General features: G+C 69.9%; 50 protein-coding genes. 19 read left to right on the forward strand and 31 right to left on the reverse strand.

Annotation, left to right across the window (positions count from 1 at the left end; all coding sequences use genetic code 11):
* Nucleotides 1-186 precede the first annotated feature (186 nt).
* Complete coding sequence (locus VH112_03355; GenBank protein ID HEX4539257.1) at nt 187-669, reverse strand: hypothetical protein; 483 nt, start codon at nt 667-669, stop codon at nt 187-189.
* Nucleotides 670-926: 257 nt separating this feature from the next.
* Between VH112_03355 and VH112_03360 the strand changes: the two genes are divergently transcribed.
* Nucleotides 927-2,306, forward strand: a complete 1,380-nt coding sequence (locus VH112_03360) for a glutamate decarboxylase (GenBank protein ID HEX4539258.1) — start codon at nt 927-929, stop codon at nt 2,304-2,306.
* Between the two features lie 31 nt (nt 2,307-2,337).
* Here the strand turns inward: VH112_03360 and VH112_03365 are convergent, their stop codons facing one another.
* From VH112_03365 to VH112_03405, 9 genes are all read right to left on the reverse strand, one after another.
* A complete protein-coding gene (locus VH112_03365; GenBank protein ID HEX4539259.1) occupies nt 2,338-2,565 on the reverse strand; it encodes a hypothetical protein in 228 nt (75 codons plus the stop codon).
* Entirely contained in the window at nt 2,562-2,984 is a 423-nt protein-coding gene (locus VH112_03370) for a hypothetical protein (GenBank protein ID HEX4539260.1), read from the reverse strand. The genes VH112_03365 and VH112_03370 overlap by 4 nt, the downstream gene beginning before the upstream one ends.
* Before the next feature lie 125 nt (nt 2,985-3,109).
* Complete coding sequence (locus VH112_03375) at nt 3,110-3,367, reverse strand: hypothetical protein (GenBank protein HEX4539261.1); 258 nt, start codon at nt 3,365-3,367, stop codon at nt 3,110-3,112.
* 107 nt (nt 3,368-3,474) lie between these two features.
* The gene (locus VH112_03380; GenBank protein HEX4539262.1) at nt 3,475-4,224 is read right to left on the reverse strand and encodes a hypothetical protein; all 750 of its coding nucleotides are present in this window, start codon (nt 4,222-4,224) and stop codon (nt 3,475-3,477) included.
* A gap of 140 nt (nt 4,225-4,364) precedes the next feature.
* Nucleotides 4,365-5,087 (reverse strand): SCO family protein, encoded by a 723-nt coding sequence (locus VH112_03385; protein HEX4539263.1) that lies wholly within the window; start codon nt 5,085-5,087, stop codon nt 4,365-4,367.
* A 300-nt stretch (nt 5,088-5,387) separates the two neighbouring features.
* Nucleotides 5,388-6,164, reverse strand: a complete 777-nt coding sequence (locus VH112_03390; protein ID HEX4539264.1) for an enoyl-CoA hydratase-related protein — start codon at nt 6,162-6,164, stop codon at nt 5,388-5,390.
* Between the two features lie 11 nt (nt 6,165-6,175).
* Nucleotides 6,176-6,748, reverse strand: coding sequence for a ferric reductase-like transmembrane domain-containing protein (locus VH112_03395; GenBank protein HEX4539265.1), 573 nt, complete (start codon nt 6,746-6,748; stop codon nt 6,176-6,178).
* Nucleotides 6,745-7,692: an FAD:protein FMN transferase gene (locus VH112_03400; protein ID HEX4539266.1), complete on the reverse strand. Its 948-nt coding sequence runs from the start codon at nt 7,690-7,692 to the stop codon at nt 6,745-6,747. The genes VH112_03395 and VH112_03400 overlap by 4 nt, the downstream gene beginning before the upstream one ends.
* Nucleotides 7,692-8,003 (reverse strand): hypothetical protein, encoded by a 312-nt coding sequence (locus tag VH112_03405; GenBank protein HEX4539267.1) that lies wholly within the window; start codon nt 8,001-8,003, stop codon nt 7,692-7,694. The genes VH112_03400 and VH112_03405 overlap by 1 nt, the downstream gene beginning before the upstream one ends.
* A gap of 306 nt (nt 8,004-8,309) precedes the next feature.
* Between VH112_03405 and VH112_03410 the strand changes: the two genes are divergently transcribed.
* Together VH112_03410 and VH112_03415 are read left to right on the forward strand one after the other, a co-directional pair.
* Nucleotides 8,310-9,008: a response regulator transcription factor gene (locus VH112_03410; protein ID HEX4539268.1), complete on the forward strand. Its 699-nt coding sequence runs from the start codon at nt 8,310-8,312 to the stop codon at nt 9,006-9,008.
* Nucleotides 9,008-10,486, forward strand: coding sequence for a HAMP domain-containing sensor histidine kinase (locus tag VH112_03415; GenBank protein HEX4539269.1), 1,479 nt, complete (start codon nt 9,008-9,010; stop codon nt 10,484-10,486). The genes VH112_03410 and VH112_03415 overlap by 1 nt, the downstream gene beginning before the upstream one ends.
* 52 nt (nt 10,487-10,538) lie before the next feature.
* Here the strand turns inward: VH112_03415 and VH112_03420 are convergent, their stop codons facing one another.
* Nucleotides 10,539-10,931, reverse strand: a complete 393-nt coding sequence (locus VH112_03420) for a nuclear transport factor 2 family protein (GenBank protein ID HEX4539270.1) — start codon at nt 10,929-10,931, stop codon at nt 10,539-10,541.
* A gap of 83 nt (nt 10,932-11,014) precedes the next feature.
* Nucleotides 11,015-11,365, reverse strand: a complete 351-nt coding sequence (locus tag VH112_03425) for a hypothetical protein (GenBank protein ID HEX4539271.1) — start codon at nt 11,363-11,365, stop codon at nt 11,015-11,017.
* A gap of 71 nt (nt 11,366-11,436) precedes the next feature.
* Between VH112_03425 and VH112_03430 the strand changes: the two genes are divergently transcribed.
* Nucleotides 11,437-11,895, forward strand: a complete 459-nt coding sequence (locus VH112_03430; GenBank protein ID HEX4539272.1) for a MaoC family dehydratase — start codon at nt 11,437-11,439, stop codon at nt 11,893-11,895.
* On the opposite strand, the gene VH112_03435 is transcribed toward VH112_03430, so the two are convergent.
* The gene (locus VH112_03435) at nt 11,886-12,113 is read right to left on the reverse strand and encodes a DUF6457 domain-containing protein (GenBank protein ID HEX4539273.1); all 228 of its coding nucleotides are present in this window, start codon (nt 12,111-12,113) and stop codon (nt 11,886-11,888) included. The genes VH112_03430 and VH112_03435 overlap by 10 nt on opposite strands.
* A 48-nt stretch (nt 12,114-12,161) precedes the next feature.
* Between VH112_03435 and VH112_03440 the strand changes: the two genes are divergently transcribed.
* Nucleotides 12,162-12,926, forward strand: coding sequence for an SDR family oxidoreductase (locus VH112_03440; protein HEX4539274.1), 765 nt, complete (start codon nt 12,162-12,164; stop codon nt 12,924-12,926).
* A 140-nt stretch (nt 12,927-13,066) separates the two neighbouring features.
* Here the strand turns inward: VH112_03440 and VH112_03445 are convergent, their stop codons facing one another.
* The 6 genes from VH112_03445 to VH112_03470 all read right to left on the reverse strand — a co-directional run bounded on the left by VH112_03445 (nt 13,067) and on the right by VH112_03470 (nt 19,939).
* Nucleotides 13,067-14,617: an AMP-binding protein gene (locus VH112_03445; protein HEX4539275.1), complete on the reverse strand. Its 1,551-nt coding sequence runs from the start codon at nt 14,615-14,617 to the stop codon at nt 13,067-13,069.
* An 11-nt stretch (nt 14,618-14,628) separates the two neighbouring features.
* The gene (locus tag VH112_03450) at nt 14,629-15,507 is read right to left on the reverse strand and encodes an oxygenase MpaB family protein (protein HEX4539276.1); all 879 of its coding nucleotides are present in this window, start codon (nt 15,505-15,507) and stop codon (nt 14,629-14,631) included.
* Between the two features lie 42 nt (nt 15,508-15,549).
* Entirely contained in the window at nt 15,550-16,401 is an 852-nt protein-coding gene (locus VH112_03455; protein HEX4539277.1) for a DUF5666 domain-containing protein, read from the reverse strand.
* A gap of 57 nt (nt 16,402-16,458) precedes the next feature.
* Nucleotides 16,459-17,688 carry an ABC transporter permease gene (locus VH112_03460; GenBank protein HEX4539278.1) on the reverse strand — a complete coding sequence of 410 codons (1,230 nt, stop codon included), beginning with the start codon at nt 17,686-17,688 and terminating at the stop codon, nt 16,459-16,461.
* The gene (locus tag VH112_03465) at nt 17,685-18,410 is read right to left on the reverse strand and encodes an ABC transporter ATP-binding protein (GenBank protein ID HEX4539279.1); all 726 of its coding nucleotides are present in this window, start codon (nt 18,408-18,410) and stop codon (nt 17,685-17,687) included. Before VH112_03465 ends, VH112_03460 begins: the two co-directional genes overlap by 4 nt.
* 98 nt (nt 18,411-18,508) lie before the next feature.
* Nucleotides 18,509-19,939, reverse strand: coding sequence for a biotin/lipoyl-binding protein (locus VH112_03470; GenBank protein HEX4539280.1), 1,431 nt, complete (start codon nt 19,937-19,939; stop codon nt 18,509-18,511).
* Between the two features lie 188 nt (nt 19,940-20,127).
* Between VH112_03470 and VH112_03475 the strand changes: the two genes are divergently transcribed.
* The 6 genes from VH112_03475 to VH112_03500 all read left to right on the forward strand — a co-directional run bounded on the left by VH112_03475 (nt 20,128) and on the right by VH112_03500 (nt 26,625).
* A complete protein-coding gene (locus VH112_03475) occupies nt 20,128-20,523 on the forward strand; it encodes a VOC family protein (GenBank protein HEX4539281.1) in 396 nt (131 codons plus the stop codon).
* A 74-nt stretch (nt 20,524-20,597) separates the two neighbouring features.
* Entirely contained in the window at nt 20,598-21,962 is a 1,365-nt protein-coding gene (locus tag VH112_03480) for a mannosyltransferase family protein (protein ID HEX4539282.1), read from the forward strand.
* A 118-nt stretch (nt 21,963-22,080) separates the two neighbouring features.
* On the forward strand, nt 22,081-22,296 hold the full coding sequence (locus VH112_03485; protein ID HEX4539283.1) for a hypothetical protein: 216 nt from the start codon (nt 22,081-22,083) through the stop codon (nt 22,294-22,296).
* A 119-nt stretch (nt 22,297-22,415) separates the two neighbouring features.
* Nucleotides 22,416-24,713: an FUSC family protein gene (locus VH112_03490; GenBank protein ID HEX4539284.1), complete on the forward strand. Its 2,298-nt coding sequence runs from the start codon at nt 22,416-22,418 to the stop codon at nt 24,711-24,713.
* A 28-nt stretch (nt 24,714-24,741) separates the two neighbouring features.
* On the forward strand, nt 24,742-25,593 hold the full coding sequence (locus tag VH112_03495) for an aldo/keto reductase (protein ID HEX4539285.1): 852 nt from the start codon (nt 24,742-24,744) through the stop codon (nt 25,591-25,593).
* Between the two features lie 66 nt (nt 25,594-25,659).
* On the forward strand, nt 25,660-26,625 hold the full coding sequence (locus VH112_03500) for a pirin family protein (protein ID HEX4539286.1): 966 nt from the start codon (nt 25,660-25,662) through the stop codon (nt 26,623-26,625).
* 15 nt (nt 26,626-26,640) lie between these two features.
* Here VH112_03500 and VH112_03505 read toward each other — a convergent pair whose 3' ends face one another.
* Nucleotides 26,641-28,146 carry an AarF/ABC1/UbiB kinase family protein gene (locus VH112_03505; GenBank protein HEX4539287.1) on the reverse strand — a complete coding sequence of 502 codons (1,506 nt, stop codon included), beginning with the start codon at nt 28,144-28,146 and terminating at the stop codon, nt 26,641-26,643.
* A 162-nt stretch (nt 28,147-28,308) separates the two neighbouring features.
* Here VH112_03505 and VH112_03510 point away from each other — a divergent pair, with 162 nt between their 5' ends.
* On the forward strand, nt 28,309-29,163 hold the full coding sequence (locus VH112_03510) for a cytochrome c oxidase assembly protein (GenBank protein HEX4539288.1): 855 nt from the start codon (nt 28,309-28,311) through the stop codon (nt 29,161-29,163).
* A 16-nt stretch (nt 29,164-29,179) separates the two neighbouring features.
* On the opposite strand, the gene VH112_03515 is transcribed toward VH112_03510, so the two are convergent.
* Nucleotides 29,180-29,809: an alpha-ketoglutarate-dependent dioxygenase AlkB gene (locus VH112_03515; protein HEX4539289.1), complete on the reverse strand. Its 630-nt coding sequence runs from the start codon at nt 29,807-29,809 to the stop codon at nt 29,180-29,182.
* Nucleotides 29,806-31,275: an aldehyde dehydrogenase family protein gene (locus VH112_03520; GenBank protein ID HEX4539290.1), complete on the reverse strand. Its 1,470-nt coding sequence runs from the start codon at nt 31,273-31,275 to the stop codon at nt 29,806-29,808. Before VH112_03520 ends, VH112_03515 begins: the two co-directional genes overlap by 4 nt.
* Nucleotides 31,276-31,461: 186 nt before the next feature.
* On the opposite strand from VH112_03520, the gene VH112_03525 reads away from it, so the two are divergent.
* The 3 genes from VH112_03525 to VH112_03535 all read left to right on the forward strand — a co-directional run bounded on the left by VH112_03525 (nt 31,462) and on the right by VH112_03535 (nt 33,661).
* Nucleotides 31,462-32,679: a CoA transferase gene (locus VH112_03525; protein ID HEX4539291.1), complete on the forward strand. Its 1,218-nt coding sequence runs from the start codon at nt 31,462-31,464 to the stop codon at nt 32,677-32,679.
* 197 nt (nt 32,680-32,876) lie between these two features.
* A complete protein-coding gene (locus VH112_03530) occupies nt 32,877-33,200 on the forward strand; it encodes an STAS domain-containing protein (GenBank protein HEX4539292.1) in 324 nt (107 codons plus the stop codon).
* A 116-nt stretch (nt 33,201-33,316) separates the two neighbouring features.
* Nucleotides 33,317-33,661 (forward strand): STAS domain-containing protein, encoded by a 345-nt coding sequence (locus VH112_03535; protein ID HEX4539293.1) that lies wholly within the window; start codon nt 33,317-33,319, stop codon nt 33,659-33,661.
* A 20-nt stretch (nt 33,662-33,681) separates the two neighbouring features.
* Here VH112_03535 and VH112_03540 read toward each other — a convergent pair whose 3' ends face one another.
* Entirely contained in the window at nt 33,682-34,014 is a 333-nt protein-coding gene (locus VH112_03540) for a NifU family protein (GenBank protein ID HEX4539294.1), read from the reverse strand.
* A 295-nt stretch (nt 34,015-34,309) separates the two neighbouring features.
* Between VH112_03540 and VH112_03545 the strand changes: the two genes are divergently transcribed.
* From VH112_03545 to VH112_03560, 4 genes are read left to right on the forward strand one after another with little or no spacing between them, the layout of a single operon-like run.
* Nucleotides 34,310-35,290, forward strand: coding sequence for a decaprenyl-phosphate phosphoribosyltransferase (locus VH112_03545; protein HEX4539295.1), 981 nt, complete (start codon nt 34,310-34,312; stop codon nt 35,288-35,290).
* Nucleotides 35,280-36,719 (forward strand): FAD-binding oxidoreductase, encoded by a 1,440-nt coding sequence (locus VH112_03550; GenBank protein ID HEX4539296.1) that lies wholly within the window; start codon nt 35,280-35,282, stop codon nt 36,717-36,719. The genes VH112_03545 and VH112_03550 overlap by 11 nt, the downstream gene beginning before the upstream one ends.
* Entirely contained in the window at nt 36,716-37,477 is a 762-nt protein-coding gene (locus VH112_03555) for a decaprenylphospho-beta-D-erythro-pentofuranosid-2-ulose 2-reductase (protein HEX4539297.1), read from the forward strand. The genes VH112_03550 and VH112_03555 overlap by 4 nt, the downstream gene beginning before the upstream one ends.
* Nucleotides 37,477-38,184 (forward strand): HAD family hydrolase, encoded by a 708-nt coding sequence (locus VH112_03560; GenBank protein HEX4539298.1) that lies wholly within the window; start codon nt 37,477-37,479, stop codon nt 38,182-38,184. Before VH112_03555 ends, VH112_03560 begins: the two co-directional genes overlap by 1 nt.
* Nucleotides 38,185-38,194: 10 nt before the next feature.
* Here the strand turns inward: VH112_03560 and VH112_03565 are convergent, their stop codons facing one another.
* The 8 genes from VH112_03565 to VH112_03600 form a co-directional block, all read right to left on the reverse strand.
* A complete protein-coding gene (locus VH112_03565; protein HEX4539299.1) occupies nt 38,195-39,394 on the reverse strand; it encodes a glycosyltransferase family 4 protein in 1,200 nt (399 codons plus the stop codon).
* Nucleotides 39,394-40,470, reverse strand: coding sequence for a glycosyltransferase (locus tag VH112_03570; protein ID HEX4539300.1), 1,077 nt, complete (start codon nt 40,468-40,470; stop codon nt 39,394-39,396). The genes VH112_03565 and VH112_03570 overlap by 1 nt, the downstream gene beginning before the upstream one ends.
* The gene (locus tag VH112_03575; protein ID HEX4539301.1) at nt 40,470-41,678 is read right to left on the reverse strand and encodes a methyltransferase domain-containing protein; all 1,209 of its coding nucleotides are present in this window, start codon (nt 41,676-41,678) and stop codon (nt 40,470-40,472) included. Before VH112_03575 ends, VH112_03570 begins: the two co-directional genes overlap by 1 nt.
* A gap of 62 nt (nt 41,679-41,740) precedes the next feature.
* Complete coding sequence (locus VH112_03580) at nt 41,741-42,844, reverse strand: glycosyltransferase family 4 protein (protein HEX4539302.1); 1,104 nt, start codon at nt 42,842-42,844, stop codon at nt 41,741-41,743.
* Nucleotides 42,841-43,803, reverse strand: a complete 963-nt coding sequence (locus VH112_03585; GenBank protein ID HEX4539303.1) for a hypothetical protein — start codon at nt 43,801-43,803, stop codon at nt 42,841-42,843. The genes VH112_03580 and VH112_03585 overlap by 4 nt, the downstream gene beginning before the upstream one ends.
* Nucleotides 43,800-45,041, reverse strand: a complete 1,242-nt coding sequence (locus VH112_03590) for an ABC transporter ATP-binding protein (GenBank protein HEX4539304.1) — start codon at nt 45,039-45,041, stop codon at nt 43,800-43,802. Before VH112_03590 ends, VH112_03585 begins: the two co-directional genes overlap by 4 nt.
* Before the next feature lie 4 nt (nt 45,042-45,045).
* Entirely contained in the window at nt 45,046-46,014 is a 969-nt protein-coding gene (locus VH112_03595) for an ABC transporter permease (GenBank protein ID HEX4539305.1), read from the reverse strand.
* A 181-nt stretch (nt 46,015-46,195) separates the two neighbouring features.
* A complete protein-coding gene (locus VH112_03600) occupies nt 46,196-46,822 on the reverse strand; it encodes an ATP-dependent Clp protease proteolytic subunit (GenBank protein HEX4539306.1) in 627 nt (208 codons plus the stop codon).
* Nucleotides 46,823-46,866 lie beyond the last annotated feature (44 nt).

Here is a 46,866-nt window from a genome sequence, read left to right on the forward strand (position 1 = left end):
CGCCGACGCCGTGAAGACAGGCCGGGTGACCGCCACTACCGGGCTGTAGCGCCTACTCCCCTTCGTTCCCGTGGGTTCCCCTGGTCGCCATGAGCGAGACCAGCCGCGCCACCAGAGTCACCAGGAAGATCTGACCGATGAGCGCCTCGAGAACGACGATCGACCGTCCGATGTTCGTCGCCGCCGTCAGGTCCCCATACCCGACCGTCGTCTCGGTGGCGAAACTGAAGTAGAGAAACTGATTTCCACTGGCGTGGTTGGTCTGAAGAAGAACGGCGTCCCCGCTACCGCCGCGATCGACCGGTACAGCATGGCGAAGATCAGGCCCAGGAGCACGTAGACGTCGATCGCCCCGGCGATGGTCTCGATGCTGACGGTCGAGTGGCGCAGGATCCTGTTGAGTATCACGAACGGCGTCACCAGCAGCAGCAGCATGAACACCAGGTGCACGAGGGCGAGCGCGCTCCCGACCAACGAGCCGACCAGGGTCAGCACGAGACCGACGACCACCCCCGCCCGGGCGAGCCGCTGGAGGCGGGCCCTCGCGTGCGACGTCCGCAGGGTGATCAGCAGTGTCGCTCCGACCGCCAGCTCCTGGACCAGCCGGCTCCAGGTCGCGTCGGGCAGGAGCGACACCAGGAAGTACGTGGCGATCAACAGCCCGAGCACGGCGACGTAGGTGTCCCCGCGCTCGAGCCGCCTGGCCAGCTGGCGCCAGGCCCGACCCGCCCGCCGATCCTTGCCCTCCCCCTGGGGCTCCGGAGCGTCGATGTCAGCGATTGGAGCAGCTTACGGCTGAGGGTGGGCGTGGGCACGGATGCGCGGCAGGGATCACCCGGTGAGGGTGATGTCCGAGCCCTCGACCCGGACTACTCGAGAGTGAGAAGTGGTATGAAACCGAAGGGCTGGCAACGAGAGGAGTGCTGATGGCGGTCCATGGCAAGGGAGAGGCGGAGAGGGAGCTGCTTCGCGGCGATCCTCTCTTTCAGCTCGACACTGGGCGCGACGAGGTCCCGCGCTTTCACCTGCCCAATGATCCGATGCCCGCGGAAGCCGCTCACCGCCTCATCCATCAGGAGCTCATGCTCGACGGCAACGCCTCCTTGAACCTGGCCACCTTCGTCACCACCTGGATGGAACCCGAGGCGGACCGGCTGATGCTCGACTGCGCAGCAAGGAACATGATCGACAAGGACGAATACCCGCAGACCGCAGAGATCGAGACGCGCTGCGTCAACATCCTCGGAAATCTGTGGCACATGCCCGAGAAGGGCGGCGCGACCGGCTGCTCGACGACGGGCTCCAGCGAAGCCTGCATGCTGGGAGGCCTGGCACTGAAGCGACGCTGGCGTGCCGGTCGCCGGGCGGAAGGCAAGGACACCACCAACCCCAACATCGTCATGGGCGCCAACGTCCAGGTGTGCTGGGAGAAGTTCGCCAACTACTTCGAGGTCGAACCCCGCCTCGTCCCGATCGAGGGCGACCGGTACCACCTTGGCGCGTCCGAGGCAATCGACGCTTGCGACGAGAACACGATCGGCGTGGTGGCAATCCTCGGGTCCACATTCGACGGCAGCTACGAGCCGGTCGCCGACATCGCTGCCGGTCTGGATGACCTCGAGACCCGCACCGGGATGGACATCCCGGTCCACGTGGACGGGGCCTCGGGTGCGATGATCGCACCGTTTCTGGACGAGGAGGTCGTCTGGGACTTCCGGCTCCCCCGGGTGGCCTCGATCAACGTCTCGGGGCACAAGTACGGACGCGTGTACCCAGGGGTGGGCTGGATAGTGTGGCGTGACGCCGCTGCCCTTCCCGAGGAGCTCGTGTTCCGTGTGAACTACCTGGGTGGCGACATGCCCACCTTCGGCCTCAACTTCTCCCGCCCGGGATCTCAGGTGGTGGCGCAGTACTACAACTTCCTCCGCCTGGGCTGGGATGGCTTCAGGGCGGTACAGCGGGGGTGCCGGGACGTGGCCATGTTCCTGTCGGCCGAGATCGCCGCCACGGGCCGGTTCGACCTTCTCAGCGACGGCTCCCAGCTGCCGGTGTTCGCCTTCACGACCAAGCCGGGCACGGCGTTCGACGTCTTCGACCTCTCGGCCCATCTGCGTGCGCGTGGGTGGCAGGTACCTGCGTACACGTTTCCCGACAACCGCACCGACCTCGCCGCTGCTCGGGTGGTCGTCCGCCAAGGCAGCAAGGACGCCGCCGAGCTCTTCCTGGACGATCTTCGCCGCGGCGTGGAGGCGCTCGACCGCACCGGCGGAGGCGTCGGCGAGCACCAGAGCTCGTTCCATCACTGAGCGTGCTCGTCGCACTGGCTGCGGCGGCGGCTCAGACTGCCTCGTCGACCCCCGATGCGAGCTCGCGCACGATCCGGCGGTGGGCATGTGTGGCGAGGATCTGCCCGCCGATCATCACCGCGGTCAAGGGCCACTCGATGACCTCGAGCGCGGTGAGCACGCCGAGGGCGGCGAAGTAGGCCAGGTGCTCCGGATATACCCGAACATGGACCACCGGAAGTGTGACGTCGCCGCTGCTCTGCGCTCCGCCGTCACTCACCGCGTCTCGTAGGTCTCCACGTGAGCGATCAGTCCGTAGATGATCAGGATGTCGATGATGATCATGGTGAACGACCAGAACGGGAAGTGAGCCAGATAGGCGAGCTGGAAGACTATGTTCAGGCTGGCGAAGATGACGCCGATCGTGCGAGAGATGAACGCGGGTCCCAACGACAGGACGACGAACCCGGCGATGATCAGGATGACGCTCAACGCCAGCTCTACCCAGCCCCAGGTATGGATCGTGTTGGTGACAGGCAGGCTGATGCCGTTGTTGTTCGCCACGCGCTGGTAGTAGTTCGCGTCGGTGATGGCGACGATGGCGTCGATGAGGTTCAGGAATCCGACGATCACCATCATGATGCCGGCGAATACTCTCCACCCGGCCCCACGATCCGACTGGGTCCTTTGGGTCTGCATTCCTTGTGCCTCCTCAGTGGTCGAGAGGGGGCGTCAACAGCGCCCTCACCATCGAGAACGGTACGGTCGCCTCGAGCGGCCGGCATCACCCTGGTCGGATGATTTGGTCCTGACGGACTGGTTCGCTAGCCGGAATCCCCCTGCCAGGCCTTTGCTCCGGCGAGCGTCGCCGCCCTGGCCTGGTTCCACTTCTGCCGCGCCATCTCGCTCGGCGGCTGATCGAGCTGGCGGACCCATTGGCGCATCGCCGAGGCGAACGCAGTGCTGCCAAGCAGGAGTCCCGTTGCCGCCAGGAAACCCCCGATCCCAACCAGCACCGCCCCACTGACCACGAGGTTCTTGTTCAGCCGAATGCCAGCGTCCGCCATGCGTCCGTTGCCCATTTCTTCCCCCCTTTGCCCCCCGTTTGGGGTTCAGGACCTCTAAGGGTAACCCAAGGTCATGCAGTTGTCCCCGCCGGGGGGTGGCGAAGAACCCGTTGGGCTCTTCGTTACGGCAGCCGGCTCCGCACCCAGTCGTCCAGATGCTCGGTGCTCTCCAGGCTGACGATCAGCGCGTACCGCTGGTCGGGACCCGTGTGGTAGCCCGAGTGGAAGACGGCTTCGGAGTCGATGAGGATCTGGGCGCCCTTGTGCAGCGGGACGCGGACCTCGTTGGCCCGGTCGAACTGACCGGGCCGGAGCACCAGGGCACTGTCCGGATCGTCGGTCAGCTGGAACCACAGCCTGACGACCCACCCGCTGACCATGGGGTTGAGGCGGTTGTTGTCGTCGAGGTGAAGGCCCCAGCGGGCCTCCCTGATCGAGGTCGGCTCTTGACGGATGACCTGGATGCGCCCGAACCGGTTGCCGAGCGAGTCGACGTAGCGGACGAGGCCTGGCGCCCGGGCGGCGTTGGACGTCCAGATACCGTCGAGATCCGGCTTTCCGAAGTCCCAGAACCCTCGGAGGATGTTCTCGCCGTTGGCTGTGGCCAGCGGTGCGAACCAGGTCGTCGGGTCGGTCGGTGGTGTCGAGTACTCGAGGCTCGTCCACTCGGTCGAGGGGATCTCCGGGCCCGAGTAGGGCCGCATCACCACATGGCCACCGTTCTCCTGGAGCACCGGCAGGCGGTAGTGACGCGTCTGGTGCTGGGTCGCAAACGGCTTGCGGAGCCCCAAGCGCGCGTAGACGCGCTTCGAGTACTCGTTCTTCAGCAGCGGATCCACCGTCTTCATCGACTTGCCCCCCCGGCCCGCCATGCCGCCTGTCGTAACCGGGCCGTCCCGCCACCGGAGGCCAGGCGACGGTCACTCCGGACTGCTCAGCGAAGACGCATACCCGCCTCCGTGCCGATCGTGAGGGTACCGGGTACCCGGGTCGAACGCAACGGTCGCGCCCGCTAGGGGATGGCCCGCCCCACGAGCCAGCCCAGGGCACCCAGGGCCTGGGACACGGTCCATGATGGCGACTGCTGGTGCTCGAGGTTGTGAACGCCCCCGTCGTTCAGCAGTCCCTTGAGCGGGGCACCGAGCTGGCCGTGCAGGTCGGGAGGGTTGGAGGTGATGAAGCGCTCGTGGCCGTTGGCGTCGAGCAGGATGAAGCCGTCGGTGTGGGTGACGTCGTAGGTCAGGGGCTGGTGCGTCCACCAGTCGAGCTTGGGCGGCTGATCCTCGGGGACCTGCTGGGACGAGACGCCGAAGAAGCTCCATAGCCGGCTCAGGTCCGATGGGGTCCCTGTCAGAAGCGGCCACGTCGCCCCGAACTGCTGGGAGTACGCCGCCAGCCGGGCGGGCGTGTCCCGACCAGGGTCGACGCTGACCTCCACGAAGGCCACGCTGTTGCCGAGCCCGGCCGCTTGCACGTCGCGCTGCATGGCGATGAACGCGCCCGTGATCATCGGGCACTCGTCCTGGCACAGCGAAAGGAAGTTGGCCAGCACCACGACCTTGCCCTGAAAGGCGGAGAGGCTGGTCGGCCGGCCGCTCTCGTCGACCAGTGGCACGTCGGGCACCGGTCGGTCCTGGACGATTCCGAACGAGGGCGACGGCGCCGACGGTGACGCCGATGACGGCCCACCGCAGCCAGAGGCGACGAGCGCCACTGCCAGGGCGAGCGCCAGCATGCCCAAGGCCCCTCCTCTGCGCAGCCGCCTGCGCGCGGGGAGTGCCCGAAGCGCGGACCGGTCGGGGGTCATCGGCTCGGGTCTTCGTTGGGCGTCGCCGCTGGCGATGCCTGCCCGGTCTCCAGGCGACCGGTCCCCATCTTGGCCGCCCGCGCCGCGAGCACGCTCGGCTTCCCCCGGTCGACGCCACGGCTGCACGACGATCGAGGCTAGATCGAGCCCGTCCTGAGGTGACAGTCGGGCCCGCCCGCCAGCCAGAGGTCCGCCGGCCGGCCTGGGAGACCGGCTTGAGGTCAGAGCTCAGCGGCCCGTCCATCGAGGTGACCGGCCTTCTCGCGCCGCCTCGAGCCCCTCGGCGGCGTCGGCGGTGGTCGCCACCACCTTGCGCATCGTCTCCCCGAAGCGGATCGCCTCGAGAGACGACAGGTGCTCCGAGCGCACCGCCACCTCCTTGGTGGCCCGCGCCGCCAACGGCGCAGCCCGGACCAGTCGGTCAGCCAGGCGCCGAGCCTCGGCCATGAGATCCTCGTGGGGCACCACCCAGCCGGCCAGGCCCATCTCCCTCGCCCGGTGGGCGTCGACCCGCTCGCCGGTGAGAAGGAGCTCCATGGCGTACTGCCAGCTGATCCGCTTCGGAAGGCGGATGGCCCCCACGATCGTGGGGACGCCGAGGCGTACCTCGGGAAAGCCGAACTCGGCCCGCTCGCTGGCGATCACGAAGTCGCACCACGTCACCAATGTGAGCCCGTAGCCCAGGCAGTGGCCGTTCACGGCGGCGATGACGGGCTTGAAGATCTCCCACCCACTCTCGAACGAGTTGAGCGTGGGCTTCTCCCAGAACGACCCCGCGAACTCCCCCGCTGCCGCGCCCCCGTCCCGCATGTCGGCCCCCGCGCAGAACGCCCGACCCTGCCCGGTGACGATGGCCACCCACGCGCCCTCGTCGTCACGAAAGGCGGCGAACGCGTCGTTGAGCCCCCGCCGCATCTCTCCGTTGACGGCGTTGAGCGCCTCGGGGCGGTTGTAGGTGATGGTCGCCACGTGCCCGTCGATCTCGTATCCCACGGTGTCGTTCACGACCGACGACGTTACGTCGATTGAGGCTCCAGGACCCGCTCGCCGGCGGTCACCGGACCGCGGCCACGACGGCCGACCCGCCACGCGACTGAGCCCAGCACCGAAGCCACCGCGACGAGATCGAGGGTGAGCATCCAGAGTTGGCCCCGGTCGCTTCCGATCCCGACGCCGTGGACGATGGCCAGGCCCCAGCAGCCGTAGGCCAACCAGTGCACACTGCGCCAGGCCCGGTAGCCGAGGCGGGCCCGCACCAGGCTGGTGACGGCCACGGCGACGAAGATGTCGAGTGCCAGAGCACCGAGGCCCAACCAGAAGGGGCTGTAGGCGGCGCCGAACGGCACGACGGCGTCGATCCAGCGAATCGGCACGTAGCCGTCCGCCACTGCGCTGGCGATGTGGATGCCGACGAACACCGTCGCCATGAGCGACAAGTTGCGGTGCAGTCCCTCGACCACGAAGCGCGGCCAGCGGTCGCGCACCCACCGCGAGGAGGTGAGGATGCCGAGCACCAGGGCCAGGGTCAGCAGCACGAGGCTCACGGCCCCGCTGCCCCGGGTCAGGTACCACAGCGCCTTGCCGCTCACGCCGCCACCTCCGGCGCAGGCCAGCCCCCGACTCTGACCACGGAACCGTCGGGTCGGACGAGGCGGGCGGGAAGACGCAACGAGGCCAGCCACGCCGGGCTCCGATTCCCCCGGACGATGGCCGCGGTGGCGGCCACGTTGGCGTCGACACAGGTGGCGGCAGCCACCGATACCGTTCGCCAGACGACCTCTGCCGAGCGGCCCGTGGCCGGATCGACGACGTGGTGCAGCTCTTCGGTGCCCCGCGACCACCGTCGGACCGTCGTCGAGGACGTGGCCACGCCACCTGAGGACACCTCGACGATCTCACCTTCGGCCTCCGGGCCCGCCGCGTGCCAGTCGGCGACGCGCACCGACCAGCCCCCGCCCGGCGGTTCGCCGGCGGTCGAGATGTCCCCGCCAAGGCTGACAAGCACCCCGCAGCCGGCGGCAGACGCGGCCCGACTGGCAGCCCGGTCGGCCGCCAGCGCTTTGGCCGTGGCGCCGAGGTCCAGGCTCACCCCGGGAGGCATCGCCACCAGCTGGCGACGCCGGTCCACGCTGATCTGGTGCCACCCCGGTACGGCGGCGAGGCGGACCAGTGGCCGGCCGGTCGGCGCCACGGCGCCGAAGTCGCGGTCGTAGCCAAGGACCCGGATGGCATCGCCCACGGTGGGATCCACGTCACCGTCGGTGAGCCGGGCCGCCCGCAGCGCCGTCTCCACCGCTTCGAGAAGCAGGGGGCCGACATGAACCGGACGGCCACCGCCGCGGTTGACCGCGGCCAGCTCTGAGTCGTCCCGAAAACGGCTGCAGGCGACGTCGATCGCCGCGACCTCCTCCACAACGGCGGCGAGGGCCGGCCCCAGGCGGCGCGAATCCGCGGTGAGGACCACCGCCCCGGTACCGAGGGCGCGGAGCTCGCAGCGCCCGACGGCGGCCAGCCGTCCCAAGGGCGCAGCCATCAGGAACCGCCCGAGGTGACGTGGCTCGATCCGCTCGACGAGCTGGGGCTGCTCGACGGCGACTGGAGCTGGCCGCTGCTCGACGACTGGCCACTCCCGCTGCTCGTCCCGCTGCTCGACGTGCTGGACGTGCTGGAGGTGCTGCTCGAACCGGCGGTGCTGGCGCCTGCGGGCGAGTGGCCCGAGTACACCGCGGCGGCCGTCGCCGACAGGACGCCGGTGAGCGCCAGCCCGCCCGCCATCGCCCAGCGGGTCAGCCGTGACACCCGTCGCAGTCCGAGGGCCCGTGCCCTGATCGCTTCTTCACGCATCGTCGACCTCCCGGTTCCGGCCGACCTCCCGGGTCGGCCTCCCCTGCTGCCTCGGGGCAGTGTCGGCCGGCCAGGTTGGCGCGCCCCGGGCGCCCGCTGGGCGCCCGGTGAGAAGTCGGCCTCTTGCCGGCCTTGGAGGGGATTCCCAGCTGGGACACAGCCAGACCACAGTGGACTCCCTGATCGCCCGACGAACCTTGTGGTACAAGATCGGCCAGGCGGCCGGCCCGAGGGAGTAGTCGGCCAGGAGGCCGGCCCGAGGGAGTAGTCGGCCGGGAGGCCGGGCGCGAGGATGAGGTGACCCCCATGGGCGACGGAGCAGCGCAGCGGATCTTGGTCGTGGACGACGAGGAGTCGATCGTCGACGCAGTGGCGACGTCGCTGCGCTACGAGGGCTTCGACGTGGCCCGGGCGTCCACGGGGCGGGCGGCGCTCTCCTCGGCCCAGGAGCACCCGCCCGACCTCATCGTGCTGGACGTGATGCTGCCCGACCTCGACGGCCTCGAGGTGACCCGCCGCCTCCGACAGGACGGGCTGCGGGTGCCGGTCCTGTTCCTCACGGCCCGTGACGCCCTGGAGCACAAGGTCGCCGGCCTGACCATTGGCGGCGACGACTACGTGACCAAGCCGTTCTCGCTGGCCGAGGTGGTCGCCCGCACCCGGGCGATCCTGCGCCGCACCCAGGGCGAGACGGACACCGACGGCCGGCTGCGATTCGCCGACCTGGAGATGGACGACGACACGCACGAGGTCTGGCGAGGCGGTACCCCCCTGCGGCTGACCGCCACGGAGTTCTCCCTCCTCCGCTTCTTCCTGCTGAACCCGCGCCGGGTGCTGTCCAAGTCACAGATCCTGGACCACGTGTGGCACTACGACTTCGGGGGTGACCCGAGCGTGGTGGAGACCTACGTGAGCTATCTGCGCAAGAAGCTGGACAAGCTCGGTCCTCCGCTGATCCAGACCATCCGCCTGGTCGGCTACTCGCTGCGAGAGCCAGGGTCGTAGTGTCGCTGCGGGCGCGCCTGCTCATCGCCGTCGGCGCCGTCGCCCTGGCAGCTCTGATCGCCGCGGACGTGGCTACCTATTCTTCGTTCAAGTCCTTCCTCTTCAACCAGGTCGACACTTCCCTCGAGACGGCCCACCCACCGCTCGAGCAGGCACTGAACAGTGGGCAGACCCTCGACGTCGGCACCGTGGCCCGTCTGGCGCCCGGGATGTTCGTCGAGGTTCGGGGCCCGGAAGGCCAGAACCTGGGCGACGTGCCCGCCTTCGTGCGCGGCGGGCAGCAGTTGTCCCCCTCCCTGCCCTCCCACATCAACGTCGGACAATCGTCTGGGGGCCCCGGAGAGCCGACGACCTACCTCAACGTCGGATCGACGAACCAGGGAGGTCCGGAGTTCCGTGTTCGGGCCTCGGCCCTCGTGGGCGGCGACCAGCTCATCCTGGCCGCCCCACTCACCGATACCGCGGGCAGCCTCCATCGTCTCCTGCTCATCGAGCTGGCCGTCACCGGTGGCGCCCTGGCGGCGGCCGCCGCCCTCGGGTGGTGGGTGGTCCGAGTCGGGCTGCGTCCCCTGGAGCAGGTCGAGCGCACGGCGGACGCCATCGCCGAGGGCGACCTCACCCGTCGCGTGCCCGAGGCCCGGCCGACGACGGAGGTGGGCAGGCTGGCCCGCGCCCTCAACGCCATGCTCGAACGGATCCAGGATGCCTTCAAGCAGCGGGACCAAACGGAAGCGGAGCTGCGGCGCTCCGAGGAGCGCCTCCGCCGCTTCGTCGCCGACGCCTCCCACGAGCTGCGCACGCCGCTGGCTGCGGTGGCCGCCTACGCCGAGCTGTTCGACCGCGGCGCGCGCGCCCAGCCCGAAGACCTGGCTCGGGTGATGGCGGGGGTCCGGGCCGAGACGGCGCGCATGGGCCTGCTGGTCGAGGACCTGTTGCTGCTGGCCCGCCTCGACGAGGGCAGACCGCTCGAGCGCCGACCGGTGGAGCTGGTGCGGGTGGCCGCCGAAGCCGTCGACGCGGCGCAGACGGTTGACCCGTCGTGGCCGGCACAGGTCGTCGCCACCGAGCCCGTCGAGGTCATCGGGGATGCCGCACGGCTCCGCCAGGTCATCGACAACCTGCTGGCCAACGTACGCGCCCACACCCCCGCCGGCACCAGGAGCACGGTGCGTGTGGCCAGAGAGGCGTCCGATGCCATCGTCGAGGTGTCCGACGACGGACCGGGCCTCAATGCCGAGCAGGCCGAGAAGGCGTTCGAGCGCTTCTATCGTGCCGAGATGTCGCGATCCCGCCAGCACGGTGGGGCCGGGCTCGGCCTCTCCATCGTCGCCGCCATCGTCAATGCCCACGGCGGCAGCGTCGGCGTCTCGGAGACCGACGGCGGGGGTGCGACCTTCACCATCCGCCTGCCCGTCGACCAAACCGGGAGCGCCCCCAAGGCAGGCTTGGAGCCCTCGGGTATCGCGGCACCGTCGTAGCCGCGGCCGAGCGGCCCGGGCTACGACGTCGTCTTCGCTCCGGATGGCGTTGTCAGGCGAACACCTCGTCCTGTTCGTACAGGCCGAACGGGTGCTCCCAGGCCTCGGTGACGCGTCCGCCTGCGACGTGGAAGACGATGACCTCGGTGGTCTCGAACGACTTGCCGCTCCGCTGGGCCGAGACCCGGTGGAGTCCGACGACGTGTTCGTCGTCGCCGAAGATGTCGTGCACCTCGACCTTGATGGTGCCCGCGCTCAGCTCTCCCAGCTTGCCGTAGTACTCGACCGTCGCCTGGCGACCCTTCTTGTCGCCGGCAAGCTGGCTCCGTCCGGGGACATGCCAGACGCAGTCGTCGGCCAGGATGTCGTTGAACGCGGCGAGGTCACCCTTCTGAAACGCCTCGTAGCCCCTCCGAACGACATCGGTGTTCTCGGTGGCCCCCATCGATGCTCCCTCCCTTTCGCAATCGTCACGGCCAGCGTACCCCCGCTGCCCGCCGATATCCCTGGGCTCTGCTAGTAGAGCGGCTAGTAGAGCGAACCGCGGGAGCCCGGGCCTCCGCCGAGGGCGCGCCGGTTCTCGACGCCTGACACGGTCGCCACCAGCACCGCGGCCACGCCGATCTCGAGCAGCACCGTCACGAAGCCACCGGTGTGGATCACGTGGTTGCCCAGGAAACCACCGACGATCGACCCGACCAGACCCAGCAGAAAGGTGGTGAGCAGCCCGATCGGTTGGTGCCCCGGAACGAGGAGGCGACCGAGCCCGCCGATGATAAGGCCGACGACGACCGTGCTGATCAAGGCCCAGGCCGCCAGCCCGGCAAGCGGCAGGGCGATGAACAAGACCACGAACAGCAGGAACAGGGCCAAGATCACGTTTCCAGCGTACAGCTACGTGGCTCCGCCGGCAGTAGCGCGTCTCGGCGGGCCGGTCCTATGGTTTTCCCATGCCAACCATCGTCAAGGGACTGGACGAGCTCAGGGCCAAGGCCGGGGAGCACCTGGGGTACAGCGAGTGGCAGGAGCTGACCCAGGAACAGGTCAACCTGTTCGCCGACGCGACCGGAGACCACCAGTGGATCCACGTCGACGTCGAGAAGGCCAAGTCCGGGCCGTTCGGCGGCCCGATCGCCCACGGGTACCTCACCCTCTCCCTGGGCCCCGCCCTCCTCAGCCAGATCCTCGAGGTCGAGGGCATGTCAATGGGCCTGAACTATGGGTGCAACAAGGTGCGTTTCCCCAGCCCGCTCCCCGTTGGCGCCAACCTCCGGCTCTCGGCCACGCTGCAGAGCGTGGAGGACGTCGCCGGTGGCGGCGTGCAGGCGATCATCGGCCTCACGATCGAGGTGCAGGGCAAGGAGAAGCCGGCGTGTGTGGCCGAGGTCGTCTATCGGTACTACGACTGAGCCCCGCCGGCATCGTGCACACCGGCGGCCACCGCTCCGGCGCGGACAGGGTCAACCCCGGCCTGGCCTACGAGGAAGCAGGCGATGGGCGCCGCCGTGCGCTCGGACTGGTGGGCGGCGACCGCCGCCAGGGCGAGCAGCTGCTCGACGGTCGCGTCGTCCGGCGGCGGGACCCCGAGCTCGTCGGCGAAGGTCCGGAGCCATTCATCAGCGGTCATGGGAAGCCTCCTGAGCAGTAACGGACACTACGACGAGGTGGGAGCGAGTTGGCCAGCAACGTGAGACTCGACGGCAAAGTCGCCCTGGTTACCGGGGCGTCGAAAGGGATCGGGGCCGCCATCGCCCGGGCGCTCGCCGAGAACGGGGCGCGCGTCATGCTGTCCTCCCGCAAGCAGGACGCGCTCGAGAAGGCGGCGGCGGGCATCGAAGGTGAGACCGCCGTCTTCGCCGCCAACGCCGGCGACCCGGACCAGGCCCGCGCCTGCGTGGCGGCAACGATCGAGCGCTTCGGCGGCCTGCACATCCTGGTGAACAACGCGGCCACGAACCCGTACCTGGGCCGAGCCATCGACATCGACCTCCCCCGCTACGACAAGACGATGGAGGTGAACCTCCGCGGACCTCTGGCGTGGACCCAGGAAGCTTGGCGACAGGCTCTCCAGGCCGGCGGTGGAACGGTCGTGAACATCTCGTCCGTCGGTGGGATGACCCACGGGGGCCCGATCGGCATCTACGACGTCACCAAGGCGGGGCTCATCCATCTGACCAAGCACCTGGCCACCGAGCTGGGCCCGCAGGTACGGGTGAACGCCATCGCGCCCGGCCTGGTCAAGACCGATTTCGCTCGCGCCCTGTGGCAGTCGGGCGGCGACGAGGACTCCTGGCCGTGGCCCCTCCGGCGCCTCGGCCGGCCCGAGGACATCGCCGACGCCGCCGTCTTTCTCGCCAGCGACCTCGCCTCGTGGATCACTGGTCATGTCCTCGTCGTCGACGGCGGCGGTTCCCTGGGCGGCCTCGGGGCCAGCGGCTGATCGACCCCGCTGGTCATGGCGCCCGCTCGAGTGGTGCATCACCTCAGTTCCACCTTATGTCGAAAGCGACCGGTCGCCCTCGGGGCTTTCGACATAAGGTGGAACACGCGGACCATACGAGTGCCGGCCGATAGTGGCCGTCAGACGATCCTCGAACGGTGTTCGGACCAGTAGCGGTCACGCAGGACTCGTTTGTAGAGCTTGCCCGTCGGGAGCCGGGGCAGACTGGGATCGAAATCGACTGAACGCGGGCACTTGAAGGTCGCTAGGTGCGCTCGGCAGAACTGGACGAGCTCGTGCTCGAGCTCGGGTCCCGGCTCGACCCCCGCCGCCGGCTCGATGATGGCCTTCACCTCTTCACCGAGGTCCTCGTTGGGGACCCCGATCACGGCCGCGTCGAGCACCTTCGGGTGCGTCACGAGAAGGTTCTCGGCTTCCTGCGGGTAGATGTTCACCCCACCGGAGATGATCATGTACGTCCGCCGGTCGGTCAGGTACAGGTACCCGTCTTCGTCGAGGTAGCCGACGTCGCCGACGGTGCTCATCGTCCCGGTGTGGTCACGTGATTCGGCCGTCTTCTCCGGGTCGTTCCAGTACTCGAAGTTGGTCGCCCCCCGAAACCACACGGTTCCCGGCGCCCCGACCTCGCACTCCTTACCCCCATCGTCGAGGATCACCAGCTCGCCCATCAGTGCCCGTCCCACTGTGCCTTTGTGGGCCAGCCAGTCGAACGAGTCGCAATACGTGAGCCCGTTTCCTTCGGTCGCCGCGTAGTACTCGACGATGATGGGGCCCCACCACTCGATCATCTGCTCCTTGACCGGTACCGGGCACGGCGCCGCCGCATGAATGATCGTCTCGAGCGACGACACGTCATACGCCGCTCGGACCTCGTCGGGCAGCTTGAGGATGCGGCTGAACATGGTCGGCACGACTTGGGAGTGTGTGACCCGGTGACGTTCAACCAGGCGGAGGAACTGCTCGGCGTCGAAGCGCTCCATGATGATCGCCGTGGCACCGAGGCGCAGCGACAACGCCACGCTCGCATGCGGCGCCGAGTGATACAGGGGAGCCGGCGAGAGGTAGACCATGCCTTCCCGCAGGCGCCACAACTCCTGCAGCCCGGCCCGAAGCGGGTCCGGGTCACGCGGGTGGGCATGGCGCAGGGGACGGAGGATGCCCTTGGGTCGGCCGGTCGTTCCCGAGGAGTACAGCATGGCCAGCCCGAGCTGCTCGTCGGCAACGGGGTCGGCCGGGTAGGGGGCCACGGTCTCCTCGTAGGGCTCGAACGGCGCGTCGTACCCGCCGCTGCCCACCATGAGGAACAGCTCCACGTCGGGGCACATGGGGGCCGCCGCCAGGGCAACCCCGCGCTTGGCCGTCGAGACGATGAGGATACGGGCCCGAGAGTCGTTGACGATGTACGCGAGCTCGTCGGCCGTGAGGTAGGAGTTGATGCAGGTGTAGTACAGCCCCGTGCGCTCGGCGGCCGCCTCGGTCTCAAGGTACCGGGCGTTGTTCTCCATGAAGATGGCCACGTGGTCCCCGCGCCGAAGGCCACGGTCCCGGAACAGGTGGGCCAGCCTGTTGGCCCGGGCTTCCAGCTCACCGAAGCTGACGGTCTCGCCGCTGGTAGCCATGACGAACGCCGCATGACCGGGATGTCGCTTGGCATGCTCGCCCGGGTACATGATGCGAGCCGCTAGGCCGCCGGCGCCTCGGCCCTGAGGCGGCCGGCGGCATGCCGCTCCGCCTGCCGCAGCAGGATGCGGCCGTTGAGCCACCCGGGCGTCGTCCGCACCGGACGAGGCGCCAGCCCGAACACACGCCCCGCGCTCGACTGCACCAGCGCGAGTCGCTGCTCCCGGCGGCGGTCCCACGCGAACCCGAACTGCTGTCGGAGTGGCTCGGGTGTCGTGCCCACCGCGACCAGGCGGTTGAGGGCGAGCGCCGGTGCCAGCGCCAGGCGCAGCCCCGCAGGTAGCGACGGATACAGGACGTCCTCGCCCAGTCGGCGGCCCTCGTCAGAGACCCTCAGCGTCGCCACCATCTCCTCGAAATAGGCGCGGAACTCGTCGACGCTCGCCGGCTGGTCCGCCACCGGCAGGCCGAACACCTCGGCGACGAGCGTCATCTCCCGGTAGTAGGTGGCGGTGTCGGCGGGAGACAGCTCCTCGACCATGACGGTGTAGGCGCCAAGCGCCGAGTCAGTGAGCGTGGCGTGCACCCAGAGGAGGTTGACCGGGTCGTTGGCCCGATAGCTGGCCCCGGTCACGAAGTCGTGCATGCGCTGGATCCGCCGGCCCACGGCGGCGGCGAGCTCCTCCGAGCCGAAGACCACCGCGTAGGTCGCCTCGAGGGTCCCTTGCAGCCGCCGGAACGGGTTGGACTGGAAGTCGCTGTGGTCGGCCACCCCCTGGGCCACCGCCGGGTGGGCCAACTGCAGCAGCAACGCCCGGCCGGCGGCGAAGAACAGCGCCGGCTCGGCATTCACCCTCCTGATCACCGAGTTTCGGGGGAAGAAGTCGGCCACCGGCGTCACTCCCATCGTGTCCTCGGGGCAGGCCAGCTTCCGTATCATCGCAGAACGACGGCCCCGAGGCCGCCCTGGGGCGACGAGGCGTCAGGCGGGCGAGCCCGGACTGGCGTTACCGCCACCCTGGCCGCCCTGACCCCCGCGACCGGTGAAGCAACCGTTCGGCCCCGGCGGGCGGATGGCGATCGAGTTGGCGGTCACCGCTCCCGTCTGGTCGGAGGGACCGTTGGCGGCGATGCACTGGCCGACGGCCAGGTTCGACTGGCTGGCGCCCACGACTTTGGTGAAGGTCGTCGAGGCGTCGGTGGTGACGGTGGTTGTCGTGGCGGCGCCGTTGCGATTGTTGCCCTGGACGACGAAGGTCGGCGCGGAGACCGACGCCACCTTGCCGAAGGCGCCGGCGAAGCGCCGCGCACCGTTGCCGTTGCGGTTGGCGCCGTTGGCGGGAGCGGTCGTGCTCGAGCCCCCCGCGCCACCACCAGCACCGCGGCCGTTACCAGCCCGCGGGCCGAACCCGCCCGCTCGTGGGGCGCAGCCGTTGGCGCCGGGCTGGCTGATGGCGACGGTGCGGGCGGTGAAGGGCTGCCCCGGTGTCGTCGTGGCGCCCGGGCCCGCGTTGGCCGCCACACAGACGCCGGTCGCGAGGTCGGCGGCGGTGGCGGGCACGGTCTGGCTGAACGTCGTGCTCGGGCTGATGTTCACGGTTACCTGGCCCGTCGTCGGATTCTGCACTTCGAGCGACGAGCCGGACACGGCTGCCGCCGTACCGAAGGCCCCGGGCGGCGGCGTGTTGCCGGGCGCGGTGGTCGTCGGGCTCTGGCTCGAAGCGGGTTTGGTCGATGCCGTGCTGGCTCCGCCGCAGGCGGCCGCGGCCAGCGCCAGCACTCCCAGGCCGGCGACGACGGGTCGTGTCCTGACGGTGACGGTGGGTACTGACATGTCGTCGTAGCTCCTATCGGTCCGCCGCTACACGGCGGAGTGGTTGGTTCGAAGGCATCATTCGCTGCGCAGGGCGTCGATTGGCGAGAGGCGGGCGGCCCTCGAGGCGGGGTAGACGCCGAAGACGACTCCGATTCCCGCGGCGACGATGACGGCCCCCACCGTGGCCAACACCGAGATGGACACGGCGTTGGACGTCACCTGCGGTATCACCTCGGCGCCGATGACGCCCAGCACTACACCGCCGACGCCGCCGGCGACACCGAGGATCGACGCTTCGACGAGAAACTGGGCGCGGATCACTCCAGGCGTCGCCCCCAGGGCCTTGCGCAAGCCGATCTCGCGCACCCGCTCGGTGACCGACACCAGCATGATGTTCATCACACCGATGCCGCCCACCAGGAGGGAGATGGCGGCGATCCCGGCCAGCAGCACAGTGAGCGTCTTGTCCACCGACGTCGCAGTCGACAGGATCGACGACTGCGTGGTGATGGTGAAGTCGGCCTGGGTGGGATTGGTGATCTGGTGGGTGCCCAGGAGCAGCGAGTTTGCCTCCTGGTAGGCGGCAGACAACGTGTCCTTGTTCGTGGCCTCGAGGAAGATGGAGCTGACGCTGTTGCGGGTGCTCCCCCCGAACAGCTGGTTCTGGGCCGTGGTGACGGGGACCACCGCCATGTCGTCCTGGTTGGTGCTGGACGAGCTGCCGGCAGACGTCATGACCCCGCTCACCCGGAACGGCACGCCGTTGATGTTCACCGTCTGTCCGACGGGGTCGGCGAAGCCGAACAGGTTGGTCGCTGTCGTCGGCCCCAGGACGGCCACCTGATTCTGGTTGGACACATCACTGCTGCTGAAGAAGCTGCCCTCGGCCAGCTGGCGATTGCGGACTCCGAGATAGGACGTAGTCGTCCCGACGACCGGGGCCGTCCAGCTCGCCGACCTCGCTGTCATCGACATGGTCCGTTGAGCGGTAGGGGCCACGGCTGCGACGTCGGGCGCGTCGAGGTGCGATTGGAGTGCGTTCGCATCGGTGAGGGTCAAGGTGTTCGACGACCCCAAGCCGCCCCTGACAGCGCCGGTCGTCGTGCTACCGGGCGACACGACGAGCAGGTTCGTCCCGAGCGCCTGGATGGCGGAGTTGACCTTCGCCTGTGCTCCCTCGCCGAGCCCGACGGTGAGAATGACCGCGGCGATGCCGATGAGGATGCCGAGCACGGTGAGGATCGAGCGCAGGCGGTGGGAGACGATCGCTCCCGCCCCGGTGCGCAGAGTCTCCAGCCAGTTCACGCCGGACCGCCGCCGTGGTCCTGGACGACGCCGTCCTTGAACCGCACGACCCGGCTGGCCCATTCGGCGACGTCTGCCTCGTGGGTGATGAGCACGACGGTTCGGCCGGCCCGGTTGAGCTCCTGGAAGAGCTGGAGGATCTCGGCGCTCGCCACCGAGTCGAGGTTGCCGGTCGGCTCATCGGCCAGGACCAGGGACGGATCCGTGACGAGTGCGCGGGCGACCGCTACCCGCTGCTGCTCGCCACCTGAGAGCTCACCCGGCCGATGCTGGACCCGCCCCGCCAACCCGACCCGCTCCAAGGCGGCTAGGGCCTTGTCCCCGCGGTCGTTGTCGCCGGCGTAGAGAAGGGGAAGCTCGACGTTGCGCCCCGCGGTCAGGCTCGGGAGCAGGTTGAACTGCTGGAAGACGAAGCCGATGCGACGGTTGCGCACGATCGCCAGCTCCGCCTCCGTCATCGACCCCACGTCGTCGCCCGCCAGGCGGTAGGTGCCCTCGGTGGGCACGTCCAGGCACCCGATGATGTGCATCATCGTGGACTTCCCGGACCCCGAGGGGCCCATGATGGCGACAAACTCCCCCGCCGAGATCGTCAACGAGACGCCGCGCAGGGCCTCGACGGACAGGGTGCCCGTGCGGTAGATCTTGCGGACCTCGCTGAGCTCGATGAGCGGCCGCTCCAACGTGGCGGTCTGTTCGGACCCGGACTGGGCCTTGCTCATGGGGGGGCTACCCGTGCTGGTGCCGGGCTGGCCTCCCGGGCCAGCTGTTTCGCCGGGCTGGCCTCCCGGGCCCGCCCCGCTACCGAAGACCGAAGCCATCATCGGCCGCCGGCAGCGCCACCTGCTCCGCCACCGGCACCTCCTCCACCGAAGCCCCCGCCACCGCCGCCGCGACCGGCGCCACCGAACCCGCCGGCGCCGCCACCGAAGCCGCCGGCGCCACCGAAGCCGCCGGCCCCACCCGCGCGCGTCGTGTTGCCGCTCGGCACCGAGGCGTTCAGGTTGGCCAGCACCACCTGATCACCCGAGGTCAGCCCGGAAGTGATCTCCGTGCGAGCGGGATCCGTCGCTCCCGTGGCTACCGTGCGGGTGACCTCCTTGCCGCCCTGCAGCACGTTCACGAAGCTCCGGGACCCGACGTTGTGCACCGCGCTCGTCGGCACCGTCAGCACGTTGGCCCGCTGCAGCACCACGATCGACACCTGGGCGCTGGCGCCTGCAAACAGACCTTGCGGCGTGCCGGTGATGGCGATGGTGACCGGGAAGCTGGCGACACCCGAGCTCTGCGTGGCCAGCGGAGTGATCTGCGAGATGGTGCCGAACACGGGCTGGGTGGCGCCGTTCGGCGTGATGACCGCCTGGTCGCCCATCTTGATCCTCCCGATCTGGGCGTCGGTGACCGACGCCTGCACGTTGAAGGTGCCGGGCGAGATCAGAACGATGGCCGACGTCGTGGAACCGGACGAGCCGGAGGATCCCGATGATCCCGTGGAGCCGGTCGTGCCGGAGGCAGCCGTCGAGCCGGAGCTGCCCGTCGACCCCGAGCCCGAAGAGCCGGAGCCCGAAGAGCCGGCGCCCGACGAGGACCCGCCGGTGCCGCCCGATGAGCTGGAGCTGCTGCTGGTACCGCTGGAGCCACCGCCGGAGACCGACTGGCCGGGGGTGATGTTGACGGCGCCGACCGTGCCGGCGAAGGGAGTGACGATGGTGGCGCTGCCGATGTTCGTCTGGGCCTGGGTCAGCTGGGCGTACGCCGAGGCCTGCTGGGACTGGGCCTGGGCGATCGACGCCTGGTCGGAGGCGATGGTCTGCGAAGTGGCGTTCGCCGGCTCAGCGGCCAGCTTGGCCTGGGCCGAGCTGAGGGCCGCCGTGGCCGAGTTCAGCGCCGCCTGAGCCGAGCTCTGCTGAGTCGACAGGTTCGTGGTGTCCAAGGTCGCGATGGTGACGCCAGCCGCCACCTGCTGGCCCGGTTGCACCGTGACCGTGGCCACCCGGCCGCTCGTGGCGAAATCGAGGTTGGCAGTGTTCGCGGGCTGGATCGTCCCCGTCGCTCCGATGGTCTGGCGCACGGTCCCCAGCTGGGCCGCCACGGTGCGGTACTTGGTGCCGCCGGAGCTGGTGACAAGCCACGCCGTGACCCCTCCGGCCACGATCGCCACCACGACGACAACGGCGACGACCCTTCCGCGGCTTACTCTTACGCGCCGCAGGTTGCGGCGGGCGAGGGACCTGGACCGGACGAACGACACCTCAGCGACCCCTATCTTCGAAGGCCAACATCTCCGATGGACGAGGCGGGACCCAGCTGCGAAGCCTCATGGGCGCCCATGGCAGCATGCCAAGCTGGGATGATCCTGAGAGGACTGTGGAAATTGGCTGAGGATGAGCACCGCCGGCCGGGGGGGCCGGCCCGCCCACACGAGCACAGAGGGACGAGATGGCCAAGCAGCTGACGGGCGTCCACCACTTCGCCCTGACCGTCACCGACCTCGCTCGAAGCACGCCCTGGTATCAGCGGGTCCTGGGATTGGCCGTCCAGCGCGAGGTCGAGGTGGCGGGCGTCTCGTTCGTCACCCTACGCTCGCAGTCCGACGCCCTCGTCCTCACCCTGTACCAGCACCCGGCCAACCGCGGGGAGCACTTCGACGAGACGCGCACGGGGTTGGACCACATCAGCTTCGGCGTTGCCAGCAAGGGCGATTTGACGGAGTGGAGCGAGCGCTTGAGCGATAATGGGGTCAATCACTCGCCTGTAGCCGAGGATCCATTCGGCGCCGTGCTCGTCTTCCGTGATCCTGACAACATCCAGCTCGAGCTGGTGGCGCCGGTTTGAGCAGCCGACCCGGGACACCGCCTACCCGCGGCCGGCGGCCGAGTGTCTCCGCACCCCGATCACAGGAGCGACGAGTGGCGGAGGTTGACGTTCGCGAGCGGACTCCCGTCCGGCCACAACCCGACGTCCCCGGGCTGTCCGCCACGTTGATGCGGCTGGTCGAGCGGGCCGGGCAGCAAGCCTGGCCGACAGCCAAGGCGTTGGCGCGCCCCATCGGGCTCTACCTCGTCTCGAGGGTCGCCATCGCGCTGGCCATCGGCTTGGTGATCGACTTCAACCTCGGACTGGCCCACGACCATTTCAACGGTCCGTGGCCGACGAACCCCCCCGGCCGGCCCCTTTTCGAGGCCCTCGGGATGTGGGACGGCGGCTGGTATCTGCGGATCGCCCATGCGGGCTACACCACCTCGCTCCACCCGCTGAGCGCGTACACGCCCACCGTCGCCTTCCTGCCCCTTCTGCCGGTGCTCCTGCGGATCACCATGTTCGTCACCGGCCTCAACGTCTTGTATGCGGGGGTGCTGACCTCGTTCGTGATCGGAGCCGTGGCCTCGGCCGCGGTCTGGTTCTTCGTGCGCCGGCTCATCGACACCGCGACGGCCGACCGGGCGACCGCGCTGTGGTGCTTCTTTCCGGGCGCCATCGCGCTCTCGATGGTCTACACCGAGGGCCTCCTTGTGGTCCTTGCGGTGATCTGCCTCGTTGCGCTCCTCCGCGGGCGCTGGCTGATCGCGGGTCTCGCCGCCGCCGCGGCCAGCGCCACCTCTCCGGAGGGCCTGGCCCTGTTCGCCTGCTGCGCCTGGGCGGCAGGAGCGGCGATCCTCCGGCGGCCCGAGGGCACGGGCGGGGCGGACCCGGTCGCGACGCCGACGGACGGCACCCGAGTCGACCGTGCCGCGTTCGACCAGCAGGCCGCGGTGGGACCCGCCCGTCCCGGCCGCCGATGGCTGGCCCTGGTGGCCCCGCTGCTGGCTCCCCTGGGCTGGCTCACGTATCAGGGCTACCTCTGGAGGCGGACGGGGGATCTGACCATCTGGTACAAGGTCGAGAAGCACTTCTGGGAGGGCGGCTTCGACCCCTGGGGCGCGACCATCGGCAAGTTCAGCAAGGCGCTGCAGCATCCTGGCGTCTTCGACTACCTCGTGCCCTCCGTCGGGCTGATCGTGCTCGTCGTGGCCGCCGTGCTCCTTTGGCGCTGGAAGCCCCCCGCTGTCGTGACCATCTACGCGGCCACGGCGATGGCCTTCGTCATCGCCTCGGGAGCGCTCGGGCCCCGACCCCGGTTCTTCATCGCTGCTTTTCCGTTCATCGTCGCCCTGGCCCGCCCGATCCGGGGCGCGGCCTTCCACGGCTTGCTCGGCATCTCCGCCCTGAGCCTCGGGCTGCTCACGTTGATCATCGTCGCCGGCGTGTCGCCGTCCCTGGCGTTCACCCCCTGACCACCCGCCATCCCCAGGCGCGACATTGGCCGTTTACCGCCTCGCTGGCGGGGTAACCCGGTCGGTTACCGCTCTGTCGGGCGTCAGGATGAGGTGGCAGCGGGGGAGGTGGCTCAGGATGTCCCGCGAACCGGAGCAGGGTCAACGTGTGGTCGTCCCGTGGGGGGTCGACTGGCTGATGGGTGTGGTCAGGCGGGTCTACGGCCCACCCGGGCAGCGGCGGGCGCTGGTCACGGTGCCTCTGCGCGGCGCGTCGGGCGAGACCCTGGAGGAGACCACGGTCAGCGTCTCGCTCCGGGTGCTGCACAACGCCCGCTTGGTGGTCGCCAACTGACCTCCCCTGGGGGCGCAGCTAGTCACCGCCTTGGCGGGAAGCGGCTGAGGCGCCAGCGGTAACGTTGCCGCCGGGCGCCGGTCACCTGGCAGCTGGTCCAGGGCCGGCGGGAGGCGAGCGTGCACGATCCCAACCGGCAGTCGCTGCGCAAGGCCGCTCGGGTGACCGTGGTGGCCACCATCTGCTTCATGGTGGGCAACTACGTCGTCAAGGATCTGCAGCTCACCGTCATGGCCACCTTCACCGCGGTAGCCCTCACGGGCATCGCCGACTTCGGCGGATCGGTCCGGGGCCGGACCCGAGCCAACCTCGCCGCCACGGCGGCTGGCCTGGCCCTGGTCCCGCTCGGGACCTGGGTCTCGGAGGTCACGTGGACGGCCTCGGTGGCGATGTTCCTGGTGGTGCTCGTGGTCTCCTTCAGCGGCATCTACAGCGGGTACTTCGCCGCCGGATCCACAGCCTTGATCCTGTTCTACGTGGTGGCATCGGGCATCCCCGCTCCGACGAGCGCCATCCCGGCCCGGCTGGAAGGCGTGGCCCTGGCCGGCGCCCTGGCCACCTTGGCCGCCGTGGCGCTGTGGCCGCTCTACCTGAGCGACAGCCTGCGAGGCCGCTTCGGCTCCGGTGTCGCCGCCGTCAGCGAGCTGTTGTCCGCCCTCTCGTTCGACGCCGATGTTGGTCCCGAGGAGCTGGAGCGGCGCCGGGCGGTGGTGCGCGAACGCGCCCTCGACATCCGCACCCGGCAGGCGACGATGGCGGCGCAGCCTCCGGCCGGCCCCACCGACGTCCAGCGGGCGCAGATGTCACTCCTCCACGGGATCGAACGGATGGGGGACGTCATCAACCGTCTGATCGACGATCCCGCTCCCGTGGTCCACGCGTCCTCGCCGGTGCGCGCCTCGCGCGAGGCGCTGGTGGCGACGATGGTGCGCAGCCTCGACGCCTGCGCCAAGAGCCTTCGTGATCGGGGCGAGCCTCCTGAGATCGAGCCGGTCCTGGAGGCCAAGCGCGACTTCACCGCGCTCTCGGAGCAGGCGCTGAGCGAGCTGCTCGCGCGCGACTCGGACCACGAGCTCTTCGCCAGCAGGGTCGACCGCGCCGTCGAGATGAGGGAGCTGGCCACCGCGGTCCTCATGACCACGGTCCACACCCGTATCGCCGATGGCGTCGACGCGATCATCAGCACGGAGATGCCCGGACCGGCGACCCTCCGGCCGATTGTCACCGGAGACCGACCAGCATGGGACAAGTGGGCGCGGCGAGCCCGAACCAACCTGAGCCTGGGTTCGGTGCATCTCCGCAACAGCCTGCGGTTGGCGGCCGGGCTCACCGTGGCGCGGGTGGCAGTGGGCGCTCTGGACCTGCAGCACGGTTTCTGGGTCGTCTTCGCCACACTGACCATTCTCAAGACGACAGCCAGCACCACCCGAGCCACCGCTGTGCAGGCGTTGGCAGGAACGCTCCTCGGCTTCGGAGCCGCCGCCGGCTTGGCGGTCATCTTCGGTGGTCACCTGATGGCCTACGCAGCTGTGCTTCCCGTGGTCATCTTTATCGCCTTCTACACCCCTGCCGTCGTGAACTTCGTCGTCGGTCAGGCCTGCTTCACGGTGTTGATCGTCGTGCTGTTCAACATCCTCCAGCCACTCGGGTGGAAGATCGGCCTCCTCCGCCTCGAGGACGTGGCGGCGGGGGCGGCCATCGGTGTGGCCATCGGGCTCCTCGCCTGGCCGCGGGGGGCCTCGGGCCAGCTCCGAAGAACACTCGCCGACCTCTTCGACAGCGGCCGGGGCTACGCGACAAGGACGGCGCGGGGGCTCTTGCCCGGCGTCGCTGCGCCGGAGGACATCCAGGAGCTGCGTAGGCGGGTGCTCGCGGCAGCAGTGCGCACGGAGGATGTCTTCGCCCAGTACCTGGCCGAGGGCAAGGATGCCACCGTCGCCCCAGAGGTCTGGTCCGACATCATTGGCGCCGGACATCGGCTGTGGTACAGCGCCGACGTCATCGCCCGCATAGAGACGCCGGAGGATGCGCCCGGCCCGTGCGCAGCCTTCGTCGGCGCCCTGGCTGGCTGCGCCACGACGCTGTCGGATGGGTACGGCAATCTGGCTCACGCGCTCCGCACGGGGGCGCCAGCGCGCGGCCTCGGTTCGCGACACGCCGTCACGCACCAGCTCGGGCCGCAGGCCAGCGGCTGCGCCCGGGCGATGGAGGGCTCGTCCCAGCCAAAGGAGCTCATGTCCGGAGTCCACCTGTTCGAGCTGCGGTCGTGGCTGGGCGAGCTCACCGACGATCTCCGCGAGCTCGGGCAGCTGGTGTCGACGCTCGGCCCGGCGCCAGCGCAAGGAGAGGCGCTCGCCGCCGCGGTCCGCGACAACGCGAACAAGTTGCCGGCGACCGAGGAGGCGACGAGGATCTGAGGTGCACCCCACCTCGAAAGGGAGCCCCATGCCAGAGACGACAACCGCGAGCGCGGCCGGCACGATCGACCTTGGTGGAGACCTGACCGTCCAGCGCATGGGCTACGGCGCCATGCGGATCACTGGCCCAGGGATCTGGGGCGAGCCCGCCGACCCGGACACATGCCGGGCGGTGCTGCGCCGGGCGGTCGAGCTCGGGGTCGACTTCATCGACACCGCCGACTCGTACGGTCCGGAGGTGAGCGAGCGCCTCATCGCCGAGGCGCTGCATCCCTACCCCGAGAACCTCGTCATCGCCACCAAGGGCGGCATGGTGCGGCCCGGTCCCGGCCGTTGGGATCCCGACGGGCGCCCGGAGCACCTCCGGGCCGCGTGCGAGGGGAGCCTCAAGCGCCTCCGCCTCGACGAGATTCCGCTGTACCAGCTGCACCGGCCAGATCCGCGGGTGCCCCTCGAGGACTCGGTCGGGACCCTGGTCCAGCTCAAGGACGAGGGCAAGATCCGCCACATCGGCCTCTCCAACGTCGACGAGGCCGAGATCCACCGGGCCATGGCGATCACCCCGGTCGTATCCGTGCAGAACATGTTCAACCTGGGCAACCGCCGCTCGGCCGCCGTGCTCGACCTGTGCGAGACGGAGCAGCTGACGTTCATTCCCTGGGCCCCCATAGGCCAGGGTGCACCGAGCGGCAAGGCCCTGGCCCGGGTCGCCGCCGCCCACGGGGCAACCCAACAGCAGACGGCGCTGGCGTGGCTCTTGGCCCGCTCGCCGGTCATGCTGCCGATTCCCGGCACCGCATCCATCGCCCACCTGGAGGAGAACATCGCCGCCGCCTCGATCCGGCTCAGCCAGGCCGAGGTCGACGAGCTGGGGCTCTGACGCCCGGCGCCGGAATGCCGGCACTCGTCTGTGCGTTTAGTTGAACGTACAACAAAGGAGGACCCGATGCCGGCGACGACTGTCGACAATGTGCTCGCCCTGCCCCGGCTCGAGGAGCCCGACCCGGCGACGGTGATCGACCGACCGGTCGTGTCGGTGACCAGCGCGCCGTCCGGCCTGGAGGGTGAGGGCTTCCCGGTACGGCGGGCGTTCGCTGGCGTGGACAACCGTGACCTGGACCCGTTCGTCCACATGGACCAGATGGGCGAGGTGGAGTACGCCCCGGGCGAGCCCAAGGGGACACCCTGGCACCCCCACCGGGGGTTCGAGACCGTCACGTACATGATCGACGGCACCTTCCAGCATCAGGACTCCACGGGCGGGGGCGGGCTCATCACCGACGGGGCGACGCAGTGGATGACCGCCGGCGCCGGCATTCTGCACATCGAGACCCCCCCTGAGCGCCTCGTCGCCTCCGGGGGGCTCTTCCACGGCATCCAGCTCTGGGTGAACCTCCCCAGGGCTGAGAAGTGGGTGCCCCCGCGCTATCAGGACCTCGCATCCGACCGGGTGACGCTGTTGTCGTCCCCCGACGGTGGCGCGCTGGTCAGGGTGATCGCCGGTGACGCGGGCGGGCACCACGGTCCGGGTGTGACCCATACGCCGATCACGATGGTGCACGCCACCCTCAGCCCCGGGGCGCGGCTCAGGATGCCCTGGTCGCCGGACTTCAACGCGTTGGTCTACGTCCTCGCCGGGCGGGGGACGGTGGGGCCGGACGGGCGACCCGTCGAGGCCGGGCAGCTTGCCCTGCTCGGCGCCGGTGGGGCCCTCACAGTCGCGGCCGCCATGGAACAGGAGAGCCGGGCCCCAAATCTCGACGTCCTGGTGCTCGGGGGCCGGCCCATCCGGGAGCCGGTTGCCTGGGCTGGACCGTTCGTCATGAACACCCGGGCCGAGATCGTCCGGGCCTTCGAGGACTTCCAGAGCGGACGCATGGGCACCATCCCGGCGACCGCCCTGGAGCGGTGAGCAGCCTCCCCCGGGTCAGGCCCGGGCGTGACTGACGGCCCACCAGGCCGCTTCCTCCACGCCGAGGGGGGTTGAGGGGGGTCCACCGGTGGGCCACAGCTCCTCGGCGATCCGGCGCCAGTTGGCCGTCGCCTCGAGCTGGCCGAGGATGGCGAGCAGACCGAAGTTGATGCGCTGAAGGATGAGGAACGCCGGCGGCATCCCCGCCCACTTGATGACGTCACCGTCCGTGGCGCGGCCTGTGAGGTAGCGCCGGGAGACCTGGCTGGCATAGTCCGCGGTGACGGTTGTGATCTCGTCTTGGCGGATCGGGCCCCAGAACACCTCGAAGAACTCGGCGACGCGCTCGTCAGGCACCGGAGCTCCGGGCGCGATGAAGCCGGCCCGCTCGACCGCCACCCTGAGGGCCGCGGCGTCCGGCTCGAGCACGGCGGTGCGGATGATCTCGAACAGGGCCGCCGTGTCGGCGGGCGTGAACCGCTTGACCAGACCGAAGTCGAGGAAGGTCACCCGTCCGCCAGGACCGAAGAGGTAGTTGCCGGGATGCGGGTCCCCGTTGAACGCCCGCATGCGGTACAGGCTCCGGAACACGAAGCGGAAGATCGTCTCCGCGGCCAGATCGCGTTCTCGCTGCTCCCAACCCTCCATGTCCGAGAACCTGGCGCCCTCGGCCAGCTCGGTGGTCAGGACCCGCTTGCCGCACAGCTCGGTGACGACCTCGGGGATGTGGATGAACGGGTGCCCCCGGTACCAGTCGGCGAAGGCGCGCTGGCTGGCCGCCTCCAGCTCGTAGTCGAGCTCCTCGGTCAGCCTGGCCCGCAGCTCGTCCGCGACGGCCCGCACGTCGAGTCCGGAGAAGAGCATGGGAAGCCCCAGCGACGCCAGATCGAGGTTGTCGAGGTCGGCCCGGATGGCGTTTTCGATGCCGGGATACTGCACCTTCACCGCCACCGCCCGCTGATCGGTGGTGATCGCCCGGTGGACCTGGCCGATGGACGCAGCGGCGATCGGCACCGGGTCCCAGTCGCTGAACAGACGGGTGAGCGGCGCTTCCAGATCGGCCTCGATGACGCCGGTGGCGAGCTCGGCGCTCATCGGCGGGGCGTCCTGCTGGAGCTGGGCCAAGGCATCGCGCGCTGACTCGGGCATGGCCGTGTCGAGGAAGCTGGCCAGCTGGCCCAGCTTCATCAATGCGCCCTTCATGTTCCCGAGGGTCGTCGCCACCTGCTCGGCGGTTCGGAGCTCGAGCTCGGCGTCGAGAGCCTCCCGCCGCTCGGCCGAGGCGAACACTCGCCGGGCCCGGTTGGCCGCCGCGCTGGCGCCCACCTGGGATGCCAGCTTGGCCAGCTCGCCGGTGCGGGCCACCTGGGTGGTGGAGCCCACCGGCGCCGGGCGCCGGCGCCGGTGGGCGCGGTGACGGGCCACGGCCACGCTTGCCACCGCGGCGACAACAGCGGCGCCGAGCGCAGCTCCCACAACCGGTGGCCGGACGCCTGCGCCCGGCCACCTTCTGTCAGTCACGGGCAGAGCTTCTCACTCCGCGAGGCGCTCCCTTCCTCGCTCGCGGAACCCTGCCCGCCCCGCCGGAGCCGCTGTATGCGCCCGCTCGGCGGGAGCGCCATGATGGGGGACGTGGGCCTGATCGCGGCGACAGGGTCACCTTGGTCCTGGCATCTCCACCCAGTGGGGTGGGTCGTTGTCCTGGGCACCGCCGCGGGGTACGTCTTTCTCCTTCGCTCTTGGGGGAGGGCCGAGCGGTCGAAGGCCGGACCCGGTCGTCTGCAGGGAGAGACCGCCACCCGCCGCCAGCGAGCGAGCTTCGGGGCCGGTCTCTTCATCCTGCTGATCGCCCTGTGCTGGCCGCTCGCCGACCTCGCCGACTCCTCCCTGCTCGCCCGGATGGCCCAGCGCAGCCTCCTGCTCCTGGTGGCGCCGCCCCTACTCCTGCTGGGGCTCCCCCGCTGGCTCGTCGACCGGCTGACCAGGCCCGCGCTCGTCGACAGCGTGCTCGGGTTCCTCACCCGGCCGGTCGTCGCCACCGTGCTGTTCAACGCGGCCGTGACGGCCTCGTTCCTCGCCCCGGCCATCAATGGACAAGCCCGGTCGGGCGCCATCGCCGCCGGGATCAACCTCGGCCTGCTCGCTGTGGCGACGATCATGTGGATGCCTGCGCTGCGAACCATCCCCGGCGAGCGTTACCTGTCCACGGGCGGCCGCGCCGGCTACCTCATGGCCCAGGCCATCCTGCCCAGCTTCCCGGCCCTGGTGTTCATCTTCGCCCAGCACCCCCTCTACTCGGTCTACGCCCACGCTCCGACGACCGTGGGCCTGTCGCCGCTGCTCGACCAGCAGGTGGCCGGGGCGCTGGCCAAGGTGGCGGGGCTGGGCATACTCCTCGGGGCTGCCGGCTTCTTCGTGCTGCGCTGGCACCAGGCCGAGGAGGCGGGATCCGATCCCGATCCCCTCCTCTGGGACGACGTCGAGCGCGAGCTGCGCCGCCTCGAGCGTCGATCCCGTCGAACCGACTCACCGAACTGAACGACGTCGGGTCAGGTCACTTGTAGGCCGGAAGGTCGGCGCCGTGGCGGAAGGCGATGCTGACGCGGGCCCCGGCGGCGGCCACCTTGGGAACGCTGTGCTCCCAGCGCCGCTGGAACCCGCCGCCCGTCACCAGCAGGTCACCGCGACCAAGCTCGAACGGGCGCGACCGTCCGCCGCCTCGGGGCCGGGCCAGGAACCGTCGAGGATGGCCCAACGACACCAGGGCGACGATCGGCTCGGCGATCTCACGGGCGATCCGGTCGCCGTGCCAGGCCACGCTGTCGCGCCCGTCCCGGTACAGATTGAGGCCCATCGAGTCGAGCGACACGCCGTAGCGCGCCGACAGGACTCGCCGCATGTCATCGAGGACGGGCGGTTCGAGGGGTTCACCGGACGAGAGGCTCCACGCCGCGGTGAGGCGCGGCTCGGCCACCCGCCGCTCGTACATCCAGCGCGACCGCTGGCCCCAGTCGGTGGTTGCGACCAGCTGGCTGAGCAGCTCGTCGGAGCCCGCCACCCACCCGGGGGCGTGGTCGACCCAGGAGGTGTCGTCGAGCTCCACACGCACGAGACCCGAGAACGACGCGTCCACGTCCGGCCCCGACGCCGCGTCGAGCAGCGTCGGTTGCCAGACGAGGTTCATCGAGCCGGCAGGGCGATGGTCTTGGTCTCGAGGTACTGCTCGAGGCCCTCCAGCCCGTTCTGGCGTCCGATGCCGCTCATCTTGTAGCCCCCGAACGGCGAGTCGGCGCCGTACCACACACCCCCGTTGACACCGATGGTCCCGGTGCGGATGCGCCGGGCAACCGACAGCGCTCGGTCCTCGGATCCGGATGTCACCATGCCCGACAGACCGTACCGGGAGTCGTTGGCGATCCGGACGGCGTCGTCGTCGTCCTCGTAGGGGATCACGACGAGGACGGGACCGAAGATCTCCTCCCGGGCGATGGTCATCGAGTTGTCGACGTCGGCGAACACCGTCGGCTCGACGAAGAACCCGCGGGGAAGGTGCGCCGGGCGACCGCCCCCGGTCATCAGCCTGGCGCCTTCGCGCCGTCCGGCGTCGATGTACCCGAGGACGCGATCGCGTTGCTTGGCGCTGACGAGTGGTCCCATGACGTTCTGAGGATCGCTCGGGTCTCCGTAGGCCACCGATTCGAACGCCCTCTTGACCATCTCCGCGGCGTCGGCGTGCCGCGCCCGTGGGACCAGCAGCCGGGTGGCGATGGCACATCCCTGGCCGGCGTGCATGCAGGTGAACGCCGACGCTCCGAGCTGGGTCTCGAAGTCGGCGTCGTCGAGCAGCAGGTTCACGGACTTCCCGCCCAGCTCCAGGAAGACACGCTTCAGGGTGGGGGCGCCCTTCTCCATGATCCGCTGGCCCGTGGCCGTCGACCCGGTGAAGGAGATCAGGTCCACCCGCTCGTCGGTGACCAGCCGCTCGCCGACGAGGTGGTCGGAGGACGTCACGACGTTGACGACACCGGGCGGAATGTCGGTCCGCTCGACGATCAGGCGCCCCAGCCTGGTGGCGTTCCACGGGGTGTCGGGTGCCGGCTTGATGATGGTGGTGTTCCCGGTGGCCAGCGTCTGACCAAGCTTGTTGAGGGTGATCTCGACGGGGAAGTTCCAGGGGATGATCGAGCCGACCACGCCGACCGGCTCCTTCCACACCCGCCGGCGGCTCGATATGCCGAAAGCCTCCCGCTCGCCCAGGTCCCGTTCCCAGGCGAACTCGTCGATCATCTTGGCCGGCCAGCGGAGGCCATCCTCCAGGGGCGCGTCCAGTTGCGGGCCGTAGGTGAGCAACACAGGGCAGCCGGTCTCGGACACGAGCTCGGCGCGCAGCTCCTCCCGATCGGCCTCCAGTGCATCCTGCAGCTGTTCGAGACAGCGCTTGCGAAGTCCGCGGTTGGTGGCCCAGTCGGTCTCGTCGAAGGCCCGACGCGCCGCGGCGATCGCCCGGCCCATGTCTTCGACCGACCCGTCGGCCACGGGTCCGAGGACCTCCTCGGTCGCCGGGTTGACGTTGTCGAACGTCTTGCCCGACGCTGCATCCACCAGCTCGCCGTCGACGAGCATCCGCACCTCGGCCTGAAGGGTGTCCATGGCCGACATTCTGCCGCCCGGGCCCCCGGAGCGCCTCCCGGGCACAGCGACGGCGCCTCAAGTCGTGGGCGACTGGTCGGCGTCGATCAGCTGGACCAGCGGTCCCCAAGCCGGGGGCGAGGTGCCATGATCGGGCCCGTCGACCCGGGCACGTGCCCCAACGGCACACCGACAGGAGGATGAACCATGAGCGAGGTGCTCGAGGGAGTGCGGGTGCTGGAGGTGGCGTCGTGGACCTTCGTGCCGGCTGCCGGCGCTGTCCTCAGCGACTGGGGGGCCGACGTCATCAAGGTCGAGCATCCGGCGACCGGTGATCCGCAGCGGGGCCTGGTCACCTCGGGGTTGGTGCCCCGGGCCGCCGGCGGCGCCAACTTCATGATCGAGCAGCCCAATCGGGGCAAGCGCAGCGTGGGGCTCGACATCGCCACCGCAGAGGGGCGGGAGCTCCTCTATCGGCTGGCCGAGCGGTCCGACGTGTTCCTCACCAACTTCCTCCCGGCCACCCGACGACGGCTGCAGATCGAGGTCGAGGACATCCAGGCGCGCAACCCGAACATCGTCTACGTGCGGGGCCACGGCCAGGGGGCGCGGGGTCCGGATGCCCAGAAGGGCGGCTACGACGGCGCCTCCTACTGGGCCCGCGGAGGCATCGCCAGCGCGCTGACACCGGGGGGCGCCGACTACCCGGTCACGCAGCGACCCGGTTTCGGCGACCTCGCCGGAGGCATGACGATCGCGGGGGCGATCTCGGCGGCGCTCTTTCGCCGGGAGCGGCACGGCGTGGGATCGGTCGTCGACATCTCCCTCCTCGGCGTCGCCATGTGGATGCTCTCCCCCGACATCGTCGCCAGCAAGCTCTTCGAGGGCTTCTCCACCCCGAGCTTCAACCGGGCCAGCTCGCCCAACCCGCTGGTCAACGTGTACAAGACCAAGGACGGCCGTTTCCTCACCATCATCATGCTGGAAGCGGACAAGTATTGGCCCGATCTGTGCCGGCATATCGAGCGACCCGAGCTGATCGACGATCCCCGCTTCGCCGACGCCGCGACCAGGTTCGAGAACCGGGCCGAGTGTGTGCGCCTGCTCGACGAGGCCTTCTCCTCCCGAACGCTGGACGAGTGGCGTGAGCGCCTGGCCACCCTCGCCGGGGTGTGGGCACCGGTCCAGACGGCGAGAGAGCTCCACGACGACCCCCAGGTGTCAGCCAACGGGTACCTCCCGCAGGTCGATTTGGGCAACGGTCACTCCCTGGGCCTGGTTGCCAATCCGGTCCAGTTCGACGAGGCGCCACCGAGCTTGCGCCGCGCACCCGAGCACGGCGAGCACACCGAAGAGGTTCTCCTGGAGCTGGGCATCAGCTGGGAGGAGATCGCCGCCTACAAGGAGTCAGCCGCCATCCTCTGATCGGGTCAGAAGGTCCACTACGCCCCGTCCCCCGCTGGGGGGATCGCCGTATCGGGGAGTCTGCGATGCGACGCCGACGCCCACACGCCGCTGTTTTCGCCGGCATCATTTCGGCGCTACCGTCTTGGTGTACCGGCTGGGTCGAGGGGCCGGATCGGGCGCGGCGAGCACCACACGGATCGTCGCAGAGGAGGGCAATGAAGCTTCCTGCAGCGTTCGGGTTCAGCATCTCCGACGACGCCGATCCGCCGATGCTGACCGTGCGTGGCGAGGTCGACCTGGCTTCAGCGCCCAAGCTGGCGGCGGCCATGACCGAGCTGATGGACCGGGGCCACACCCGTGTCGCCATCGACCTCGGATCCGTCGAGTTCATCGACTCGAGCGGCCTGGGCGTGCTTGTCGGCTCCCTCAGGCGCCTGCGCGAGGACGGTGGAGACCTGGTGTTGCGAGCTGCGAGCCCGCCGGTGACCCGGATCCTCGAGCTCACCGGGCTGGACGGCCTGCTCCCCGTGACGAGCTGAGCCAGCGACTCCGGTCGACGGCCGCCCGAAGGACGGTTCATGGCCGGGGCCCTGGGGTAACGTGCGTTCAGGCCACCGTTACAGCACACATTCCACCAGGTCGAGGGGGGCCAGTGATGACCAGGTCCGTGGTAGACGTCCGGGCTGGGGACGATCCCGGGACGGCGATCGTCATCCTGCGCGGTGCTCTCGACGTGCACAGCGCCCCGGTCGTGCGGGAGCGCCTCCAGGCGGTGCTCGCGGCGGGTTTGAAGGCGATCATCGTCGACCTGCACGACGTGGAGTTCATCGACTCCACAGGGCTGGGCGTCCTCATCGGCGCCCGCCGGCGCTCCCAGGATGCCGGCGTCAAGCTGTTGTTGGCCCGCCCCAGCAAGGCCACCCACCGGCTCCTGGCGATCACCGGGATGCGCCGCCATTTCACGATCACCAAGGCGCTCCGGGCGGGTACTGCCGCCTGATCGCGGCGGCGGGCTGGCCCCTACTCGTCCAGATCGGGCACGCGGGGAACGTAGGCGCCCCGGCCCATGGCCATGCTCTCCTCGAGATCCGTCGCCTCGTCCACCTCGCCGCGCACCTCGGTGACCCACGGGAGCCGGTCCCGGAGGATCCGCTCGACCCCGGCCTGCAGCGTGGTGGCGCTGATCGCGCACGAGCTGCAGGAACCCTGAAGCGTCACCTCGATCACACCTGACTCTGCGTCAGCGCTGGTGAGCACCAGATCGCCGCCGTCCGCCTGCACGGCAGGCCGCATCAGGTCGATTATCGAGTCGAGCTCGGAAAGCCGCCCGTCACGTTCCTCGTCGCTCAGCACCGTGGCACCTCCTGCAAGATCCAACACCATTGTGCCCTTCATTCATCCGACCCCAGGCCCTGGGCCGGGCCTTCCCGACGCTCGATTTCGTCTGAGCCGGCCGATCGGCCCACTGCCGGGTTGGCTCACGTGCACAGTGGGCACCATTTAGAGTTGACAGGAGCCGAGCTGGCCCCTGGCGGGGCCGTGCCCCACGCAGCACGGAGCGACCACGAGCCCGGACTGGAGACGAGCCTTGGTAAGACAGCGGAGCCCACTCCCCCCCGGGGAGGGAGGTCAGGACGCGGCGACGCCCGTGACCCCCGCGGCTCCCGTCGGCTCCTCCACTTCGGGCGCAGCGCCGGGACCTCCGCCCGAGACGACCCAGGACATCCAGAGCGGACGGGGCCGTCACCGCAAGGACTCCCTTCCCGCCGGTCTCCTGCGCACGGCGCGCCCCCGCCAGTGGGTCAAGAACGTGCTGGTGTTCGCGGCACCGGGCGCGGCCGGCGTGCTCGGGCACCCCGGCCCCTTCCTCCGCACCCTGGCGGCGTTCGGGATCTTCTGTGTGACCGCCAGCGGGATCTACTTCGTCAACGACGCCGTCGACCGGGCCGCCGACCGACTGCATCCCACCAAGCGGTACCGGCCGGTGGCGTCGGGCATCGTCCCTGTCAACCTGGCCGTGGGCGTGGGTGTCGGCCTCATGGTCGCGGGCATCCTGCTCGCCCTCCTGGTGAAGGGACAGCTGGCGCTGGTCGTCAGCATCTACGTCGGCATCACCTTCACCTACAACCTGTGGCTCAAGGACGAAGCCGTGGTCGACCTGGCCGCCGTAGCCTCCGGCTTCGTGCTGCGTGCAATCGCCGGTGGCGTGGCCGCTGGAGTCGTGCTGTCGAACTGGTTCCTGATCGTGGCCTCGTTCGGATCGCTGTTCATGGTCGCGGGGAAGCGGCATGCCGAGCACCTCGACCTCGGAGACAGCCGGGAGGACCACCGGGCCACCCTCGGTCAGTACTCGCTGTCCTTCCTCCGCTACGTGCGCTCGGTGGCGTCAGCGGTGGCCATCGCCGGCTACTGCGTGTGGGCGTTCGAGAAGGCAGCGGTCGCGGGTCACGGGGCGATCTGGTTCCAGCTGTCGATCGCCCCCTTCGTGCTCGCCGTCCTCCGCTACGCCCTGCTGCTCGACGCCGGGCAGGGCGGCGCTCCCGAGGACATCGTCCTCGGGGACCGCGCCATCGAGGTGATGGGAGCGGCGTGGATCTTCCTCTTCGCCCTTGGCGTCTATGCCGTCTGAGCGCACCCCGTCACGTACCGTCGAGCTGCTGACCGGCTGGGGTCGCACCGCCCCGACGGCGGCCGAGGTGGATCGTCCCTCGCGCGCCGAGCACGTCGGGGAGGCCATGAGCTCGACGCCGGACCGGGGCCTGATCGCCCGGGGCCTGGGGCGCAGCTACGGCGACGCCGCCCAGTGCGCCGGAGGTGTGGTGATCGACGCCACCGGACTGGACCGGATCCGGGGCGCCGACCTCACGACAGGCGAGATCACTGTCGACGCCGGAGTCAGTCTCGACACCCTGATGAAGGTGTTCCTCCCTCACGGCTGGTTCGTGCCGGTCACGCCGGGGACCCGCTTCGTCACCGTCGGCGGGGCGATCGCGGCCGACATCCACGGCAAGAACCACCACCGCGACGGGAGCTTCGCGTCCCACGTCAGCGCCTTCACCCTCGCCACCCCGACCGGTCATCGCCGGGTGACACCTGGCGATGACCCAGAGCTGTTCTGGGCGACCGCCGGCGGGCTCGGGTTGACCGGCGTCGTTCTCGAGGCCACGCTCCGCCTGATGCCCGTCGAGACGACCCGCATGCGGGTAGACGCCGAGCGGGCCAACGACCTCGACGACGTCCTGGCCCGCATGGACAGCCGGGACCACCTTTACCAGTACTCGGTCGCGTGGATCGACTGCCTGGCTCGGGGGCGTTCCCTCGGGCGCTCGGTCCTGACCCGCGGCGACCACGCCCGCCTCGACGAGCTGCCCCCGGACGAGCGGCCCACGGCGCGGGAGTTCGCCCCCTCGATCCTCTTGGAGGCCCCCCCGGTCGTTCCCGACGGCCTGCTCAACCGGCTGACCGTGGCCGCCTTCAACGAGCTCTGGTTCCGCAAGGCACCCAAGCGGGACGAGGGCCGCATCGAGTCCCTGGCCGGCTTCTTCCACCCCCTCGACGGCGTCGGTTCCTGGAACCGCCTCTACGGCTCGCGGGGGTTCCTCCAGTACCAGATGGTCGTGCCATTCGGCGCCGAGGACACCCTGCGGGCGGTCCTCGAGCGCCTGAGCAGCGCGGGCTCGGCCTCGTTCCTCGCCGTGCTCAAGCGCTTCGGTCCCGCCGACCCCGGACCGATGTCCTTCCCGTTGCCGGGCTGGACGCTCGCCCTCGACCTGCCCGTGGGCCCAGCCCAGCTGGGGCCACTTCTCGATGGCCTCGACGACCTCGTCGTCGAGGCCGGGGGGCGCGTCTACCTGGCCAAGGACTCGCGGCTGCGCCCGGAGCTGCTGGTCGCCATGTATCCGCGGCTGGACGAATGGCGGGCCGCACGCCGTCGGGTGGATCCCGACGGCGTGCTGTCGTCGGATCTGGCCCGTCGGCTGCGGCTGCTCGGGGCCGGCCCTTCGGGCCGGCCCCAGGAGATGGCTTCTGCCGGCCTCACGAGAGGAGACCTGCAGTGAACGACGCCCTCGGCTCGCCCCAGTCGGTGCTCGTGCTCGGTGGCACGTCGGAGATCGCCAGGGCGACGCTCCGGGCCCTGATCGCCCGACGGTGCCGGACGGTGGTGCTGGCGGGACGCGACCAGGCGAGCCTGGACGAGGCGGGCGCCGAGGCCCGCAGCGTGGGAGCCACCACCGTGGAGACGGTGACCTTCGACGCACAGGACGCCGCCGGAGGCTGCCGCGTGGTCGACGAGGTCTTCGACCGTCACGGCGACATCGACCTGGTCCTCGTGGCCGCGGGCGTCCTCGGCGACCAGGAGGCGGCCGAGAAGGATCCCACCGCCGTAGCCGAGATCGTCACCACCAACTTCACGGGACCGGCCTCGGCGATGATGGCTTGTGGAGCCCGCCTGCGGCGCCAGGGGCACGGGGTCCTCGTCGTGCTTTCGTCCGTGGCCGGTGAGCGGGCCCGACGGGCCAACTTCGTGTACGGCTCGTCCAAGGCCGGTCTGGACGCCTTCGCCCAGGGTCTGAGCGACTCGCTGGCAGGCTCCGGCGCCCGAGTGCTCATCGTCCGACCGGGCTTCGTGCACACCCGGATGACCGCGGGGATGAGCCCCGCCCCGATGGCCACGACAGCCGACGAGGTCGCCGCCGTCATCGTGAGGGGCCTCGAGAAGGGCGCCGACGTGGTCTGGGCCCCGCCGCCGCTGCGGTGGGTGATGGTCGTGCTGCGCCACCTACCCCGGGCGCTGTTCCGCCGGATCCCGGGCTGATGGACACCCGGGCTGGCGCGGGAGCCAGCCCAGCAGGCCGCCCCGGGCGGCCGGCCCGACAGCACAGCCAGCCGGTCGCCGCCTTCGACTTCGATGGCACCCTGAGCCGCCGGGACAGCCTGCTTCCCTTTCTCGTCTTCGTGCGCGGCCCGGCGACGACCGCACGAGCGCTCGTCGCCGAGAGCCCTCGGTTCGCACGCGTCATCCTGGGCCGGGCCTCTCGCGACGAAGCCAAGGAGGCACTGCTCGTGCGCCTGCTGTCAGGGGCCGGGCTGCAGCCGCTCTCGGAGTCCGGCCGGGCCTTCGGCGAACGACTGGTCACCCGGGGACTGCGACCGGGAATGCGCCGCCGCCTTGACTGGCACCGCCAGGCCGGCCACATGGTCGTCATCGTCTCGGCATCGCCGGCCCTCTACCTGGAGGCGGCTGGTCGTCGGCTCGGCGTGGACGCCGTGCTGGCGACCGAGCTCGAGGTGGGCAACGACGGGCGGCTCACCGGCAGGCTGGCAGGGCCCAACTGCCGGGGCGCCGAGAAGGCCAAACGCCTGCGGGCCTGGCTCGCCGGCTCGGGCCACGAGCCGTCGGCCCAGCTGTGGGCCTATGGGGACAGCCGTGGCGATGCTGAGATGCTGGCGCTCGCCGACGTGGCTATCTGGGTGGGCTGGCGCCGCCGGTTCCCTCGCCATCCGGCCCAAGGCGGCCATTAGCGCTGCCCGCCTATCCTGCCAGGCGGCTGTCCATGACCAGCCGGAGCTGGCGCTCGTATCGGTCGAGCACGTCGTCCCACCGGTAACGCTCCTCGACGTAGCGCCGCCCCGCCTCACCCAGCGCCTGAGCGAGGGCCCGGTCGGAGACGATGGCGTCGACAGCCACCTCGAACTCGGCGAAGCCCCCGTACGGGATGGCGCCCCCGCTGCGCCGGGCTTGGCCGGCGAGCACGGCGCAGCGGCCTTGCACCAACGCGGCCTTGCGTTCGGCCCATGCCTCGGTGAGCACCATCGAGAAGCTCTCGAAATAGGACGGCACGACGGCAGCCAGGGCGCCGGTAAGCGCCCCGCGACGGGTGGCCTCGTCCACGAAGCCGGTGCGTACTACGTCGGGGTGCGCGGGCAACTCGCTGACCTGCTCGCCCAGGACCACCAGGGCGAGGTCGCTGCGGTTGCGGCGCTTGTAGGCGAGGAAGTACTCGTACAGCTCCTGGGAGCCCTTGTGGGGGTCGACCCGCCCCACGAAGAGCAGGTATGGGCGCTCTCCCACCCCAAAGGCGGCCCGAAAGGCCTTGTCGTCCCCAGGCCGGTCGACCTCAACACCCACGCCGGTGACGCAGCTCGGACCGCTCCAGTGGAAGCGACGCTCGACCAGGTCCTGCTCCTCTTCGGTGAGAAAGCCCAGCGCGTCGGGGACCCGAAAGATGATGTCGAACAGGTTCAGGGACAGCGGCGGCTCGTCGTGGGCGGTGGGATGGAGCAACGTGGGACGGAGGTGGGCGGCGACGGGGAGACCCACGAAGGTTGTCTCGTACAGATAGGTGAAGAAGACCACCACGTCGTAGTCGCGGGCGTGCTCCTCCAGCCAGGGCGCCAACCCCGTCACCTCGGGTCCCTGCAGCCGCATCCACTCCCGCTGCAGATAGAACGGCACGGGCTTGCGACCGGTCACCACCCGCTGGTGGAGGGGCGCGAAGAGTCTCGTCTCACGCGGCCGGCGGACCGGTAGACGGTGGAGGACCACACCGTCGAGCTCATCGGTGCCGGAGGGGTAGGAGTTGGCCCAGTCCACGTAGCTGGCGGCGCAGCTAGTGAGCACCTGGACCTCGTGGCCGCGACGAGCGAGACGGGTGGCGAACTCGCGACAACACTGCTCGGCGCCGCCCGCTACCTCGGCGCCGTAGCGCTGCACCACGAACAGCGGGCGCATCACGCGCCGACCGACCGGAGGTGACCGAGGAGGATCGTGCGGCCGACGGTCGGATCCAGCTCGCGGATGCGACGCCGGCCCCTGCGCACCAGCTCGGCCCGCACGCTCTCCTCACGGGCCAGCACGGCCATGGCCTCGGCGGCGACCAGCGGGCTGTCCTCGGGCTCCAGAAGCAGCCCGGCACCGGCCGTCGTCTCGGGAATGGCGCCGTAGGCGCGCGCCAGCACGGGTACGTCGAAGGACATGGCTTCGATGAGTGGCGCACAGAAGCCTTCGTGCTCGCTCGCGGTCACGAAGACGTCGGCGGCCCGATAACACGCGGCGAGGGACTCGTCGCTCACCCGGCCGATCATGTGGGCCCCGTTCAGGTTGAGCTCGGCGATGTAGGCGTCGAGCGCCTGACGGTACGACCGCAGCCGGTCCATCCCGATCAGCACGAGGTGGGCCCCAGGCTCGAGGTAGGTCACCAGCACGTGGTAGGCGGACAGGAGCCAATCAGGACGCTTGTGGGGCAGGATCTGCCCGACGAAAAGGAACACCGGCCCGTCGAGGCACGACAGGTAGTCGGCCATGGTCTTGTCGGGACGAACCGATCGGAGGGCTACGGTGTCCACGACGAGCGGGCTGATGACCACGTTGCGGAAACCCAGTGATCGCAGCTCGCCAGCGTTGAACTCAGAGACCGCCACCGCCAGCTCCGCTCGGGAGGCGAGCGCCGCCAGCTCGTCCCGCCCGGTGTCGAGCAGCGCGGCGAACGTCGAATCGTAGGGCGCCCAGTGCTTGGAGGGCGAGATGTTGTGGTAGATGAGCGCGAGGGGCTCGGGGCGTTGATGGAGGAAGCTGAAGACCGACGGCTCCCCGATCGACGCGTGGTACACGATGAGATCGGCGCCCTTGCTGCTTGTGTGACGCGAGTAGCGATCGATGGGATGGACCCGCCCGGCGAGGAGCGGATCGACGTGCCGGGCGAAGATCTCTGACGGGCCCAGGCAGCGCAGCTCGTCCTGGAGGTCGAGCGCGGCGTTGGTGATGGCGTCAGCCGCCGATGCCGCCACGAGGACCTGGTGGACCTCCATCACCGCGTGGCGATGAGGGCGTAGTCCTGGGGTGCGAACAACAGGTGGTTGAGCCGGCGGACGTTGGCAGCGCGTACGCCGTCATCGTCTGCTGGAGTCTCCAGCACGTCGTCATGGGGCGGCGGCGCGCGCCAGAGGAGCTCGATGCTCTCGAACCCGGCCTCGCGGAAGAGGAACTCCAGATAGGCCGGGTGGACGGGGCGCTCGTGGGTCGGATCGACGTAGAAGGGGTGGGCGAAGACGTACAACGACTGCGGGTTCACCGTCTCGATCAGCAGCTTGCCCCCTGGGCGAAGCTTGTCGCGGGCCAGCAGTGCCAGGTCTGCGGCCTCCTGGGCCGTGAGGTGCTCGATCACCTGGATGAGGACGATGGATCCGAGGGCGCCGTCGACGAGCGTGGCCAGGTGGGCCAGCCCGTCGCCCTGTTCGACGGCGAGCCCTCGGCCCCGACCCTCTTCGGCCAGCTCAGGATCGATCTCGATGCCCGAGGCCTCGATGCCGAGCTCCTTGAGCAGGGTGAGAAACTCGCCCCTCCCGCACCCGAGGTCGAAGACCGGCGCCGACTGCCCCAGTCGCTCGGCCAGGTCCCGATACCGTTCGGCCAGCTCGTCCCAGCTCCCCCGGAACTCCTCGGCGAAGCGGGACTCCTTGAACCAGGGCCGGAACTGGCGGCGGGCCTCGCGGGCCTCGAGGGCCTCGATCCGGCGGTGGAGGTCGGCCATGCCGGCGGCGGACTCGACCGGTGCCCGCTCGTAGCTGGCCCACCGCTCGACCAGGACGTCGACCATGCCGACCAGGTCGGGGTGGGAGTGGTCGTGGTCGTCAGTGGCCGTGTCGGCGAGCTCGTCGAGGACGTCCCGAAGGGCGTCGGCGAACTGCTGCACCTGGTCGAGGACGCCCTGGGTCTGGCGGCCGGTGACCTTGCCCACCCCCCGGTGGATGGCGCTGCCACCAGGGAGCTTGGACCATGTTTGGATACGGTCGGGGCTGAACGACGAGAAAGCGGCGAGCCGGTCCAGCTTGGCCCGGAACTGCGAGCGGTCGGAGCTGGCCCTGGTCCCGACGATCCGCTGGAAATGCGCCTCCAGGTTGACCTCCAGCCCGGAGGGATAGTCTCCCGCCTCCCGGCGGTCTCGGACCCGGCTCCGCAGGGTCTCGAGCAGCTCGTCGAGATCGGTGGGCAGGGGCGGGCGCTGCTGCTCGTCCACGGCGGCGACATCGTATCCGAGGCCGGTCGTCACAACGGAACCGGGCCCCAGACGCCGGCGGTTCAATTCCGCACGGCCTCCTCGACGACGGCGGCGAGGCGGGCCCGGCTGCGCTCCAGGCTGAGCTCGTCCAGCCTGGCCCGTCCAGCCTCGAGCAGCGAGGCGTGCAGGGCCGCCTCGTCGAGGACCCGGTGCAGGGCCGCGGCGACGAGGGCGGGGCCCTTCGCTGGCAGGACCACGCCAGCCGCGCCCACCGTCTCGGGGACCGCGGCGGCGCCGAATGCCACGATCGGGAGTTGGTGGTACATGGCCTCCAGCAGCGGCACGCAGAATCCTTCGTGGTCGGAGCAGCACACGAACACGTCGGCGGAGCGATAGTAGGCAGCGAGCTCGCCGTCGGACACCGACCCGGCCATGTCCACCGCCTCGGTCAGCCCGAGGTCGGCGACGAACCGGTCGAGCGCCCGCTGGTAGGCGGGCGACGAGACGCCGCCGACCAGGTGCAGCCGGGCTTTCGGATCGTAGGCCTGGCGGTAGGCGGCCAAGGCCTTGATCAGGTCGTGCTGGGCCTTGTGGGGCGCGATGCGTCCGACAAACAGCAGGTCGGCGCCACCGGCCCGGCGGGCCGCCGTCAGCCGGTCGAGCGTCGCCGGGTCGGCGTCGCCGCGCCAGGAGCCGAGGTCGATCAGAAGCGGGGCCACCGCCGTCGATCGAAAGCCCGCCTCGTTCAGCTCCCGGGCATTGAACCGCGACACGGCGATGGCCAGCACGACGTCGGGGGCCAGCTGGACCAGCTGCTGATGGCCGAGGGCCGTGGCCTGGGCCACCTCGGGGTCCCACGCCTCGAGGTAGGCCGACGGGGTGACGTTGTGGAAGTTGACCAGCTTGGGCTCGGGGCGCCCGGCCACGAAGTCGCCCACCGGACTGCCGATCGAGCTCTGGTAGAGCATCCACGATCGGCCCTGATGCCGGAGCCCATGACGCCCATGGCCGAACTGGCGGTACGGGTGCGCCTCACGGGCCATCTCCGATCGGGCCTCGCCGGCGAAGATCTCGGAGCCGAACCCCATGTCACGGAGCAGGGCGCGGACCTGGAGGGTGTGGGCTCCGATGGCGTCGCGGGGCGCGAGCGTCGGGATGAACTGATGGATCGCCTCGGGCCTCAACTGGCGCGCACGCCCACGACGGCGAAGGTGGCGGGACCGTCCGGCCCCTGGCCGAGGTGGACCTCGGCCTTCTCGAAACCACCCTCGACGAGCAGATGCCGCCAGGTCTCTGCGTGGAGGGGCCGACCAGGGCTCAGGTCGGCCACGGCCACGGGAACGGCGCGGGCCCAGGCCTCGGGGCTCGTGCCCAGCACCACCAGGACCCCCCCGGGACGCAGCTTTGCCCTGGCCTGCTCGACCAGGCGGGCGTGGGCGGGCAGGGCCAGGAGGTCGACGAACCCACTCAACACGGCGCCGCCCAGGGCGCCGTCGGCCAGGCCCTCGAGGTGGTGCAGGGGATGCTCGAGGCGAACGTCGAGTCCCGCGGCGGCGGCGCGGTCGAGCAGGTCGTCCCTGGTATCGACGCCGTAGGCCCACACGTCCCTGGCCGCCAGGACCCTCACCAGCCCACCGTCGGCACAGTCGGCGTGGAGGATGGGCCCCGGCGCGCTGGCGGTCGCGGCACCGACGGTGTCGAGCCACGGTGCAGGATCGAAGGGCGGGGCCAGGCAGCGGGCGGCGTCGGCCCCCGAGCCGGCATCTTCGAGCTCGCTGACCCGGTCGTCCAGGAGGTCAAGGAGACGGGTGGTCGCGGAGCCGAACCGGGTGAGCTGGTCGGCGAGGTAGTCGAGGTACCACCACATCATCTTGCGGAGGGCGCCCTTGGCCAGCTGACCGCCGGGGATGTTGGACCGAACCGGCACGTCGACGTCCACGTGCGAGGATCGTTCGGCCACCTCGAGGACAGCGCGGAATGCCCCGTTGTCGCGATCGGGCGCCTGGGCGGCGAAGGCGTCGTCGAGCCCCCGCTCGAAGCTCGGCAGCAGCTGGCCGGTCGTCCTGCGCCGGCGGACCTCGTCGTTGATGTCAGCGAGAACAGCCCGCTCGAGGGGCTCGCCGCCGCCGTCGCCGCCGCTCACCGCGTTGCCTGCTCCTCCAGGGACGACCAGCGCCCGTCGATCCGCAACGGGAGGGACACCGCGCCCTGCTTCTTGGTCGGGTTCATGACCTGGAAGCGGCTCTTCTGCTCCCACAAGTCGTACACGGTGCTCTCGTCGGCGGTGTGGATCCCGATGCTGACGTCGTAGCTGCCGTCCAGGAGTGGCACCGACTCGAATGTGAAGACAATCTCGCCCGGCCCCTCGAGGCGGCCGACCGGTTGACCCTCGATCTCGGTGTTGGAGCCGAAGACGAGCTCGCCCTTGATGTTGTAGACGGCGATACCGATGACCGGATCCTCGACGGGGACCACGGCATCGAAGGAGACCCGCACCCGGAGCGGCTCGCCAGGCAGCAGATAGGGCCGGTCGTCGTCGCCGCCATACTCGACGGCGACGGTGGTGATGCGAACCTGCAGGTTTCTCATGCCCGCCTGCGCCGACTGCGATCCGTCGGCGGCCACCTCCTCCGGCTCCAGCTGCTCCCCGGCGGCGAGCAGGCGCTCACGGAAGATGCGGATGGCCTCACCGGGGCTGCCTGATCCCGCGACCTGCCCATGGTCGAGCACGTAGCCGCTGTTGCACACCTGTCGGATGAGGTCCGGGGCATGCGAGACGACAACGATCGTGCGGCCCTCGGTCTGGAAGCGGTTGATGCGCTCGAGGCACTTGCGCTGGAAGTTCTCGTCACCGACGGCCAGCACCTCGTCGATGAGGAGCACGTCGGGCTCGACGTTGACCGCCACTGCGAACCCCAGCCGTGTGTACATGCCCGACGAGTAGTACTTCACCTGGTTGTCGATGAACTGCTCCAGCTCGGCGAAGGCCACGATGTCGTCGAACCGACGCTCGATCTCCCTCTTGGGCATCCCCAGGAGCGAGGCGTTGAGGAAGATGTTGTCCCGCCCCGAAAGCTCCGGTTGGAAGCCGGTCCCGAGCTCGAGCATGGCCGCCAGCTGACCGCGCACGATGATCTGGCCGCTGGTGGGCTGGATGATGCCGGCGATGCACTTCAAGAGGGTGGACTTGCCCGACCCGTTGGCCCCGAGGAGGCCGACAGTCTGTCCCTCGGGTATCTCGATCTCGATGTCGTGGAGAGCCCAGAACTCCTCGTACGGGATGCGGTTGAGGTGGATCACCCGCTCCTTCAGCGAGGTGTACTTCTCGTGATAGAGCCGGAACTGCTTCGAGATCTTCTCGACCTTGATCGCTGCGGCCACCTGCTCAGAGCTCCTCGGCGAAGTTGCCCTCGAGCCGCCCGAAGACGGTCAGGGCACCGATGAACGCCGCCGCCGAGACGCCCAGGACGATGAGCAACAGCCACAGGTACTCGCCCGGCCCCCACAGGGGCAGGATCTGGACGACCTTGCCGTCGGTGCCGACGGGCATGGGCTTGGCGTACAGGGCCCGCTGGAACGTCATGACGATCGGGGTCACCGGGTTGAGCAGATAGATCCAGGTGATGCCGTGCTGGGACAGGCGGGAGGCGATCGTCTGGTACGCGTACACGATCGGGGTGCCCCAGAACCACGCCACCAGCACGAGCTCGAGCAGGTGCTGGGTGTCGCGGAGATAGACGTTGATGGCCGAGAGGAACACCGCTAGGGCGGCGGCCAGCACGACGAGGGCCAGCATGGCGGGCAGGAGCAGGGGCAGGTAGTGCAGCGCCGGTTTGAACTGGAACGCGGCCAGCGCGATCAGCAGCACGATGCCCTGGAGGAAGAAGAAGACCAGGGCCGCCCCGACGGAGGCCAGGGCGAGCATCTCGCGAGGGAAGGCGACCTTCTTGATGAGCCCGGCGCCGCCCACTACGGCCGTGGTCGCGCCCATGACAGCGGCGGAGAAGAAGTTCCATACCACCAGCCCACAGAGGAGGAAGATGGCAAAGTACGGGATCGTGTTGCGGAGGGCGATCTGGAACACGAAGAAGAACACGGCCAGGTACAGCGCCGGGTTGAGCATCGACCACGCGAACCCCAGCACGCTGTCCTTGTACTTGACCTTGAGCTCCTTGCCGATCAGCCCTATCAGCAGCTCCCGATGACGCCACAGGTCGGGGAGCCGGCGCCACACCGTGACGTTGGAGGAGACGACGCGGGTGGGCGTGTTGCGGCGACGGCGATCGACCCCCTCCGGATCGCTCGTTGGGGTGGGCTCGCCGGAGGCAGGGGCGCGCTGGGCTTCGATCGACATACCGTCCTAACAAGCGATCCGTGGCGCCAGGTTCGGGCAAAAGGCAGACGTGATAAGAATCAGGCTACCGCCCCGCTCATGGCGTGACGTGCAGGTCCATGGGCTCTCGGCGGAGCGGTCCGGCCGGCGCCCGGTGCCAGAGCCGGACCGGCGACCTCGCCGACGACTCTCCGGCCGTCCCTTAGGTGGCGATCGCGGCGGCCACCGAGCGTTCGATCACCTGGTCGATGAACCCGTAGTCCCGGGCCTCCTCGGCGGTGAACCAGCGGTCCCGGTCCGAGTCGGTCTCGATCCGCTCGACGGGCTGGCCGGTGTGGAATGCGATGCGCTCGGCCATCATGCGCTTGAGGTAGACGATCTGCTCGGCCTGGATGGCGATGTCCGCGGCCTGGCCCTGCATCTGGCCCGACGGCTGGTGCATCAGGATGCGGGAGTGCGGCAGGGCGTAGCGCTTACCGGGGGCGCCGGAGCAGAGGAGGAACTGCCCCATGGAAGCCGCCAGTCCGACGCAGATCGTGGCGACGTCGCATCGTACGTACTGCATGGTGTCGTAGATCGCCAGCCCGTCGGTCACCGAGCCGCCCGGCGAGTTGATGTAGAGCGCGATGTCCCGGTCGCGGTCCTCGGCCTCGAGGAGCAGCAGCTGGGCGCAGATGAGGTTGGCCGACCCCTGGTCGACCTGGCTGCCGAGGAAGACGATGCGCTCCTTCAGCAGCCGCTGATAGATGTCGCCGGCTCGATCGCCGGACCCGAGCTGGCCCGTCGGGGTGAGCGCCAGCCCGGCCTGTAGTGAATCCGTGTTACCCATGACAGCCAAGGCTACCGCCCCGGCTCTGCTAAGTCGGCGCTCGG

It is taken from the genome of Acidimicrobiales bacterium (assembly GCA_036270875.1).
GTDB lineage: Bacteria > Actinomycetota > Acidimicrobiia > Acidimicrobiales > AC-9 > AC-9.

Coding starts and splice junctions, on each gene's coding strand:
- VH112_03570 (HEX4539300.1), bottom strand. CDS start 40,470: ATGGAGGTCCACCAGGTCCTCGTGGCGGCATCGGCGGCTGACGCCATC.
- VH112_03435 (HEX4539273.1), bottom strand. CDS start 12,113: ATGACCGCTGATGAATGGCTCCGGACCTTCGCCGACGAGCTCGGGGTC.
- VH112_03520 (HEX4539290.1), bottom strand. CDS start 31,275: ATGGACACCCTTCAGGCCGAGGTGCGGATGCTCGTCGACGGCGAGCTG.
- VH112_03410 (HEX4539268.1), top strand. CDS start 8,310: ATGGGCGACGGAGCAGCGCAGCGGATCTTGGTCGTGGACGACGAGGAG.
- VH112_03485 (HEX4539283.1), top strand. CDS start 22,081: ATGTCCCGCGAACCGGAGCAGGGTCAACGTGTGGTCGTCCCGTGGGGG.
- VH112_03525 (HEX4539291.1), top strand. CDS start 31,462: ATGAGCGAGGTGCTCGAGGGAGTGCGGGTGCTGGAGGTGGCGTCGTGG.
- VH112_03370 (HEX4539260.1), bottom strand. CDS start 2,984: ATGCAGACCCAAAGGACCCAGTCGGATCGTGGGGCCGGGTGGAGAGTA.
- VH112_03450 (HEX4539276.1), bottom strand. CDS start 15,507: ATGATACGGAAGCTGGCCTGCCCCGAGGACACGATGGGAGTGACGCCG.
- VH112_03535 (HEX4539293.1), top strand. CDS start 33,317: ATGACCAGGTCCGTGGTAGACGTCCGGGCTGGGGACGATCCCGGGACG.
- VH112_03565 (HEX4539299.1), bottom strand. CDS start 39,394: ATGCGCCCGCTGTTCGTGGTGCAGCGCTACGGCGCCGAGGTAGCGGGC.
- VH112_03595 (HEX4539305.1), bottom strand. CDS start 46,014: ATGTCGATCGAAGCCCAGCGCGCCCCTGCCTCCGGCGAGCCCACCCCA.
- VH112_03375 (HEX4539261.1), bottom strand. CDS start 3,367: ATGGGCAACGGACGCATGGCGGACGCTGGCATTCGGCTGAACAAGAAC.
- VH112_03515 (HEX4539289.1), bottom strand. CDS start 29,809: ATGAACCTCGTCTGGCAACCGACGCTGCTCGACGCGGCGTCGGGGCCG.
- VH112_03420 (HEX4539270.1), bottom strand. CDS start 10,931: ATGGGGGCCACCGAGAACACCGATGTCGTTCGGAGGGGCTACGAGGCG.
- VH112_03600 (HEX4539306.1), bottom strand. CDS start 46,822: ATGGGTAACACGGATTCACTACAGGCCGGGCTGGCGCTCACCCCGACG.
- VH112_03380 (HEX4539262.1), bottom strand. CDS start 4,224: ATGGCGGGCCGGGGGGGCAAGTCGATGAAGACGGTGGATCCGCTGCTG.
- VH112_03455 (HEX4539277.1), bottom strand. CDS start 16,401: ATGTCAGTACCCACCGTCACCGTCAGGACACGACCCGTCGTCGCCGGC.
- VH112_03405 (HEX4539267.1), bottom strand. CDS start 8,003: ATGCGTGAAGAAGCGATCAGGGCACGGGCCCTCGGACTGCGACGGGTG.
- VH112_03475 (HEX4539281.1), top strand. CDS start 20,128: ATGGCCAAGCAGCTGACGGGCGTCCACCACTTCGCCCTGACCGTCACC.
- VH112_03465 (HEX4539279.1), bottom strand. CDS start 18,410: ATGAGCAAGGCCCAGTCCGGGTCCGAACAGACCGCCACGTTGGAGCGG.
- VH112_03560 (HEX4539298.1), top strand. CDS start 37,477: ATGGACACCCGGGCTGGCGCGGGAGCCAGCCCAGCAGGCCGCCCCGGG.
- VH112_03385 (HEX4539263.1), bottom strand. CDS start 5,087: ATGCTGGCGCTCGCCCTGGCAGTGGCGCTCGTCGCCTCTGGCTGCGGT.
- VH112_03400 (HEX4539266.1), bottom strand. CDS start 7,692: ATGGCTGCGCCCTTGGGACGGCTGGCCGCCGTCGGGCGCTGCGAGCTC.
- VH112_03445 (HEX4539275.1), bottom strand. CDS start 14,617: ATGTACCCGGGCGAGCATGCCAAGCGACATCCCGGTCATGCGGCGTTC.
- VH112_03430 (HEX4539272.1), top strand. CDS start 11,437: ATGCCAACCATCGTCAAGGGACTGGACGAGCTCAGGGCCAAGGCCGGG.
- VH112_03495 (HEX4539285.1), top strand. CDS start 24,742: ATGCCAGAGACGACAACCGCGAGCGCGGCCGGCACGATCGACCTTGGT.
- VH112_03530 (HEX4539292.1), top strand. CDS start 32,877: ATGAAGCTTCCTGCAGCGTTCGGGTTCAGCATCTCCGACGACGCCGAT.
- VH112_03550 (HEX4539296.1), top strand. CDS start 35,280: ATGCCGTCTGAGCGCACCCCGTCACGTACCGTCGAGCTGCTGACCGGC.
- VH112_03500 (HEX4539286.1), top strand. CDS start 25,660: ATGCCGGCGACGACTGTCGACAATGTGCTCGCCCTGCCCCGGCTCGAG.
- VH112_03360 (HEX4539258.1), top strand. CDS start 927: ATGGCGGTCCATGGCAAGGGAGAGGCGGAGAGGGAGCTGCTTCGCGGC.